The sequence below is a fragment of the Paracoccus methylarcula genome (assembly GCF_003007735.2).
Classification (GTDB): domain Bacteria; phylum Pseudomonadota; class Alphaproteobacteria; order Rhodobacterales; family Rhodobacteraceae; genus Paracoccus; species Paracoccus methylarcula.
The window spans coordinates 114,469-171,365 of the sequence record NZ_PXNQ02000003.1; the positions used below are offsets into that span (position 1 = coordinate 114,469).

Genomic DNA, 56,897 nt, shown 5'->3' on the forward strand with positions numbered 1-56,897 from the left:
TATCGTTTCGGCAATGCCATCGTCGATGACTGGGAGGGCAAGGTGAATGCCTGGCCGCTGGACGAGGGGCTGATCGATTATGTCGATGCCTCCTATGGCGGCGCGACGGATGAAAACGAATATGCGGCCCTGAACGTGATCGCATCACCCAGCTTCACGCTTTCGGGCGAAGAGGTGGACGCTTCCGAGATCACGCCGGAGCTGCTGTCCGAACAATTGCAGGAGGCCGACGGGATCGAGGCCAATGTCGCCACCGGCTATCACGCCATCGAATTCCTGCTTTGGGGGCAGGACCTGAACGGCACCGATGCCGGCGCGGGCGAACGGCCCTGGACGGATTACGCCTCGGGCGAGGATTGCACCGGCGGCAATTGCGACCGGCGCGGCGCCTATCTGAAGGCCGCCACCGATCTGCTGGTCAGCGACCTGGAATGGATGGCCGCGCAATGGGCCGAGGGCGGCGAGGCCGCGACATCGCTGACCGCCGATCCCGATGCCGCGATCTCTGCCATGCTGACCGGAATGGGCAGCCTCTCCTATGGCGAACTTGCAGGCGAACGGATGAAGCTGGGCCTGATGCTGAATGACCCCGAGGAAGAGCATGACTGCTTCTCGGACAACACGCATGAAAGCCATTTCTATGACGGCATCAGTGTCCAGAATGTCTGGATGGGCCATTACACGCGCACGGATGGCACCGAGGTGACCGGGGAATCGCTGCGCGACCTGGTGGCCGAGGCGGACCCGGAGGTCGCAGAGGCCGTGACCACGGATATCGCCGATTCGGTGGACAAGCTGCAGGCAATCTGGGACAGGGTCGATCAGGGCGAGTCCTATGACCAGATGCTGGCTCGCGACAACAAGGAAGGCGAGGCCGTGGTCATGGCTGCCGTGGATGCGCTGGTCGCGCAGACGCAGGAAATCGAGCGGGCGGTGAATGTTTTGGGGCTGCAAGAGATCGGGTTTGAAGGTTCGGACAGCCTCGACAATCCCGATGCCGTGTTCCAGTAGGATTGGCTTGGCGGCGCTGGCGGTGCTGATCTGCTCCGCCGCGCCGCTGACTGCCGATCAACTGGCTTTGCGGGATCTGCACCTTTCCACCATCGCGCGCACCGATGAAGAAACGGCCCGCATAGAGGCCGTGACCGCCTCGCCGACCGATTTCACGGCGCCCGAGAAATTCGAGGCCAATCCCGCAGGGGCGGCTACCGTGCGGCGGCGCGATGATGCCGATGCCTTTTCGCTGCCCTCGGGAAATATCTCCTTCGAGGGAGAGCTGGATTTCAAACTCGGCAACGGGCTGTTCCGCAAGCTGTGGGTGTCGTCGCCCTCCTCTACGCTGGCCTCGGACGGGCTGGGGCCGCTCTACAATTCGCGCGGCTGCCAGAACTGCCACCTCAAGGACGGGCGCGGCCATCCGCCCGATATCGCGGGCGATCCGGGCGGCTCGATGTTCCTGCGCCTGTCGATTCCCGCGCCAGAGGATGCCGCCGCAAGCGAGATCGAGGAATACCTGGCCAGTATCGGACAGGACATCACCCCGACCCGCCCCGATCCGGTCTATGGCGGGCAGTTGCAGGACCTGTCGGTGCAGGGCATCCCCGCCGAGGGGCGGATGCGCATCACCTATGACGAGATCCGTATCCCCCTGTCGGGCGGCGAGACAGCCTCCTTGCGCAAGCCCGGCTATTCCATCGACAACCCGGCCTATGGCCCCCTGCGTGACGACCTGATGACCAGCCCGCGCGTCGCCCCGCAGATGATCGGGCTGGGCTTGCTGGAGGCGATCCCGGCCGCCGATATCCTGGCGGGCGCCGATCCCGAGGATAGCGATGGCGACGGCATTTCCGGGCGCGCGCAGATCGCCTGGTCCGCTCGCCATGACGTGCCAATGCTGGGCCGCTTCGGCTGGAAGGCCGGGATGCCGACGATCGAGGAACAATCGGCAAGCGCATTCGCCGGGGATATCGGCATCTCGAACCCGCTGCATCCCGATGGCTGGGGCGACTGCACCAAGGCGCAGACCGCTTGCGTCAACGCTCCGCATGGCGATGGCGATGCGCGCGGGACCGAGATCGATGCCGAGGGGCTCGACCTCGTGACTTTCTACAGCCGCAATCTGGGCGTGCCTGGGCGGCAGGGGGTGGACGACACGGACGTGCTGCACGGCAAGCAGGTCTTTCACGAAACCGGCTGCGCCGATTGCCACCGTCCGAAATTCGTCACCGCCCGGTTGAGGGACCGGCCCGAGCAGAGCTTCCAGCTGATCTGGCCCTATACCGACATGCTGCTGCATGACATGGGCGAAGGGCTGGCCGATCACCGCCCCGAAGGGCTGGCAAGCGGGCGGGAATGGCGCACGCCCCCGCTTTGGGGCCTGGGCTTGACTGAGCAGGTCAACGGGCACAGCCTGTTTCTGCATGATGGCCGCGCCCGTTCGCTTCTCGAAGCCGTGCTGTGGCATGGAGGCGAGGCGGAACCGGCCCGTGACCGCGTGATATCCATGCCGCCCGGGGACCGGGCCGCCCTGATCCGATTCGTGGAAAGCCTGTGATGCGATTACCCGACCTTGCCCTTGTCTCCCTGACCGCGCTCGCCCCCCTGCCCGCCATGGCTGGCGTGACCGAGGCGATACGGGAGCATATCCTGCCCGCCGTCGAGGATTTCTCTGTCGCCGCCGGGGATCTGGCCAAAACGGCGGCGGATGATTGCACGGCAGAGACACTGCGCCCGGCCTATCGACAGGCTTTCGACGCCTGGATGGGCCTGTCGCATTTGTCCTTTGGCCCGCTGGAAACCGATGGCCGGGCGCTGGCCATCGAATTCTGGCCCGATCCGCGCGGCATGGTCGCCCGCACCGTCGCGGGAATGACCGCCGATGCCGACCCGGTGGTTGACGATCCGGAAAGCTTCCCCGAGGTCTCTGTCGCGGGGCGCGGGCTGATGGCGCTGGAACGCCTGCTCTATGACCATGCCCTGTCGGGATACGGGGCCGGAGACTACAATTGCCGCTACGCGATGGCCATCTCGGCCGACCTGTCGCGCATGGCCGGGGAAATCCTGGCCGATTGGCGGGAACATGCAGAGCTGATGCGGACCGCCGGGGCCGAGGGGAATGCCCGCTACATGTCGGAAAGCGAGGCGTCGCAGGTTCTTTACACCGCGCTTCTGACAACGATCGAGTTCGACGCAGATCAGCGGCTTGGCCGTCCGATGGGCAGCTTCGACCGCCCGCGCCCGACCCGCGCGGAAGCCTGGCGGTCGGACCGTCCGTTGCGGAACATCACCCTGTCGCTGAAGGCCCTGCGCGGGCTTGCGGTGACCTTGTCGGACGATCCGATCCCTGTCACCGAGGCGGCATTCGACAGGGCGTTGGCGACAGCCGGGGCGCTTGACGATCCGCTGCTTTCCGGGGTCGAAACCCCGCAGGGACGGCTAAAGGTGGAGATCCTGCAACAGCAGATCCGTGCAGTAGGCGACGCCACCCGGGCCGAGATCGGCGGCGGGCTGGGCCTGAGTGCCGGGTTCAATTCGAGGGATGGGGATTAGGATGGCGTTACGCGTGACCGGGCTGCCGAAGGGATTGCGTCCCGCGATGGCCGGGGGCTGCCTGCCCGTCGCCGGCTGGTTCTCGAACCAGTGGCGCACCATCCGGCGACCCCGGGGATATTTGCATGAAGAAGAAAGAGCAGGCGATTTCAGGCGGTTTCGGGAGGGATTGTCATGATCGGGCGCCGGAATTTCATCGCCGCATTGCTTGCCGGGTCGGTCGTGCCGCGCCTGTCATGGGCGGATGCGGGCAGCCCCGCCATCCTGGGCGCAGCGCGCGAGGGCGATGGCGGTTACGCCCTGTTCGGCATAGCGGCGGATGGCGGCGATTGCTTTCGCATTCCCCTGCCCGCCCGGGGCCATGCCGCCGCCGCCCATCCAAGCGCGCCCGAGGCCGTGGCCTTTGCCCGCAGTCCCGGCCGCTTTGCCGTGGTGCTGAACTGCGTCACCGGCGAGGTGCTGACGCGGCTGGTCGCGCCCGAGGGGCGGCATTTCTACGGCCATGGCACATTCATCGCGGGTGGTGATATCCTCTGCACTTCGGAAAATGATTTCGGAACCGGACAGGGCCGGATCGGACTCTGGTCCCGGAGCAAAGGCTGGAGGCGCGTGGGAGAGATCCCGACCCATGGCGTCGGGCCGCATGAGATCAAGCATTTGCCGGGAGACGTTCTGGTCGCGGCGAATGGCGGCTATCGCAATCATCCCGACCGGCCCGGCGTCAAGCTGGACGTGCCCGAGATGCGGCCCAACCTCGCCTATGTCAGCCCCGATGGCGAATTGCTGGAAAAGGTAGAACTGGACAAGGACCTGCACCTCAACTCCATCCGCCATATCGCCCTGGGCCGGGACGGGCTGGTTGCCTTCGGGATGCAATGGCAGGGCGATCCGGCGCTCGGGATGCCCCTGATGGGGCTGCACCGGCGCGGCGAGGCGGCGGTTCTGGACCGGATGCCGGTATATGAGGCCGTGGCGATGCGGGGCTATGTCGGCTCCATCGCCTTCGATGCGGAACGCCGCCGCGTCGCGATCAGTTCTCCGCGTGGCGGGAGGGTGCAGGTCTTTGACGACACCGGGCGGCACTTGCGGGCCATCGAGCGCGAGGATGTCTGCGGCATTGCCCCGGCGACACGGGGGTTTTTCCTGTCAGATGGCCTCGGCGGCTTGATGCGGGCGGGCGAGGAGCTGCATCCGCTGGCCAAGCATCGCGGCCGCGCATGGGATCATCACCTGGTGCCGGTCATGGTCTGACATGCCGGTTTCCGGGAGCTATTCCCCGACCCCGACCGGACCGGCCCGCCATATATCGGCCATGTACCCCCTGATCGTCCGGTCAGAGGAGAAATAGCCCGAGCGCGCGATATTCAGCGCCGCCATCCGGTCCCATTCCGCCGGATCGCGATAGGCCGTATCGACCCGGCGCTGCGCCGCGAAATAGGCGTCGAAATCCGAGGCGACGAGGAAGGGATCGTCATTCCATGTCCGGTCCAGCAGTGTGAAATATGGATCGCCCTGCCCGCCCGAGAACCTGCCCTCGGCCACCATCTGCAGGGCGGCGCGCAGATCGTCGCTGGCCTCGATGGCGGCGCGGGCATGGCCGGGGCGCGCGGTCTCGGCAGCGGCCTCTTTGGCAGTCAGGCCGAAGAGGAAGAAATTCTCCGCCCCGACATGTTCGCGGATCTCGACATTCGCGCCGTCCAGCGTGCCGATGGTCAGCGCCCCGTTCATGGTGAATTTCATGTTGCCGGTTCCCGAGGCCTCCTTGCCCGCTGTCGAGATCTGCTCGGACAGGTCGGCGGCGGGGATCAGCATCTCGGCCATCGAGACATTGTAATTCGGCGGATAGGCGATCTGCAGGAATTTCCCGGTCACCGGATCGTTGTTGATGGTTGCCGCCACGTCGTTGACCAGGTGGATCACCGACTTGGCAAGCCAATAGCCCGGCGCGGCCTTGCCCCCGAATATCTTCACCCGTGGCACCCAATCCCCGTTCGGATCGTCATGGATCCGCCGCCACAGGGCGATGGCTTCGAGGATATTCAGAAGCTGGCGCTTGTATTCATGGATGCGTTTGACCTGCACATCGAAGATCGCATCAGGATCCGCCTTCACCCCCAGATCGCCCAGCAGGTGATCGGCCAGCCACTGCTTGTTGCGCCGCTTGGCCGCCCGCAGACTCTCGCGGAAAGCGGGATCGTCTGCATGGGCCTCGAGCCCGCGAAGCTGGTCCAGATCGGCGGTCCAGCCATCACCGATGGTCTCGTCGATCAGACCCGCCAGCGCCGGATTCGCCATGCGCAGCCAGCGGCGCGGCGTGACCCCGTTGGTCTGGTTCACGATCCGGTCGGGATGCAGCCTGTGTAGATCGGCAAAGACCGTATCCCGCACCAGGTCTGTATGCAGCGCCGAGACCCCGTTCACCTTGCCCGCCATGATGAAGGCCAACTCGCCCATATGCACCTGGTCGTGCCGGACGATGCCGACATGATCGGGGCGGCCCGTGGAGGCGCGGTGATCGGCGTCGATCATCTCGATGATCTGCATGTGGCGTGGCAGCACCCGCCCCATCAGCCATGTGGACCATGTCTCCAGTGCCTCGGGTAGAAGCGTATGATTGGTATAGTTCAGCGTGCCGCGCGCCAGGTCGCGAGCCTCCTCAAAGCCCAGCCCATGCTCATCCATCAGGAGACGCATGAGCTCCGGCCCGGCAATGGCGGGATGCGTGTCGTTCAGCTGGATCGCCACCTTCCCGGGCAGCAGGCGCAGATCGCCATGCTCGGACAGGAAGCGGCGCAGGATATCCTGCAGGGCGGCGGCGGTCAGGAAATATTCCTGCTTGAGCCGCAACTCCTTGCCGGCTTCCGTCGTGTCATCGGGATAAAGCACCCGCGACAAGGTCCGCGCCAGCGCCTCGGGTTCGGCGGCGGCGGTGTGATCGCCCGCGTTGAACCGCTGCAGGTCAAGCAGCGTCGTCGGATGCGCCCCCCATAGCCGCAGCGTATTGGCCCATTCGCCGTTCCAGCCGATCACCGGCATGTCATAGGCCCGCGCGATCACGCTTTCACCCGGATGCCATTTGGCGCGGCCATCGGCCTTCTCGACATGCCCCTTGAAGCCGATCGTGTAGCTGTAATCGATCCGGGTGAACTCCCAGGGATGTGGCTGGTTCAACCAGTCCTCGGGGGTTTCGACCTGCTGTCCGGCCTCGAAACGCTGGCGGAACAGCCCATGTTCGTAGCGGATACCGTAACCCATCGCCGGGCATTGCAGGGATGACAGCGACTCCATGAAACAGGCCGCCAGCCGGCCCAGCCCGCCATTGCCGAGGGCGGCATCGGGTTCGTCCTCGAGGATTTCCCGCTTGTCGAGACCCAGCTGTCCCAGGGCCTCGTCCATCGCCTCGTCCAGCCGCAGGTTGATGATCGCATCGCCAAGCGTCCGCCCGATCAGGAATTCCATCGACAGGTAATAGACCCGCTTCGCCCCTTGTTCGCCCGCGCGCCGTAACGCCGCCATCCAGGGATCGATCATCAGGTCGCGCACCGTGTGACTGACGGCCAGCCGCCAGTCGAAAACCGTGGCAGCCTCGGGTTCGCGGCCCTGTGTGCGGGTCAGGTGATAAAGGATCCGGTCGCGGAGATCCTGGGAAGCTGAGAGTCGGGTCAAAATCTGCCTCTTGAAACCTGTCAATCATCGCGGCGCCGATAGCGCCATCAGCGACCGGAACCTGTTGCCAGTTTTCACGGGTCTTGAAAAGCACCGGTCGGGATTATCGGGTAAGGACGCGCAAATGCGTCACAGGTGGCGCTTGCGTTCCTGCTGTGGGGGCACATCCCGTCGCCGGATATATCGAACAAGGAAGTATCACCCCGGGGGCGGAACTAGGGTTGCGCGCGCAGATAGGCGATGATCGCCTCGATATCCCCGGATGATTTCACACCGGGAAAGGACATCTTGTTGCCGGGCAGGAATCCTTTGGGATCGGCCAGAAAGGCGCGGAGGTTCTCTTCGGTCCAGGTGATTCCGGATTCGATCATGGCGGGCGAATACTTGTAGCCGTCACGGGTTCCGGCCTCGCGGCCGAGGGTGCCATTCAGCACAGGCCCCACGCGATTCTTCGCCCCTTCGCCGATCATGTGACAAGCCTTGCATTTAGCGAACAGCTTCTCTCCCGCAGCGATCAGTTCGGGATCGGGAAGCGGTTCTTCCGTCTTGCTGACAGGGTCCGTCTTGTCCTTGTCTGCCGGATCGGTCGGCGTCACGTCGAAGACCGAGGCATGCATGGTGATCTCGACGCTTTCCTTGCAATCCCGCATACAGGGCTCTGCCGTGAACACCGGATACTCGGTTTCGGGGCGGTCATCGACGATGAATCCCCCCGCATTGGGCATCTCTATCTCGGAGAAATTCCGGTCCGACAGCACGAAATCCTCATCGACCAGATAGTTCGAGTAAAGGATATAGGCGGTGATCGCATAGGTCTCGTCCGGCGTCAGGATCTGCGCCTGCCCGAAAGGCATCGAGCGGTGGACATAATCCCATAGCGTGGACAGATGCGGCCAATAGCTGCCGACCGTCTTGACCGGATCCTTGTGATCCAGCGTATCCTCGCCCCCCGCAAGCGCCGGCCAATTGTCCAGCCCTTCGGCGAAATCGCCATGACAGGCGGCGCATTTCTCCTGGAACAGACCTTCACCACTCGCCACGTCACCCGAACCTTCGGGCAGGCCGGTCCCGTCCGGCATGACATCAACGTCCCATGCCGCGATTTCCTCGGGCAGCGCCTCGCGCCCCAATCCGAGCGGTTCTGCGAGAGCGGGCGAGGTCAGCAGAACGGTCAGCAGAACGGCATCAAGATATCTCGACATTTTCCGCGCTCCCATCCTTGCGCACCCACCATGTCTGGATGCCGTTATTGTGGTAGACCGAGTTCTCGCCCCGGATCTCGCGCAGCGCGTCCTTGGTCGGCTGCACATAGCCGGTTTCGTCCATGGCACGGGATTGCAGCAGCATTTCCTCGCCATCCCAAAGGTGATCCAGCCAGAACCGGGTCATCGCCATGCGCTGGCCGAGGGCGGCCAAGCGCGCCGTCCGCCAGTTCCTGCCGCCATCGGTCGAGACATCGACGCGGGTGATCGCCCCCCTGCCCGACCATGCCAGCCCGGTGATGACCAGAGGCCCCTTGCCATGCCGGACCGGCACCTGCGGGCTGGGTGCGGTGACGACGGACTTGGCATCCATCACCCATGTCCATTTCCGGCTGATCCCGTTATCCAGCGTGTCGGTATATTTCGAGGTCTCCTCGCGGCTCTCCACCGGCCCCGGCGTCACCTCGATCCGGCGCAGCCATTTGATCCAGAGATTGCCCTCCCATCCTGGCACGACGAGGCGGACGGGATAGCCATGCTCCTTGCGCAGCGCCTCGCCATTGGCCTTGAAGGCGACCATGCAATCGTCGAGCGCCTTTTCCAGCGGGATCGAACGGCCATTCGAGGACGCGTCCGCACCTTCGACATAGAGCCATTTTCCCTCGGGCCTGATGCCCGCCTCGGCCAGCAGCGTTTTCAGCGGCACTCCGACATATTCCATGTTGTGGATCATGCCATGGGTGAATTGCGAGCCGTTCAACTGCGCACCCGCCCATTCCATGCCGCTATTGGCCGCGCATTCGCAGAAATAGACGCCGGACTGGCGGGGAAAGCGTTCCAGATCGGCATAGGTGAAAACCAGCGGACGGTCCACGAGGCCGTTGATCATCAGGCGGTAATCCGGCTTGGCCAGTTCGATCGCGCCGGAATGGTGCCGCTCGAAGGCGCAACCGGCGGGCGTGATCGTGCCGTCCAGCGCATGGATCGGCGTGAAATTGATCGAACTGATCGGATCGGCGGTCAGCCAGGGGACATTGCGGCGGATGACGTCAGACTCGAAGCGGATCGGCAGGCCATAGGGCGTCTCATCCACGCCCGCGCCGGTATAGCGGGCCCAGTCCTGCACTTCGGTAATCAGCGGGTCGGGACCGTCTTGGGCGCGGGCCGACAGGCTGGCGGCAGGCAACAGGGCACCGGCCGCCAGCCCCGCCCGCAATACGCCGCGGCGGCTGGTGGTTGCGAATTTTGACATTTGGGTGGCTCCTCCCTCAGTCTCCTGTGACGGTGATGGAATTGTTCGGTGCCGGGCTGACAGTGCCCTGCGCCCGGATGTGGTTCTCGACCAGGTCCCAGATTTGCGGCCCCTCGGTGCCCTCGTTGACCGAGGCCCAGCCCGCGACGACGTAATTGCGCGCCGGATCGACGGGGCTGCCATCCTTGAGCAGCGTCATGCCACTGATACGGCTGCCCATACCGGCATAGGGATCGATGCTGTAGCCAAGCCCGCCCACGCGCACCATGTCGCCGCCCTGCTGGTAATAGGGATCGGCGTTGAAGATGTTATCGGCCACGTCTTCCATGATCGTTTTAAGCATCTCGCCCGACATCTCGCTGCGATAGACCTGTCCGTAAGTCATCGAGGTCACGGAATGGATGTCCTCGCGGGTGATGTCGCCGGGCAGGACCGAGGCCCCCCAACGCACGCCGGGCGACAGAGCGATCTCGGCATCGCGTTCGGACAGCAGGGCGTCGCAGATCAGGTCGTCCCAGCTACCGTTGAAATTGCCGCGGCGATACAGAAGGCCCTCGGTCTTGCCGATCACCTCTTCCAGATCCGTCTTGTAGGGCGCGCGGATCTCCTCGATCAGCGAAGCCATGTCGGGATCGGGTTGGATCACATCCGAGAAGATCGGGATCAGCTTGTGGCGGAAGCCCATCATCTTGCCATCGCGCACGTCCAGATCGACGCGACTGACGAATTTGCCGTGGCTGCCGCTGGCGATGATGATCGTGTCACCCACGACGACCGGCTCGGGGATGGCGTCATGGGTGTGGCCCGACAGGATCACGTCGATACCCTTCACCCGGCTTGCCATCTGGTGATCGACGTCAAAGCCATTATGCGACAGGCAGACGACCAGATCGACGCCTTCGGCGCGCAGCTCGTCCACCACCTGCTGCATCCGTTCCTCGCGAATGCCGAAACTGTATTCGGGGAACATCCAGCCGGGATTGGCAATCGGCGTATAGGGAAAAGCCTGCCCCACGACGCCGACGCGCAGCCCCCCCGTCTCGAATATCTTCGAGGGCTCAAAGGCGGGCTCATCCCATTCCGCGTCGAAAATATTGGCGCCCAGCAATGGCTGGTCCATCATCTCCATCAGTTCCTGCACCCGCTCGGTGCCGAAGGTGAATTCCCAATGCGCGGTCATCGCCTGCGCGCCCAGCAGGTTCATCACCCGCACCATGTCCTCGCCACGGGTCTTGAGACTGGTATAGCTGCCATGCCATGTATCGCCGCCATCCAGCAGGATCGAGGCGGGCCGCGCGGCACGGATCGCCTTGACCACGGTGGCGATCCGGTCAAAGCCACCCATGCGGCCATAGGTCCGGGCAAGATCGGCGAAATCGGGCCATGTCAGCGCGTAAGCCTCGGGGCTGCCGGGGGTGATCCCGAACATCTTCTGGAACGCCTCGCCCACGACATGGGGCGCCCGGCCCTTCGCATCGCCGACGCCGATATTGGTATCCGGTTCGCGGAACCAGACCGGGCGCAGATGGGCGTGGCAATCGGTAAGATGGATCAGCGTCAGGTTGCCGAAATCCTCGAATTGCAGCAGCTGGTCCTGCGTCAGCGCCTGCTGAGCAAAGGCGCGGGGCAGGTTGCTGAATCCCAGCCCCGTCAATGCGGCCGAACCGGCAAGGCCAAGCTGCAACATCTCGCGGCGCGAAATCATCGGCATCCTCCTACATATTCATATATATGAAACTATCAGAACTGAAAAGACCCGCGCGACTTCTCGGCGCGGGCCAATCGTCAATGACGAACGCTGACGCCCTCGACCGGCAAGCCATTGCCGCGAGACGCAACGTAGAGTTCAAGGGCACGGAATTCATCGCTACCCATCGCGAATGTCTCGCCCCGCGTGTCCCGAATGCAGCCCCGAAAGCGGTTATGCTGCGACACCAGCGCCGCCTGCTTGAGGCGATAGACCGGGAAACCGTTAGTCATGCCCTGGCTCAGATGATCGGCCCGGATCCAGTCGCCATAATGATCCTCGTGGCAATTGGCGCAGGCGAGTTCAAGCTGGCCGTAGCGGGTGTAATACATCTCCTTGCCCTGTTCCCAATAGGGCTTGGCCGGCCCGTCGATCGCCACGTCCATCGGCATGCCGCGTGACTGCACCGAGATCGCCGCCGTCATGTTCTTCATCCTGTCGCCATTCCAGTCCAGCGCCTCGGCCTGCATCCGGTTGGTGCGGCAATCGTTGATGTAATCCTCCATCGACCACAGCTCGCCCTCGGCATTGACCTTGGGCATGACGGCCCGGACGCCCTTCATGCTCTCGATCCCCTCGTGGCAGGATGCGCAGCTTTTGCCCGCCTCGCCCTCGATGGTGTTCCAGTCGTCGATCCCCTGATCGACAAAGATCATGCCGGGATTCTCGAAATCATCCAGCTGCATCGCCTGCGTTTCGGAATCGCGGAACAGCCAGCCCGAATAGACCTGGTCGAACGCGCCTTCCAGATGATCCGGAGCAGGCACGGCGGTGGGCAGCTCGATCTCGCCGCCATTGATGACGATGGGATCGGTCGTTTCGGGCTCTGTCTCGGCCATGGCGGGCAATGACAGGACAAGCGCGAAGACCGACGCCATCGCGGCACGGGGATTCAGGCGGATCGTGGTCGTCATGGTCTTTCCTCCCTTGGGTGGCGTCCGGCCTTGAATAACGGGCCGGGGCTGCCTCGCCTGCTGTCCGGCGCGCTCAGGATACCTCGATGGACTGCTTGTCTTCATAGACCGAGCCGTCATCATCCTGCCATCTGAACACGAACTCCCCCGATTCCGGCACCTTGGCCTCGAACTCGAAATATGGGTTCGTGCTGATCGCGGGCTCCATCTCCACATCGATCACCGGCGCACCGTTGAAGGTCACGCTGAAATGGTTGATGATCGACCGCGGGATGACATTGCCTTCCTTGTCCTTGCGCTGCCCCGATTCCATCTGGTGCGAGATCAGCGTCTTGATCGTGATCACCTCTCCCGCCGAGGCGGTTTTCGGCACGCGGACGCGGGGTTTGACGTTATCTGCCATCTGAATTCTCCTTCTGTCCGTTCAGCCGCCGCAGCCGCCGATGGTGACTTTCACATTCGCCGCCGTCCGCACGAACTTGCCATCGGCCAGCTTGGCCACGGCGGTGACATCCTGCGTTTGCGCCAACCGGATTCGCGTCGAGGCGGCACGCTTGCCGGCCAGTTCACCGAACTTGAAAGTCGCGACCGGCAGCACCGGGTTGCCCGGCGCTAGCACCAGGATCTCGGACGCCCCCTCGGCCTCGACCGAGATTGGCACGGTATTGCCGTTCTCGGCGATTTCGGGCGCGTCCAGGGTGATCCCTTCGCCTTCGGTCGCCTCAACCCCGCCGGTGAATTCCGCGATCAGCTCGTCCAGCGTTTTCGCAGGTTCCGCATCCTGCGCCAGAGCGGCCCATGGCAATATTCCAAGCGCGGCAGCCGAGGCGCCGCTGACCAGGACGTCACGTCTGTCGATCTTCATTTCCTCTTACTCCTTCAGCGTCGCCAGATAGGCGATGACATCTTCAACCTGCTGCGCCGTCAGCAGGGGCGGCAACGGCTCCGATCCCGCTTCGCCGGTAAAGGCATCGCCGGGCCGGATATAGCCTGAACTCTTGTAGAAGCCGGGCATCATCGAATCGGGAAAGGTTCTCTTGGCATCCGCCACGATCCCCCGCAACTGCGCCTCGCTCCAGCGATCTCCGGCACCGTCCAGCGCCGGGCCGATGGTGCCCTGGAATTCCGCATCCGTCCGGTCGCTGATCGCATGGCAAGCGACGCAATTGCCGCTGGTCTTGTCGGCATAGATCGCTGCTCCATTCTCGGGATCCCCGGCTGTCTCCGACAACGGCGCCTCGATCAAGCCATCCTCGGCGAAAGAAACGTCCTGCGGCGCGGTTTCTGCGGCCAGCGGCATGGCGAAAGCCAGCCCCGACAACAGCGCCAATGCCGCCGAAATGGCGTGGCGTGGCATGCGATCCTCCCTTCGGTATCCCGTATCGCGCCCAAGGTAAGAGGTAACTCTTCACTTTGGCAACCAAAAATTCACATTTTGCTATATGTTTGGCCCGCAACCGCTTTCGGCAACCCGAGCGCAATCGATGGCAACCCCGGGCCCGCCTGTCGAATTCGACAGGATCATTGTCCAGACATGCAAAGATGAGTAGATATGCATAAGTGAAATCGCAAGGAAGACCGCAGATGCGGGCAATTGCCGTGAAATCCGCCGCCATCTTTGTGGCGGCCATGCTGGTCCTTGGGGGTGCAGTTTCCACCGCCCCGGCCGAGGCCGGCGAATCCCCAAGGATCGCCAGTGACAGCGTGGATTGGCAGGCCGCGCCCATACGCCTGATGATGGTCGAGCAGGAAGGCTGCATCTATTGCGAGGCATGGGACCGCGAGATCGGGCCCGGCTTTCCCAAATCCTCCGAAGGGCGGACGGCCCCCCTGTTGCGGGTCGATATCGACGGCCCCTGGCCCGATGGCATCGCGCTGGACCGCCGCCCGACCATCACGCCGACCTTCATCCTTTTGCGCGGCGGCGCCGAGCTTTCGCGGCTAGAAGGTTATCCCGGCGACCAGTATTTCTATCCGCTCATCGACGGCATGCTCACCGATGCAGGCATTGCCGCGGCTTCTGGAAAGGCGGGCGGATGACGCGGATCGGCGCAGCGGACCGGACCACCGAAGACGCGGTCGGCACCGCCGAGATGATGCAGCGCGCCACCGAGGCCGCCTCTTTCATGAAGGCCCTGGCGCATGAGGGCAGGATGATGATCCTCTGCCATCTGTCGACCGGAGAGAAAACCGTCGGCGAGCTGGAAAAGCTCTTGAACCAGCGGCAGGCAGCGGTCAGCCAGCAGCTCGCGCGCCTGCGCGCGGAAGGGCTGGTGACATGCAGGCGCGACGGCAAGGCCCGGCTCTACTCGGTCGCGGATCCGCGGGCGGCAGAAGTCGTGGGGCTGATGTATCGCCTGTTCTGCACGGACTGAATATCCGCTCATTGCCGCAAGGGGCTCTGCCCCGTCGCCTGCCAGCGACTCCCCGGGATATTTGGAATGAAGAAGAAGCAGGCTTTTGTCCGGCTGCCACATGGGTTAGTCAAAGCCGTGACAATCAGCTTTGACGGTGACAGACATGCATGACATCCGGTCCATCCGCGAGAATCCGCAGGCTTTCGACGCCGTATTGGCGCGGCGGGGGCTGGAGGCGATGTCGGCATCCATCCTGTCGCTGGATTCCGAACGGCGGGCCAGGATCGCCGAGGCCGAGACCGCGCAGGCCGAACAGAACAGGGCCAGCAAGGAGGTCGGCGCCGCGAAGGGCCGTGGCGACGAGGCCGAGTTCGAGCGCCTGCGCAAGCTGGTCGCCGAGAAGAAGGCGGATGTCGCCCGCATGCAGGCAGAGGCGGCGGAACTGGACGCACAGCTTCGCGATGTCCTGATGGGCATTCCCAACCTGCCGCTGGACAGCATTCCGGACGGCCAGGACGAAGAGGACAATGTCGAGCTGCACCGTTGGGGAGCGCCCCGTGAATTCGGTTTCGCCCCGGCCGAGCATTTCGAGATCGCGGGTGTCAGGCCCGGCATGGATTTCGAAACCGCCGCCAAGCTGTCGGGCAGCCGCTTCGTGATGCTGAAAGGCGGCGTGGCGCGGCTGCATCGCGCTTGGCGCAATTCATGATCGACCTGCATGTGACCCGGCACGATCTGGAAGAAACCTGGACGCCCGTTCTGGTGCTGGAAGACATGATGACCGGCACCGGCCAATTGCCGAAATTCGGCGAGGACAGTTACCAGACCCGCGAGGGCTGGTGGTTGATCCCGACCGCCGAGGTCACGCTGACCAATACCGTGTATGGCGACATGGTCGATCACGCCAGCCTGCCGCGCCGGATGGTGGCGCATAGCCAGTGCTTCCGCTCCGAGGCGGGCAGCGCGGGCCGCGACACGACCGGCATGCTGCGCCAGCACCAGTTCGAGAAGGTCGAGATGGTGTCCATCACCGATGCCGAAACCGGCATGGAGGAACATGCCCGCATGACCCGCTGTGCCGAAGCCGTGCTGGAGGCGCTGGAACTGCCCTATCGCACCATGGTGCTCTGCACCGGGGATATGGGCTTCGGCGCCCGCATCACCCATGACCTTGAGGTCTGGCTGCCGGGGCAGAACAAGTATCGCGAGATCAGCAGCGTCAGCTATTGCGGCGATTTCCAGGCCCGGCGCATGAATGCCCGCTACCGCCCCGAAGGCGGCGGCAAGCCGGAATTCGTCCATACGCTGAACGGCTCGGGCCTGGCGGTTGGCCGCACCCTGATCGCGGTGCTCGAAAACGGCCAGCAAGAGGACGGCTCGGTCGATCTGCCCGCCGCCCTGCATCCCTATCTGGGCGGCGCGACCCGGCTTGGCGCCGATGGCAGGCCGGCCTGAACCGGGCTTCTTCCTTGTCCCAATAGCTTCGGGGGAATCCGGCGCCAGCCGGATGGGGGCAGACAGCCCCCATCCCTTATCCGCCCTTGGGACGTTGCCTGTTCTTGTGCTTTGACAGCGCCCCCGACTGGCTGATCTTGTTCGCTTTCGCCCGGTAGGGATTGTCCACCCCCTGATCGCGGAAGAACAGCCGGATCGGCGTGCCGGGCATGTCGAAATCCACCCGCAGCCCGTTGACAAGATAACGCTGGTAGCTGTCGGGCAGCTTGTCTGTATGGGTGCCTTCACGATGAAGGCGGGCGGGCGCGTCTTGACCTGGGTCATGTAGCGCAGCCTTATCCGCCGCCCCCCCGGCGCCGGGGGCGGATGGCTCTCGGTCATGGCCTCAAGCCAGCGGTTCAGCTTGGCCGTCGAGATGCGCCGGTTCCAGACCTCATGCGCCTTGAGGATCGCGGCATGCAGGCGGTCCAGCCCCTTGCCGGTCCGGGCCGAGACCGTCACCAGCGGAGCCCCTTTCAACTGCGGCAGCAAGCGTTCGAAATTCGCGCGCAGCTCGTTCAGCTTGTGGGGCTTGTCCTCTTCCAGGTCCCATTTATTCGCGGCGACCACGACGGCGCGCCCCTCGGTCTCGGCAAAATCGGCGATGCGCAGATCCTGCTGCTCGAAGGGGATTGCCACGTCCAGCAGCACGACCACCACCTCGGCGAAGCGGACGGCGCGCAGCCCGTCGGCCACGGAGAGTTTCTCGACCTTGTCGATCACCTTGGCGCGTTTGCGCATCCCCGCCGTGTCGAAGACCCGCATCGGCGTGCCCATGAACTCGGTCGTGACGCTGATCGAATCGCGGGTGATCCCGGCCTCGGGGCCGGTCAGCAGCCGGTCCTCGCCGATGATCTTGTTGATCAGCGTCGATTTCCCGGCATTGGGCCGCCCGATCACCGCAAGCTGCAGGGGCCGCGCCTCGGATGGCCGCCAGTCCTCGGCCCCCTCGCCGCTCTCCGCCTCCTGCTCCGGAATATCCACATCCGTCGCGGGCTCGATCGGCGCGGGACGCTCCGCCTCGACCTGTTCGGACAGCGGGACCAGCGCGCGATAGAGATCGTCCATCCCCTCGCCATGCTCGGCCGACAGGCGCAGCGGCTCTCCGAGCCCGAGCGCATAGGCTTCCAGCGCTCCGGTTTCGCCAGCCCGTCCCTCGGCCTTGTTGGCGGCAAGGATCACATGACGGGCGCGGCGGCGCAGGATATCGGCGAAATACTCATCCGCCGCCGTCACGCCCGCCCGGGCATCGACGACGAAAAGGCAGATATCGGCCTCGTCCACCGCGCGTTCGGTCAGGCGGCGCATCCGGCCCTGCAGGCTGTCGTCATCGGCCATCTCGAGACCGGCGGAATCGATCACCACGAAGCGCAGATCGCCCAAGCGCCCCTGGCCTTCGCGCAGATCTCGGGTTACGCCGGGCTGGTCATCGACCAGCGCCAGCCGCTTGCCGACAAGACGGTTGAACAGCGTCGATTTCCCGACATTCGGACGGCCAACGATGGCGAGGGTAAAGCTCATCGGAATGCGTGCAATTGGCCGCTGCGGGTCACGACGTAAAGCGTTTGCCCCGCCACGACCGGAGCCGCTGCCGCGCCGCCGGGAATCTGCCCCTGTCCGACCAGTTGCCCCGATCCCGGATCGAAGGCACGCAGAAGGCCGTCGGAGGAGGCGACGAACAGCCGCCCGCCAGCCAGAACCGGGCCGTAATGGGCATGAATGCGATCCTGCCGCTTGGTTTTCTGATCGGTGTAATAGGGCAGCTCGATCCGCCAGATCACTCCGCCAGTCGCGGCATCCAGGCGAATCAGTTCGGCCTGGTCGTTCACCGCGAAGACCGAGCCACCCGCGACCACGACCGGGCCATTGGCCCCATCGCGCGAGGACCAGTTCCGCATGCCCGAGGTCATGTCCACCGCATCGATCCGGCCCGACGAGGTGCCGCCATAGACGGTGCCGCCCGAAATCACCGGATCCCCCGTCACGTCGCGAACCGTCGCGATGGCGCGGCCTATGCGCGTGCCGGCCACCTGCGCCGTCCAAAGCGTCGCGCCGGTTTCGGTATCGGCGGCCAGAAGCTGTCCCGAGCTGAACGGGAAGACAACGCTATTGCCCTGGACCGCTGGCACCGAGACGCCCATCACTCCCGAAGGAGAAGGCCCACCCGTGGTCTGCCACAGCACCTTGCCATCGGCGGCGCGCACCGCCCAACCGACATTGTTGCGCGCGGCGACATAGACCGTGCCGTTCTGAACGGCGGGACCGCCGCCAATGGCCGCGTCCACCCGCTGCCGCCACAGGACGGCCCCAGAGGCGGCATCCAGCGCCACGAGTTCGCCAAAACCGGTCGTCGCATAGACGCGCCCGCCCTCATAGGCCAGCCCCCCGCCCGAGGCGCTGTCGCGGCTGTCGCCTGCGGGTGTGACGTCGCTCGACCATGCGGTGCCGCCCGACAGCGCCGTGGCGGTCACCGTCGCCCGGCTGTCCAGCGTGAACACGCGCCCTCCGGCCACGACCGGGTCGGCGGTGATACGATGTTTCCGGTCATCGCCCTGCCCGATATTCGCGCTCCAGATGCGGCTGGTTCCAGCGCCAAGCGCGACATGCCCCGGCTGGTGGGCGGCATTGCCGCCGCGATGGGTCCATTCGCCATTCCCCCGCGGCGCAGCCAGCGACAGCGCCGTGGAACTGACGGGGGCAGGCCCTTCCACGGCCGGTCCATCAGGCGATGCCACGGCCAGGGGGTCCAGCCGTTCGCCGGGCAGGATGACTTCCCGGTCCCCGCAGGCCGACAGTGCCACCATGGCCGCAAGAACCGTGGTCAGTCGCAACTTGGCGGTCATGCTCGCCCCTCCCTCGTCTGTCATCATCAATCGTTCCCGCATCGTCATTCCGCCGGCACGGAATTGGCCGGTTCGGGCTCGATTCCCAAGGCGATCATCATCTCCGAAAGCCGCCGACGCAAGGCTTCGCTCAGTTCCGGCTTCTTCTGGATTTGCCGGATCAGCGTCACGGCGTCATTGTCGCGGCCAGCCTCGATCAGCGCCACCGCCTTCTGCTCAAGCGCCAGCGCCTCGAACGGCCCGCCGCTGCGCGACAAATGCGCCAGGATCTCGTCACGTTGCGAGGGATCCATCGAAGAGCCTTCCAGCATGACCAGCTTCAACTGCGCAAGTTCACGCAAGACCCCATCCGAAGCCGCATCCTCGCTCACCCCGCGCAGCGCCTCGGCGGCGGCATCCGCGCCGCCCGATCCCGCCCATTCGCCCGCCGCCAGCAACCCGCTCAGCGCCCGGCGCGCATCCGAACCCCGCGGATCGAGCTTCATCACGCCGCCGGATCCCCGCTCGCCTCGGCCTCCAGCACGGCATCGCCCCAGGCCTGCGCCTCGGCCCGCTCGCGCGACAGCGACCATTCGCGCCAGATCGCACCGCCCACGATGCCCAGGATCACCACGATCGCGATCCAGCCATAGCGGCGAAACAGCGCGAACAGCCGGTCTCGACGCAGGTCCTCGGTCACCTCATCGATAAAGCTGTCATTTTGGTTGGCCATGGGGCACCTTGCTCTCGTGTTTTCGTCGCAGTTGGTCTTATACTGCGCGGACGGTATTTGCCAATGCCGGGGCCGGTCGGAATTTCCAGGCAAAGCCCGATATAGAGTAACGGATTACGGAGCAGTGTTGATGCTTAACGAATATACGATGCAGATCTGGTCGTGGTGGGCGTTGTTTGGCGCGACGCTGGCGCTCAGCCTTTCGCTCGGCGATGATGATGACAGCTCCTCCGCACCCGATCCGGATCCTGATCACGCACCGTTCGAGGGGCTGGAGGATTTCAACCCCGAAGCATATGAGGATTTCATCATCGGGACCCCCGGACCGGACGACCTGACCGCCGAGGACTTCAAGCCGAGCGCCATGGCCGGGCAGGCGGATGCTGACAGGATCACGGGCTCCAACCTGGATGATTACATCCTTGGCGGCTTCGGCGATGACATGATCCGGGGCGAGCCGGGCAATGACATCATTCGCGCGGGCGAAGGCGACGATCATGTGCATGCCGGGTTCGGCAATGACATCGTCTTCGGCGACGCCGGAAACGACACCATCAATGGCGGTCACGGGGATGACGGGATTACCGGAGGCGAGGGGAATGACAGCCTGTATGGATGGGGTGGCTCGGACACGGTCCTGGGCGGCGAGGGCAACGACACGCTGAGCGGGCTGCGTCCGGACCGCGCCGCACCGCGCGACGCCGCCGAAGCCGAGAGCGACGGGCCCGACATTCTCATGGGCGGCGATGGCGATGACCAGCTCTGGCTGAGCGATGGCGACGAGGGAACCGGCGGCGAAGGCCAGGACAGTTTCATCGCCGACTGGCGGTCGGACCACATCACCTCCAGCACCACGATCCATGATTATAACGCGGAAGAGGACCAGATCGCCCTGTTGATCAACCCGCCAGAGGACGGACAGGATCTGCCCGAGGTCACGCAGGAGGTCAGCGAGGATGGCGAAGATCGCCTTGTCTTCATGGATGGCGTGGAGATCGCGCGGGTTGTCGGAGCCGGTTCGGGTGACGAGCTCGATATCGCGACCTTGACCGAAAGCCCGAACGCGCAGGCATCGGCGTAAGGCGCAAGAAAAGGGCCCGCCGGGATCGATTCCCGGCAGGCCCCGCAAGATGAAAGGCGGTGTCGCCAGCGCTCACATGCGCGAGGCGACGTTTTCCCAGTTCACCAGGTTGTCGAGGAAGTTCGACAGGTATTTCGGCCGCGCATTGCGGAAATCGATGTAATAGGAATGCTCCCACACATCGCAACCCAGCAGCGCCGTCTGATCGAAGCAAAGCGGGTTCACGCCGTTCTCGGTCTTGGTCACGACCAGCGAACCGTCGGCATTCCTGGCCAGCCAGACCCAGCCCGAACCGAACTGGCCGACACCGGCCTCGGAAAACTTCTTCTTGAACTCATCGACCGAGCCGAAAGAGTCGGTCAGCGCCTTTTCCAGTTCCGACGGGATCGCACCCGGTTTCGGCGCCATCATTTCCCAGAACTGGGTATGGTTCCAATGCTGACTGGCATTGTTGAAGATGCCGCTCTGCGCCACGGCACCGTTATTATAGGTGCCCTTGACGATATCCTCCAGCGACTTGCTTTCCCATTCGGTGCCCGCGACCAGCTCGTTCAGCTTGTCTACATAGGCGTTATGGTGCTTGTCGTGGTGATATTCCAGCGTCTCTTTCGACATGCCCGCAGCGGCAAGCGCGTCATGGGCATAGGGAAGATCGGGAAGGGTGAAAGCCATTTTCCTCTCCTTTAATGAAAGGCCTGAGCCGTTGAGCCGGGGGGCACAGTCCCGCATTTACCCGGTCAGTGCAAGAGGGTGTGGCGGGAACTCCGCCCATATGATCCGGGCCATATGATCCGGGCGTGGGGGCAGAGCCTCCGATCCCGTCCCGATGCCCGTCCTACAAAAGACCCGCATGCTCCAGCGCAGCATCTATCTGGCGCCGGGTCGCATCGCTCAGCGGAGTCAATGGCAGGCGGACCCGCTCATCGCACAGCCCCAGGCGGGACATCGCGTATTTGACCCCGACCAGCCCCGGCTCGATGAAGATCGCCACATGCAGCGGCATCAGCCGGTCCTGATATTCCAGCGCCGCCGCGTAATCGCCGCGCAAGGTGGCCCCCTGGAACTCGGCGCAGAGTTTCGGCGCGACATTCGCCGTGACACTGATGCAGCCCACGCCTCCATGCGCGTTGAAGCCAAGCGCCGTCGCGTCCTCTCCGGAAAGCTGGACGAAATCCGTCCCGCAGGTGATGCGCTGCTGGCTGACCCGTTCCAGCTTGCCGGTGGCATCCTTGACGCCGATGATCCCCGGCAGTTTCGCCAATTCGCCCATGGTTTCGGGCAGCATGTCGATGACCGAACGGCCGGGGATGTTGTAGATGATGATCGGCAGATCGACGGCCTCGGTCAGCGCCGAGTAATGCGCGATCAACCCCGCCTGATTCGGCTTGTTGTAATAAGGCGTCACCACCAGGGCGGCGTCGGCCCCCACTTCGGCGGCATGGCGGACCAGCCCGATCCCCTCGCGGGTCGAATTCGACCCGGCCCCGGCGATCACCGGGATGCGACCGGCGGCGATCTTGACGACCTCTTCCACGACGATGCGGTGCTCGTCATGGGTCAGCGTCGGGCTTTCGCCGGTCGTGCCCACCGGCACCAGGCCGTGGCTGCCCTGTTCGACATGCCATTCAACCAGCTTCTTCAGCGTGTCCAAATCCAGCTCGCCGTCCGCTGAGAACGGCGTGACGAGGGCAGGCATCGACCCTTTGAACATGACACGCTCCTGTGGTTTCTTCGTTAAAGTCGCGCGAACCTAATCGCACGCGCGCGTCTTGCCAAGGTTGTGAATTGCGCTTTGGCGCTATCGCGGAGACACAGGGTGGTGATGCGACATATGCGCGACATGCTGGCGGTGGCCTTGCTGATCACCCTGCCCCTCTCGGCCGCCCGGGCCGAGGATGCCGGAGCCATGGCGCTGGCCCTGTCGGCGGCGGATGTCCGGGATTGGGTCACGGCGCGGGATGCCGCAACCGCCTCGGGACCGATGGCCGAGGCGCTGGTCGGCTGGCAGGCATTGCGGGCCGGATATGGCGAGTTCGGGAATTACCTGGAATTCATCCGCAGCAATTCCGATTGGCCGGGGCTGGATCTGATGCGCAGCAAGGGCGACGAAAAGCTGCGCCCCGACCTGCCCGCCAAGGATATCCGCGACTGGTTCGGCGATCGGCTGCCCACCTCGCTCGTCGCCGAGACCGCTTATCTGACCGTGCTTGACGGCCAGGCGGCCAAGGATGAACGCGCCCGTTTCTGGACCGAAACGCCCCTGAGCGCGGCGGAGGAGACGGCATTCCTCTCCGAATACAGGGACGAGCTGGCGCCGCTTCATCGCGCCCGGGCCGAGCGGATGCTGGATTTGCAGGAATGGCAGCAGGCCGAACGGCTCCTGCCCGAACTGGAGGAAAAGGAGCGTCCGCTCCTGGCCGCACGGATCGCGTTGCAGGCCGGCCGCCCCGGCGTCGACGACCTGATCCTCGCCCTGCCCGAAGATCGGCGCAGCGATCCCGGCCTGATCATGGACCGTTTCCTATGGCGGGTCCGGGCCAAGCAGCATGACGGCGCCCAAGCCCTGATGCGGGAGGCATCAAGCAGTGCCGAGGCCCTGCGCGACCCTGCCCTATGGGCCCAGATGCGGGTCGATTACGCGCGCCTTGCCATGCGCAGGGGGAATTGGGCGCTGGCCGAACGCCTTGCAGCACCGCATTTCCTGCCGCCCGAGAATCGGCATTATTCCGATCTCGAATGGCTGGCGGGATATGCGGCGCTGAAATCGGGCGCTCCGGATCGTGCGTTGGATCATTTCCTGCACCTGGAAACCGTGGTCGGCAGCGCCATCAGCAAGGCGCGGGCCTTCTACTGGCAGGGTCGCGCACATGAAGCCCTTGGCGACGAGGCCGCGGCGCGGGCGGCCTATGCGCGTGGCGCCGAACTGCCCGGCGTCTTTTACGGGCAGCTTTCGGCGGAAAAAACCGGAATGCAGATGCCCGTCGAATATGCCGTGCCGGGCAAGGCCGTCGAGGCTCTGCCCGACTGGCGCGGCAGCGATCTGCGCGAGAATACGGTGTTCCGGGCCGGGTTATGGCTCCTCGCCACCGGGCGACCAGACGAGGCGCAGCGATTCTTTCTTCACCTCTCCGAAACCGCATCGCCCGAGGACATCGCCCGGATGGCGCGCCTGATGATCGAGGCGGGGACACCGTGGCACGGATTGCGCCTGTCCAAGCGGGCGGCCGATCAGGGCGTGATCTATCCGGCCGCGCATTTCCCGCTGACCGGGCTTGAATCGGCCGATCTGGGCCTGCCGCCCGAACTGGTGCTTTCCATCGCCCGCCAGGAATCCGAGTTCAACCATACCGTCAGCAGCCATGTCGGCGCCCAGGGGCTGATGCAACTCATGCCCGGCACCGCCGAACAAATGGCCCGCGAGCTGCGGGAACCATACGAGCGGACAAGGCTGACCACCGATCCGGCCTATAATGCAAGGCTGGGGGCCGCCTATCTGGAAGGATTGCGGGAAAGGTTCGGGACCTCATCGGCGCTGATCGCCTCGGGTTATAATGCCGGGCCGGGACGACCGATGGGCTGGCTGAAGGATTTCGGCGACCTGCGCCGCGATTTCGATCCGGTGGACTGGGTCGAACTGATCCCCTTCGACGAGACCCGCAACTATGTCATGCGGGTCACCGAGGCGATGCCGATCTACCGCGCCCGGATCATGGGAAAACCCGCACCGATCCTGCCGACTTGGGATCTGACCGGCGGCGGGCTGATGCCACCGCCACCCTTGCGGCTGACCCTTGCCCTGTCGTCGCGCCCTCCCGCAAAGCCCTTCATCGGACCGCGCCTTCCCGAAGGCTGGATCAGGCCGACTTCAACCGCTGCCGCCACAGAGTGAACAGCCCCGCGGCCACAACGATCACTGCACCCGTGACGACATTGGGGCGCAGCACATCCCCGAAGATCGTCAAGCCGATGATGCTTGCCCAGACCAGCTGCGTATAGGCGAAAGGCTGCAATGCAGAGGCCTCGGCCAGTTCATAGGAACGGATCAGCAGGTAATGCGAGGTCATGCCGCACAGGCACAGCGCCGCCATCCAGATCCAGTCCTCGGGGGCGAGCCATTGCCAATCCCAGATGCCGAACAGGGTGATCGCGACCGCTCCGGAAATTCCAGTCCAGAAGAAACTGACCATGGCCGGGTCGTCCCGCGAAACGTGCCGGGTCAACAGCCCGTAAAGCGCGAACATCAGGCGGCTGCGAATGGCAGGAACGATTCCAGCGTCATCACACCACCGCCGGGTTGCAGGATCACGAGGATCCCGCTGAAGCCGATGCAGATCGCGGTCCAGCGCCGCCAGCCGACCTTCTCGCCCAGGATCGGGCCGGAGAGTGCTGCGACCAGCAGCGGATAGACCGTGAAGATCGCATGGGTCTCGACCAGCCCGAGCCGCACGAAAGCCTCGACCATGATGATGGTCTCGGCGCCCAGCAACGCCCCCCGGAACATCTGGGTGAAGGGCCGCTTCGTACGGATCGCCCGCTTCAGCCCTCCGGGTTGCCGCGACACCATCGCGATGACGAAAAGCGCAAAGACCCAGTAGCGGATCATCACCACCAATGCCGGTGGATAGCTTTCGCCCAGCACCCGCGAGAACCCGTCCTGTATGGCAAAGATCAGGCTGGTCAGGCACATCAGCAGGATCGCCAGGCCGGTGCGGTCGATGACCGGCGCGGCCGTTCTGGGCGGCATCGGCGGAGGCGCCGAAGCGGTCGCGGCAGAGGCTGCATAGGGCGCCTGCGAATCAGGCTGCGGTTGTGTGATCGCGCGTTCTTCCATATTCCCGCCCTTGCGCCCGTGATGGCGCAAGGTCAAGTCATGGCCGGCATGCATTGGCCGAAGACCGCGCCCCGTATCAATCCCTGCTGCGGATGACCTTGGCGAAAGCGTCGAAAAGCTGTGGATTGGCGGCGATCATCCGGCCCGATTCCAGCGGGTCGTCGCCCTCGCGGATACCTTCGACGAAACCGCCCGCCTCGCGCACCATCAGGATGCCGGCGGCCACGTCCCAGGGCTTGTTGCCACGCTCCCAATAGCCGTCATAGCGACCTGCGGCGACATAGGCCAAATCCAGCGATGCTGCGCCCAAACGCCGCACGCCCGAAGTCAGCGGCATCAGCCGCGCCAGATCCTGCAGCGCGGCGGGCAGCGGACCGCGCCCGGCAAATGGAATCCCGGTCGAGAACAATGAATCCGTCAGTCTCGTGCGCCCCGAGACCCGCAGCCGCTGATCGTTCATATAGGCTCCGTTGCCCTTCTCGGCCACGTAGAGCTCGTCCTTCGCGGCGTCGAAAATGACGGCGGCGACGATCTCGCGCTTATGCTCCAGCGCGATGCTGACGGCCCAATGCGGCAGCCCGTGCAGGAAATTGGTCGTGCCGTCCAGCGGATCGACGATCCAGCGGCGGGTGGGATCCTCTCCCGCCTCCTCGCCGGTCTCCTCGCCCAGCCAGCCGTAATTGGGGCGGGCGGTGCGCAGCTCTTCCTTGATGATCCGCTCGGCCTCGCGGTCGGCGCGGCTGACGAAATCGCCCGCGCCCTTGACGCTGACCTGCAGGTTCTCGACTTCGCGGAAGTCCTTGACGAGACCGCGCCCGGCTTTGCGGGCTGCCTTGATCATGATGTTCAGATTGGCGCTTGCCATCACATGCTCCTATGGGGTTGGCGGCGTCATAGGCGCAAGCGGCGCGAATGCCAAGGATCAGGCGGCAGGATCGCGCAGCATTCGCAGCGGTTCGGTGCGCGAAAGCCGCAGCACATGGGTCATATAGGGGTAAACCAGATCCGACTCGCGCACCGCCGCAAACAGCCGCCGCCTGAGACCGTGCTCCCCAAGCGGCAGCATGGCAAGCTCGGGATTGGCGGATTCGCGGCGCAGCACCCAGTCAGGCATCACCGCCACCCCGCGGCCCGAAGCGACCAACATCAACGATACGGCCGTTAATTCAACGGTGCGCTGCCGGGCGGGTTCGATCCCGGCGGGGGTCAGGAACTGGCTGAACACATCCAGCCTGCCGCGATCCATCGGATAGGTGATCAGGGTCTCCGTGGCAAAGTCCTCGGGATCGGCATAGCCCTTGGCCACCAGCCGGTGCCCGGCGGGAACCACCAGCGTCGGCGAATAGTCGAAAAGCGGCTGAAAGGTGATGTCGGGCAGGTCCTCGGGATCCGAGGAAATCACCAGATCGACCTCTTCCCGCGACAATGCCGGCAAGGCAGTGAATGCCAGCCGCTGGCGGATATCCACATCGACATCGGGCCATGAACGCCGGAACTGGTCCAGCACCGGCAGGAGCCAGTCGAAACAGGCGTGACATTCCATCGCGATATGCAACCGGCCCACACGGCCCATCTCGACGCCCTTGAACTCGGCCTCGGCGGCGTCGATCAGCGGCAGGACCTGCTCGGCCACCCGCAACAGGCGCGTGCCCGCGGCGGACAAGCGCATCGGCTTGGCCCGGCGCACGAACAATTCCACCCCGGCCTGCTCTTCCAGCGCCTTGATCTGGTGCGAAAGCGCCGATTGGGTTATGTTCAACGCATCCGCCGCACGGGCAAGCCCGCCTTGTTCATGAACCGCGCGGACGGTGCGCAAATGGCGAAGTTCCAGATGCATATGAGTCGTTTTCATTACAATCTTGAAGATTATGAATTTGTCTCACAGCTCGTCACGTGACACAAGACCGGCAATGAAAGGAATCACCATGTCCCGCACCACGCCGAGCATCAGTTTCGAGTTCTTCCCGCCCAAGACGCTTGATGCGTCCTTTCGGCTGTGGGAAACCGCGCGCGGCCTGGCCCCCTTTGCCCCCGATTTCGTCTCGGTCACCTATGGCGCGGGCGGCACCACCCGCAAGCTGACCCATGAGGCGGTGACGACCATCAACCGCCATTACGGGCTGAAGGTCGCGGCGCATCTGACCTGCGTCGAGGCGACGCGCGTCGAGACGATGAAGATCGTGCAGGATTATGCCGATGCCGGTATCCGCGAAATCGTGGCACTGCGCGGCGACGCCCCCAAGGGACAGGACCGTTTCACCCCGCATGAAGGCGGCTTCGCGAATTCGATCGAACTGATCGAGGCCATCGCCGAGCGCGGCGACATGACCATCCGGGTCGGCGCCTATCCCGAGCCCCATCCGGACAGCAATGGAACGGATGCCGATGTCGCCTGGCTGAAGCGCAAGGTCGAGGCGGGCGCGACCAGCGCGATGACGCAGTTCTTCTTTGACCCTGAAACCTTTTTCCGTTTTCGCGACAAATGCGAAGCGGCGGGCATCGATGCGCCGGTGATCCCCGGCATCCTGCCGATCCAGAGCTGGGGCGGCACGAAACGTTTCGCTGCGGCTTGCGGAACCTCGGTTCCGCAATGGGCCGAGGACGCCTTCGCCGAAACCGACGGCAACCCCGAGGCCGAGCGCGAGCTGGCCACCCGCATCTGCATCGAGCTCTGCGAGAAACTGATCGCCGGAGGCGTGGACCGGCTGCATTTCTATACGCTGAACCGCCCGGAACTCACGCGCGATGTCTGCCTGGCCCTTGGCATCAAGCCGACCCGCAAACTGGAAGAAGTGGCCTGAGCCTTTACCGCTACGAGGTTTCCGCCCGGCCAAGCCCCGGAGGATCCTCTGCGGCAATGGCCTCTTGCCCGGTTGACGGCTTGCGCCCGTTGCCCGCCCCTGCCTGATCCGCCAGGGATCCGGTCAGCTTCGCGGGCCCCGGATAGGGGCGCGGCACCGTTTCATGCAGCTTCTCGGTCTCATATTGTCCCGCCACGCGCGACGCCCGCGCCAGGAACGCCTTTCCCCAGTTCCGCCACGAGCCGACCGAGGGCGCCGAAGCGTCTCTAGTGAAATGATCCCGCCAGCCTTCGGGAAGTGGCAAGCCCACCGATTCCGCGCGATCCAGCATCCAGACCAGCGGGATATTGGCCAGCGGCCGCGCGAATTCCAGACCACTCAATTGCCCGCCGATATCGGCATGTGCCCCCTGGAACCACATCTGCTCGATCTGCCCGGCCGTGCTGTTGTTGTCCCACAGGATCGGCGCGAATGCCGCGCGGTTCTCGTTCAGGGCAAGAGCCTGGAACCCATGTTCGACATCATCGCCCAGATGGGTGTCATGAAAGCGAAAACGCGGTTCGGTCAGTATCCACAGAAGCGGCAGCCGAATGCCAAGCGCCATCACCGTATCGAAACACCCGACCATGCGGATCGGCACATTGACCTGGCTGCGGCGGCGGTGAAAGATTTCCAGTTGCCTGCTCTTCGTGCCCTCGCTGTAATAACGCCAGGCGAGCCGGACATTCCGGCTGCTCGCATATTCCGGCCGCAGCAAGCCTACTCGGCCGATCATCCCGGCCAGGCTGCGAATCGCGAAGCCCCCCCGGGAATAGCCCAGAAGGAAGACCTGATCGCCGGGCCTGTATCCCTTGGCCAGCCAGGCATAGGCTTCGATGATCCGCATCGACAGCCCCTGCCCCATCATCAATTCGGGCACGGTCCGCCAACTGTTCCACTGCTGGCCCGACGCGTAATGGATACGCAGGCGCCCGTGCTTGAGTGGACCATATCTACCGCGCAGCAATGCATGCACGCGGCCTATCGAACTGCGTTTGCCATCGTCCAGCGAGGCGAATGTGCCGTCGATCAGGATGACATGGATCAGGTTACTGCGAATCGTCCTCATGGGCGGATGCTAGCATCGCGAAGTAAGGAAGAAATTACTCCAGCGCCATCACAGTCGCGTGGGTCATCACGCCAAATCCGTTGAAGCGGGTATTCGTGACCGTCGAATAGGCACCTGCTCCGTGGAAGACCAGGTAATCGCCTTCTGCGATCTCGGCCGGCAGGTTGAGTTCGCCCGGCAGGCGGTCCACCGAATCGCAGGTCGGGCCAAAGATCACCCGCCCGCTTCGCTCACCCTCGCGAAGCGTCCCGTCCGGGGTGAATACCTGCACGCGGTCGATATTCCCGACGATCGGCAATTCGGCCAACCCTCCGTAAACGCCGTCATTCAGAAAGATGCTGCTGCCATCGCGGATCGCCTTGATACGCGTGATCAGGGAAAACGCGTCGGCGCAAAGCCCCCTGCCCGGTTCGCAGACCAATTCCGGCGCGTCCTGTCCGAACATCTCGGCCACGGTCGAACCGATCCTGTCGAAGATGGCTTCCAGGTCGGGTTCGACCCCCACGACGCGATAAGACGGAAAACCGCCCCCCACATTCAGCCGGCGAATCCGGACATCCGCCATGTCGCAAATGTCGCGGGCCACCCGGATATAGCTTTCCCATGCCGCCGGATCGACGCATTGCGTCCCGGGATGGAAGGTCAGGGAGGCGATATAGCCGCGATCCGAAACCGCGCGCAGCATCTCGGCGGTGATCTCGGGCGTTGCGCCGAATTTCGAACCGAAATCATAGATCGCCCCGACGACCGGCAATTTGAACCGGGGAGAGATCTCGACGCCATGCCCGTCGATCTCGGTCGGAACCTGCTCGAACATCTTGGCGAGTTCGGACAGGCTGTCCACGGACCATGCCCGGACACCCGCCTCGACGGCATGGGCGATCTCGCTGCGGGAACGAACCGGGTTGTGGTAATGCCGCGCGCCCCCGGAGCCATATGGCCGATCAGGTCGATCTCGGCCGGAGAGGCGACGTCAAAGCCCCTCACCCCGGCGGTCAACAGGTTCTGCACCACGACCTCTTCGGGGTTGGATTTGACCGCATAGGTGACAAGTCCCGGAAACCCGTCGATGAAGCGGCGCACCCTTTCCCGCAGGACGGTAGGGGCAAAGACCATCACCGGGTTTTCCGGCTGGAGATTGCTGATGACCTCGGCCGGATTGTCCCAAACGGTCTTGTTATGTCCCATGGATGACCTTTCGCGCATGAGTTGCAGGTTAGCGGGCGGGGCTGATGGTTAGAACCCGGAATGGCGCTTATGAGTTCCGATTTCACCGATGGAAATGGTGTTTCTGCATAGCTATCTGGTCATTATAACGAATTTTATGACGATTCGCCCAAATGGAAGGCTCATTGGCATGGATGATCTGGATCGCTACATCCTGAGGCTCCTGTCACAGGATGCGCGCATGTCGGTGGCGGTGCTGGCAAGACGGGTCAAGGTCGCGCGCTCGACCGTGCAGGCACGGCTGGAACGATTGGAGTCCAGCGGCACGATCGCGGGCTATACGCTCCGCCTGGGCGAAACCGCGCGGGTCAGCCGGGTCAGGGCGACCGTCCTTCTGGTCATCGAGCCACGCAGCCTGCCGGGCATCCTCGCGCGGCTGAAACCCATGCCGCAGGTCGAGCGCATCCATACCACCAGCGGCCGCGTCGACCTGTTGCTGCAACTGGCCACGAGTTCGACCGCGGAACTGGATGACCTGCTCGACCGGATCGGCGAGATCGACGGGGTGCGCTCGTCGGAAAGCCTGATCCATCTGGGGACCAAGCTGGATCGGGCGGTTTGACCGCCCTGCCCCCTTGTTCCGCGGGCACCGGACCGGGATCAGTCCCGCCGCAAGCTGAACAGATTGACAAAGCGCTGCGCGGCGGCGGCATGTCCCGTGAGGGAGATCGTGCCTGCAGCCGCAAGCTCCGCCAGGGGAGTCGACCCGTAAACGGCGGCGGCCAGGTTGTTGCCATCCCCTTCCAGCACGAAATCCGCCTCGATCTCCTGCGCCGCCTCGATCCGGGTAATACCATCACCCGTCAGCCGCATGACGAACCCTTCGTGACCGGAACGGAATCCTGCGGTGATATGCCGGCCCTGCGCGGCGGTCCGATCGATCATCGCCGTCATCGAGATCATCAGCGCCGTCGGGCTGATGAAGCGGCGCGGATCATGGCCGGGATGTTTCGCCCCCCAACGGCCGATCGCCTGTAGCACAGGAAACAGGTCGCGCCCCGATTCGGTCAGCGCGTAGGCGCCCGTATTGGGATCATGCCGCGCCACCCCCGCCTCGACCAGTTGCGCCAGGCGTTGGGTGAGCACCCCCGCGGTGATCCCCGGCAGGCCCGAGCGGATCACCTGAAACCGCTTGGCCGCGAACATCAGTTCCCGCACCACCAGCAAAGCCCACCGATCGCCGACCACGTTCAGCGCATGGGCCGCCAGGCACCCTTCGTCATACCTGATCCGCATCTTTTCGCCGTCCTTCATCATAAATTCATACTATCAGTTGCTTTTTCATACTACAATAGGCATGCTTCGATTCGTATTCCCGACAGAGGAGGATGAGATGACCTATTATTCCGGTTTCGTTCTTGCCGTTCCGACCGCCAACAAGCAGGCCTTTATCGATCACGCCGTGGAGTCATGGCCGATATTCAAGAAACGCGGCGCGATCCGCATGATCGAAGGCTGGGGTGAGGATGTCCCGCATGGCAAGGAGACCGATTTCTATCGCGCCACCAAGTGCAAGGACGACGAAACCCCGCTGTTCTCGTGGATCGAATGGCCGGATCGCGATACCGCCGACAAGGCATTCGCGGCAATGGCCGAGGATTTCGAGGGCAAGGAAATGCCCGAGATGCCCTTCGACGGCATGCGGATGTTCTGGGGCGGCTTCACGCCTATCGTCGACGAAAGCTGAGGGCGGATCATGACGATCAAACACGGCCGCCCTTGCTGGTATGAATTGGCGACCGGCGAGGGCAAACTCGCCGCCGCCGGGGATTTCTACCGCGAGATCCTTGGCTGGCAGGCCGAGGATTCCGGGATGGAGGGCTTCGACTATCACCTTGCCAAATCCGATGGCGACATGGTGGCGGGATTGATGGTAATGCCCCCGGATGTCAGCGAAATACCACCCTTCTGGATGATCTATTTCGCCGTTGACGACGCCGACAAGGCGGCTGCCGATATCGTGGCCGCGGGCGGTTCGATCCACCGCCCGCCCGAGGACATTCCCGGCACCGGCCGCTTTGCCATCGCCGCCGACCCGCAGGGCGCGGCTTTCGGCATCATGCAGCTTGAACCGATGGAGAACGGTCAGGACGGGACCGCCTTCGATCAGGGAAAGGGGGGACACGGCAACTGGAACGAGCTGATGAGCACCGATCCAGAGGCGGGCTTCACCTTTTATTCCGGCCTGCTTGGCTGGCAAAAATCCACGCCCATCGATATGGGCGAGATGGGCAACTACCAGCTTTTCTCGCATGACGGCACGGATATCGGCGGGATGATGGGGCTGGGCAATGCTCCGGTCCCCTGCTGGCTGCCCTATTTCGGCGTGAACGGGGTCTCCCCGGCCATCGAACGCATCAAGACGCATGGCGGCGAGATGCTGCATGGCCCGCAAGAAGTCCCCGGCGGCGCCTTCATCGCCATCGCGCGTGACCCGCAGGGCGCGCATTTCGCCGTCGTCGGCCCGAAGGAGACAATCTGATGTCTGCCAAAGTCACCATCACCACCTTTGACTGGGTTCCCGAATTCGCACATGGCTATGTGCGCGATATCCGCCCGCGTTGGGCGCTTGAGGAAATCGGGCGGAGCTATGACATTGACACCGTCCCGGTGCAGGAGAAAATTCCCGAGCATTTCGCGCGGCAGCCTTTCGGGCAGGTGCCGATCCTGAAGGATGGCGACCTGTCGCTGTTCGAAAGCGGTGCCATCCTGCTGCACCTGGCCGAGGGGACTCCGCTGATCCCGGACGGCAAGGAGGGCGCCCTTGCCCGGCAATGGCTAATCGCCGCGCTTAACAGCGTCGAGCCCTATGCGATGCAATGGGCTATTGCCAGGTTCTTCGACAAGGACGAGGCCGCCGCCGCCCGCTTCGAGAAATCCCTGCGCGGCAGGCTGTCCTTGCTGCAGGACGCTCTGGCGGATCGTGACTGGCTGACCGGCAGCAGCTTTACCGTTGCCGATCTTCTCATGGCCGATATCCTGCGCGCTCCGGCCGCGAACGGCCTGCTCGACGATCTGCCGAAGCTTGCCGAATATCTGGAACGCGCCACATCCCGCCCCGCCTTCACCCGCGCCATGGCCGATCACATGGCCCATTGGCATGCCGCCGATGCGAAAAAGGCGGCGGCATCGGCATGAGGCTGCATCTGACGGTCGCGGCGGCGCTCATCGTGCTGCCGCTTCATGCCCTGGGTGAAACCGCGAATGTGGACGGGCACGAGGTCTGGTACGAGCTTCACGGCGAACTGACCGCGAAACAGACACCAGTGCTGTTGCTGCATGGCGGGATGATGAATACCGAACTGGCATGGGCCGAACTGATCCCGGCCCTGTCGCAGGACCGCCCGGTGATCGGCATCGATCAACAGGGCCACGGCCATACCGCCGATCACGAGGGTCCGGTCACGCTGGAGACGATGCGCACCGACACGCTTGGCGTGCTGGACGCCCTGCGGGTGGACAAGGCCCATGTCATCGGCTTCTCGCTTGGCGGCATGCTGGGATTGGAACTGGCGGTGAACGCGCCCGAACGGGTCGCTTCGCTGACCGCGATCTCGGCCAGCCAGAATAACGACGGCATGCTGCCCGAACTGGTCGAGATGAACCGCAATCCCGATCACGCCCCCTCTCCCGAGATCGTCGAATTGTTGCCTTCACCCAAGGATTTCCTCGAAATGCGACGCGGTTTCGAAGAGCAAAATCCCGGCGGCTCGGGCGCCATGGTGCCGCTGATGAAGAAGCTGAACGCCCTGCTGATCTCGGATTGGGGATGGAGCGACGAGGAACTGGCCGCGATCCCGGTGCCGGCGATGATCGCCATCGGAGATCGCGACTTCGTCCGGCCCGCCCATGCGGTGCATCTTGCCGAAACCATCCCCGGCGCATGGCTGACGATACTGCCCGACACCACGCATATGACGATCCTCGATGCTCCGGCCCTGCCCGATCTGCTGAAACGGCGAATCGAGACCGCCGAAGCTGATAACCCGGAAACATCCGCCTCTCAGTGAGGGCGACCGTAGCCCCTACCCCTCCGTCGAGCCACTGTCAGAGGAGGGCAGGGTCCCGCTTCGACCTGTTTGCCGTGGCGAGACCTGTGTTCGGCGGGTTTTATTCTGCGGCGTTCCGCTGTTCCGGCGCAAAGCCGGAACGAGGCGGGTGTCACTTGATGATCACCTCCGGTCCCATCATCAGCGTGGGCAGCCATGTGCTGAGCCACGGAACATAAGTGACCAGGATCAGGAACAGGAACAGCACCGCAAGGAAGGGCAGCGCCGCGCGCACCACGCGGATCATCGACATGCCTGCCACGCCGGATGTGACGAACAGGTTCAATCCGACCGGCGGCGTGATCATCCCGATCTCCATGTTCACGACCATGATGATGCCCAGATGGATCGGGTCGACGCCCAGTTCGAGCGCGATCGGAAAGACCAGCGGCGCCACGATCAGCAACAGACCCGACGGCTCCATGAACTGCCCGCCGATCAGCAGGATCACGTTGACGATCACCAGGAACATGACCTTGCCCAACCCGGCACTCAGCATGACCCCGGCGATCTTTTGCGGGATCTGCTCATCCGTCAGCACATGCTTGAGGATCAGCGCATTGGCGATGATGAACATCAGGGTGACGGTCAGCTTGCCCGCTTCCAGCAGCACGCCGCGCGTGCCGGGATGGAAGAATACCGTCACCAGCGCCTGCGGCTTTTTCCACAGGGGGATGCGGTTCTCTCCATCGCGCAGGGGGCCCATGTCCCGATAGATGAAAAGCGCCACGATGAAGGCCCAGACCGAGGCGACGGCGGCGGCTTCGGTCGGGGTGAAGATCGCTTTCGTCACACCGGGGATCCCATAGAGCCCGACCATGATGACGACGATCAGCATCAGCCCCCAGAAGGCGTCCTTGAAACTGTCCCAGATTTCGCACCATCCCAGCCATTTGCCGCGCGGCATGTTCTTCCACAAGGCAATGCCGAGAATCGTGACCATCAGCAGCCCCCCGGCCAGCAGCCCCGGAATGACGCCAGCCAGGAACATCCGGCCGACCGACACATCGGTTGCGCTGGCATAGACGACCATCACGATCGAGGGCGGGATCAGGATGCCGAGCGTACCGGCATTGCAGATCACCCCTGCCGCGAAATCCTTGGAATAACCGACCTGCCGCATCGCCGCGATGACGATCGAGCCGATGGCCACCACGGTTGCGGGCGAGGAACCGGACAGCGCCGCGAACATCATGCAGGCGAAAACCCCGGCGATGGCCAGCCCGCCCGGCAGATGGCCGACACAGGCGATCGAGAAACGGATGATCCGCTGCGCCACGCCGCCGGTCGACATGAAGCTCGATGCGAGGATGAAGAAAGGGATCGCCAGGAGCGTCGCATGACCCGACATGGAATTATACAATGTCTGCGCGATCGAGGCGAGCGACGTATCGGAATACAGCAGCAGGAACAGTGTCGAGGAAAGGCCAAGTGCAATCGCGATCGGCACACCGATCAGCATCAGCCCGACGATCAGAACGAAAAGAATTGCAACGTCCATCCGGTCAGTTCCCCCGGTCCAGGTGGCGGATATCCTCGATCGCGTCCTCGACCTCATGGCTGACGATCAATCCCTGGCGCTCGCCCGTCCAGATATGCCACATCGCCTGCAGCAATCGGAAAAGCAGCAGCGCGACGCCCAGGGGCAACGCGAAATAGGGAACAAGGCGGGGCAGTTTATCGTAAGCCTCGCCCTGGTTGAACGCATCGCCCATCCAGGCGAGAAAGCCCGGCATCGGGATCTGTTCGGTCGTGTAGAAGGCCCGGTCCCGGGTCTCGATGAAGCCGGTCGGGAACCACCGTCCCCCGGTCTGCTGCATACCCGCGAAGGGTGCCCAGTAGTCCCATGCCCCTTTCAGCAGCAATACCGCGTAGATGACGCAAATCCCCCCCGCGAACAGCGCCAGCAGCCTGCGCAGGGAAGGTGAAAGAATATTGATGATCGCGTCCACGCCCAGGTGGGAATTGATCTTGACGGCATATGACATGCCAATCAGCACGAGCCACGCGAACAGTACCAGCGTGGTTTCGAGTCCCCAGATCAGCGAGCTCTGGAAAATGTAGCGCATGATGACATTGGCGAAGGTGATCACCGTCATCAATCCCAGGATGATCGCTATCACATTCTCTTCCAGGCTGTTGGCAATGCGGCCCAACAGGCCACGCGGTTCATATCGCTGGCTCAATGTCGCCTCCTGAACAAAAAGGCCCGCCCTGCGCCAGGACGGGCCGGGCACTGGTCAGTAATTTGCGTTTATCGCCTGAACGGCGTCGATATTCTCCTGTCCGACACCTTCCACGAACTGCTCCCAGACAGGCTTCATCGCATCCACCCATGCCTGACGCTGCTCATCGGTGAGTTCGCGGATCTCGCCACCGGCATCCAGGATTGCCTGGCGCGCCTCCTGATCGACCTCGTTGACGGCGGCGTTACGCTCTGCCGTGACCTCGTGAAGTATGGTCAGCATCTTCTCGCGCAGATCCGTGTCCAGGCCGTCCAGCCAATCGGTCGAGGCGACAACCAGGTAATCGAGCACGCCGTGATTCGTTTCGGTCGAGCCGTCCTGCACCTCGTAGAATTTCTGGCCATAGATATTCGACCAGGAATTTTCCTGCCCGTCCACGACGCCGGTCTGCAATGCGCCGTAAACCTCGGAAAAGGCCATTGGCTGAGCCGATGCGCCAAGCTGTTCGATCATCGCGACGAGCACATCCGACGGCTGCACGCGGAATTTCAGGCCCTTTGCGTCCCCGGGTTCGACCAATGGCTTGTTGGCCGAGAACTGCTTCATCCCGTTATGCCAGAATTCCAACCCCGAAAGACCGCGGCGTTCCATCGACGCCTTCATTTCCGTCCCTGCCTCGGACGCCTGGAATTCATCCACCGCCTCGATATTCTTGAACATGAAGGGCAGGTCGTAGATCTGGAAAACCTTGGTGAAGGTTTCGAATTTCGACAGTGACGGCGCAGCCATCTGCACATCGCCCTGCAGCATCGCCTCCAGCACCTTGTCGTCGTCATATAGCGTCGAGTTCGGATAGACCTCGACGCACATCTTGCCGTCCATCTCGGCATTCACACGTTCGGCGAAAAGCGCGGCGGCTATGCCCTTGGGATGCTTGTCGCTATTGGTGACATGGCTGAATTTCACCACGGTTTCCCCATCGTCACAGCCCGCCGGATCGGCCAGTGCCGTCCCCGACATGAGCGCCAATCCACAGGTCGCGATCAACAGTTGTCTCATCGGTAATCCTCCCTTGCTTATTTCGACCGGGTTTTCCTACCCCGGTTCCGGATGTCCCGCCATCACATCGGCATAAACCCGTGGTGGCAAGTAAAATCTCGTTCTCCGTTAACATCGAAGAAGATCTCAATCGATCCCGCGGTCTTGGCCTTTCCGCTCGGCTTCGGTAATCGGGTGCCCAAGCAAGGGGATCGCCAGGATGAGCATGGAAAAGAGTTTTGACGCCAGGGCCGCCGAGGCCCGCATCAGCGCCGAATGGGAAAAGACGAACGCCTTCGCCGCCGGGGCCAATGCCTCGCGGTCGGAAACCTTTACGGTGATGATCCCCCCGCCCAACGTGACCGGCAGCCTGCATATCGGCCACGCGTTCAACAACACGCTGCAGGATATCCTGATGCGCTGGCACCGGATGCGCGGTTTCGACACGCTGTGGCAGCCGGGACAGGACCATGCGGGCATCGCCACGCAGATGGTCGTCGAGCGGCAGATGATGGAACGGCAGGAGCCGAACCGGCGCGAGATCGGCCGCGATGCCTTTGTCGAGAAAATCTGGGCATGGAAGCAGGAATCCGGCGGCACGATCATCAACCAGCTCAAGCGCCTTGGCGCCTCGCTGGACTGGTCGCGCAACGCCTTTACCATGTCCGGCGCTCCAAGCGCCCCGGCTGGCGAAGAAGGCAATTTCCACGACGCCGTGATCCGGGTCTTCGTCGAGCTTTACAACAAGGGCATCATCTATCGCGGCAAGCGGCTGGTGAACTGGGACCCGCATTTCGAGACCGCGATCAGCGATCTCGAGGTCGAGAACCGCGAGGTGCCCGGCCATATGTGGCATTTCAAGTATCCGCTGGCGGCCAATCCTGAAACTGGTGAACGCGAGACCTATGAATATGTCGAGCGGGACGAGGACGGCAACGTTACCCTGCGCGAGACCCGCGACTATATCTCCATCGCCACGACCCGCCCGGAGACCATGCTGGGCGATGGCGCGGTCGCGGTTCACCCGGACGACCCCCGCTATGCCCCCATCGTCGGCAAGCTGTGCGAGATCCCGGTCGGTCCCAAGGAACACCGCCGCCTGATCCCGATCATCACCGACGAATATCCCGATCCGGATTTCGGCTCGGGCGCGGTCAAGATCACCGGGGCGCATGATTTCAACGATTACGGCGTGGCGACCCGCAACGGCATCCCGCTTTACGCGCTGATGGATAGCAAGGGCGCGATGCGCATGGACGGGCTGTCCTATGAAGAAAGCGCCGCCATCGCCACCCGCGCCGCGAATGGCGAGGATGTGGGCGATGTCTCGGCGGTCAACCTCGTCCCCGAAGAGCTGCGGGGGCTGGACCGGTTCGATGCCCGCAAGCGCGTCATCGAGGCCATTACCGAGGAGGGGCTGGCCGTCACCGATGCCGAGGGCGCACCATTCGTCGAGAACAAGAAGATCATGCAGCCCTTCGGCGATCGCTCGAATGTGGTGATCGAGCCGATGCTGACCGATCAATGGTTCGTGGATACGAAAAAGATCGTGCAACCCGCCATCGACGCCGTGCGCGAGGGCCGCACCACGATCCTGCCCGAGCAGCACCAGAAGGTCTATTTCCATTGGCTGGAGAATATCGAGCCCTGGACGATCAGCCGGCAACTCTGGTGGGGGCATCAGATACCGGTGTGGTATGGGCCTAAAGATGTCAACATCGGCACCGGACTGAAAGAGGTTTTCCAAGCTCCGAAGCAATTCTGCGGCGCCAACGAAGCCGAAATCCGTGAGCAAGTGGAGAAATTTTACTCCGCGCAAACAAACAAAAATATAATAATTGAGTTCGAACCACTAGAAGCGCTTCGAGAGCGGTTAATAGGTAAAAATGCAGGTGGGGAAGATCGCGACCCTGCACTGCCACTGGTCAGCATCGAAGACAATGACATCATTGTCACTCTCTACCGCGACCCCGACGTCCTCGACACGTGGTTCTCATCCGGTCTCTGGCCCATCGGCACGCTTGGCTGGCCCGAGGATACCGAGGCGCTTCGGAAATATTTTCCGACCGATGTTCTGGTGACGGGCTTTGACATCATCTTCTTCTGGGTCGCCCGGATGATGATGATGCAGCTTGCCATCGTCGAGAAGGAACCCTTCCACACCGTCTATGTCCACGGGCTGGTGCGCGACGAGAAGGGCGCGAAGATGTCCAAGTCCAAGGGCAATGTCATCGACCCGTTGACCCTGATCGACGATTTCGGCGCCGATGCGCTGCGCATGACCCTGGCCTCGATGGCGGCGATGGGGCGCGATCCGAAGCTGGGGCCGCGCCATGTCGAGGGCTTCCGCAATTTCGTTACCAAGATCTGGAACGCCTCCCGCTTTGCCGAGATGAACGGCGTTCGCGGCGGAGGCGATCGCCCTGCCCCGCGCCACACCGTCAACCGCTGGATCATCGGAGAGACCGCCCGTATCCGCATGGCCACCGACGAGGCGCTGGCAAGCTATCGCTTCAACGACGCGGCGAACGGGCTTTATGCCTTTGTCTGGGGCAAGGTCTGCGACTGGTATGTTGAATTCGCCAAGCCGCTGTTCGACGGCGAATATGCCGATGAAACCCGCGCCACGATGGGCTGGGTGCTGGATCAATGCTATCTGATGCTGCATCCGGTCATGCCTTTCGTGACCGAAGAGCTCTGGTCGCTGACCGGCGAGCGCGGCAAGATGCTGGCCCATGGCGACTGGCCGGAATATGGCGCCGAACTGATCGACGCGGATGCCGACCGCGAGATCAACTGGGTGATCTCGCTGATCGAGGACATCCGCTCGGCCCGCGCCCAGATGGGAGTTCCGGCGGGCGCAAGGCTTGACCTGATCGTGACCGAGGCCGATGCCGCTGCAAGCAGGGCACTGACCGCCAACGCCCCCCTGATCGAGCGGCTGGCCCGCGTCAACGCCCCGCAGGACGGCGTGGCGGGCAAGGGCATGATCGCCGTTTCCGCACAGGGCGCCAGCTTTGCCCTGCCCATTGGCGACGTGATCGATGCCGCGGCCGAAACGGCGCGGCTGGAAAAATCATTGGCGAAATCGGGAAAGGACGCCGATGGATTGCGCAAGCGGCTGGACAACCCAAAATTCGTGCAAAACGCCGATGTGGATGTGATCGAAGAGACACGCGAAAAGCTTGCCGCCCTGGATGACGACATCGCCCGGCTGCAGGCGGCGCTGGCCCAGTTGCAGGCGATGCGCTGAAGATGCGGCATTCGCGTGGATTACCCGCGTGGATGCCTCCGGCGGGGATATTTAAGTGAAGAAGAAGCGGAAATTCCTTCTTCTTCATGCAAATATCCATATTCCAACGATGCGGCACCCGCAGGTCAGCGCGCGCCCAGATCGGCAAGCGCAGGCGGCAGCGCCTCTGCCAGTATCTCGAGTTCCGCGGCAGGGGCGCAACTGACGCGTATGCAACGGTTCAACGGCGCGATGCCCGGCATGCGGATGAAGACCCCGTCCTCCTCCAGCCGATCGACAAGGGCGCGTGCAAACCTCCCGTCTTGTCCGGTATCGACCGCGACGAAATTCGTGGCCGAGGGCAAGGCGTTCATACCGTTATCCATCGCGATCCGGGCAATACCGTCACGGGCAGCGACGACCTCGCGCTGGACATGAACAAGCCAGTCCCGGTCGGATAACGCGGCCAGGGCACCGGCCTGGGCGATGCGGTTAACACCGAAATGGTTGCGGATCCGCTCGAAGCCCGCGATCAGGTCGGGATGGCCCATGGCATAACCGATCCGCGCGCCCGCCATTCCATAGGCCTTGGAAAAGGTGCGCATCCGGATGACGCGCGGATCATCGGCGGCGATTCGGGGAACCGCCTCCGCGGGGGCGAATTCGACATAGGCCTCGTCCAGAAGCAGCAGCGCGCCTTGGGGCAACTCATCCAGCATCGCCTCTATCGCGGTGCCGTCATGCCAGCTCCCCATCGGGTTGTCCGGGTTCGAGAGATAGACCAGCCGCGCATCGACCTGATGCGCGCGGGTGATCAGCGCCTCGAGATCCTCGCGGTCGTCGCGATAGGGCACCTTGTGCAGCACACCACCGAAACCCGCGACATGGTAGTTGAAGGTCGGATAGGCCCCCTCCGACGTCACCACGGCCTCCCCCGCTGCGACCATCAGCCGGACGAGCAGGCCCAGCAGCCCATCGATCCCCTCGCCGACGACGATACCCGCAGCCGGGATCTCCAGATGCGCCGAGAGCGCCTGCAGCAGGTCATGGCTGGTCGAATCGCCATATTGCCAGATCCCGGCCACGGCGACGCGCATCGCCTCGACAGCCTTGGGACTGGGACCGAAGCCATTCTCGTTCGCGCCAAGCCGGGCCGCGAAGGGACGTCCCCGCCGGCGTTGCAGCGTTTCGGGGCCGACAAAGGGAACGGTGGCAGGCAAGGCTGCAGGAATCGGAGCGAAATGAGGTATCTTCATGCCCCGAGACTCGTTCATTTCCGCCCGCCCCGCAAGCGTCAGAAGGCCCGGAAGGTCATCGTCGTCAACGTGCGGCTGATATGGGGAATGTCGAACAGACGCTCGGACAGGAAGCGGCCGACATCCTCGTCCTCGGGGATGTAGATCTTCGCCAGCAGGTCGTAATCCCCCGAGGTGGAGTAAAGCTCGCTGACGATCTCGCGATCATAAATGGCCTCGGCGACCTCATAGGTCTTGCCGGGTTCGCAGCGGAACTGAACGAAGACGGGACGCATGGCTGAGCTCCTGATGATCGATGCGGGCGCAGGTTAGACCGCCGGTTGCGTGCGGGTCCAGTCCCCCTGCGCATGGCCGCGCCAGAAGCGCAGCAGCAACAGGACGGCGGCGAAGGAAAGCCCGAAGACAAGCCCCAGCCACAGGCCCGGCGCGCCGATACCCGCGACGAAGGCCAACCCGTAGGCCACCGGCATCCCGATCACCCAATAGCTGAAACCCGCGATCCACATCGGCACCCGCGTGTCATGCACTCCGCGCAGCAGCCCCAATGCCACCACCTGCAGGGCATCGGTCAGTTGGAACAGCGCGCCATAGAACAGCAGCCCCGCGCCAATGGCGATGATCGCGGGGGCCTGCGGCTCTGCCGGGTCGAGGTAAAGGCTTACCAGCGCCTCGGGGAAAGCCAGGTAGATGGCGATGGCGGCCACTGCGACGGCCATGGACAATCCTATCACCGTCACTGCCGCATCCCGCATCCAGGCGGCGTCGCCCCGGCCCTTGGCCTGCCCGATCCTCACCGTCGCCGCGTTCGACAGGCCCAGATGCGCCATGAAGGTGATCGAGACGATCTGCAACGCGATCCCATGTGCCGCCAGTTCCTGCGTGCCGATCCAGCCCATCATCACGTTGGAGGCCACGAACAGCCCGCCCTCGGCTGTCATGGTCAGCCCGATCGGCCAGCCGAGCCGGGCCACAGCGAAGAAAGCCTGCCAGTCGGGGCGCCAGAATCGCTGGAACAGGTGATATTTCCGCGCCATCGGCAACCATTCGCAATAGGCAACCAGCATCACCAGTTGTGCCATCTGCACGCTGAGACTGGCGATTGCCGCCCCCCGCACGCCCAATTCGGGCGCGCCCAGATTGCCGAAGATGAGCAGCCAGTTGAGCGCGATATTGAGCGGCAATCCCACGACGGTGATCCACATCACCACCTGCGTCCGCTCCAGCGCGGCCAGGTAGGAGTTCAGCGTCAGCCCGGCCAGCATCGGCAACAGCCCCCAACCCGCGATGCGCAGGTAATCCTGCGCCAGCGCCGAGACGGTTTCCGTCTGCCCAAGGGCAAGCAGGATCGGCCGGGACCACCACATCAGCGGCATCGCCGCCAGTGCGAATATTCCGGACAGCCACAGTGCCATGCGGGTCGAACGGCGCGCCTCGGTCTCGTCCCCGCGCGCGATGGCGGTGGCGATCAGCCCCATCACGCCGGTGCCGAAACCCATGCCGAGGAAAAACAGGATGATCAGGAAGGAGGTCGCGATGACCAGCGCCGCCAGCGCCTCTACGCCATACCACCCGACCATGACCGTATCGCTGACGCCGATGGCCATGCGCGCCAGATGACTGCCGATCAGCGGCAGTCCAAGCGACAGCGTCGCGATGATATGCGGGCGATAGCGGCTCATCACATCGCCATAACCGCTCGCATGAGAGCAGGCAATCACGGAGATTGCGCATCGTGCAGAAAGCCGCTTTCCGCCATGGCCGAGCATATGCGCCGTCGATGCGGGATCGAAAGCAGGCCTCTCCAGATCGATCCGATGCCTGCCTCCGGCACGGCGACCGGGCCGCGGCTCTGTGTTGAGAAGCGCTGATTTTGTCGCATATGGCAGCAAGCTTCACATGACGATAGATGATTTCTATCAATCCACGAAACATCGATATTGATTTCACATGGACGAGTCGCTTTTCTTGCACAGTAAGCAAATTCGAAAGGCCAGCCATGCAAGTGAATGCGCCAGCGCCGACCGCAGAGGACATCCGTGCCATTGTTGCGCCGCTTGCCTCTTTGGAAGGGCCCCTCCTGCCGATGCTGCACGCGTTGCAGGACAGCTACGGACATGTGCCGCAGGCCGCCGTGCCGGTCCTGGCCGATATGCTGAATCTCGGGCGTGCCGAGGTCCACGGGGTCATCAGCTTTTACCATGATTTCCGCGATGCGCCTGCCGGCCGGCATGTGCTCAAGATCTGCAGGGCCGAGGCCTGCCAGTCGATGGGTGCCAACAGGCTGGCGGACTCCACGCTCAGGAAGCTGGGTATCGGCTGGCACGATACGACCAGAAATGGCGCGGTGACGGTCGAGCCGGTCTATTGCCTCGGGCTTTGCGCCTGTGCCCCTGCGGCGATGCTGGATGACCGGGTTGTCGGGCGCGTGGACGATGCCCGCATGGACAAGCTGCTGAGCGAGGTGGGCGCATGAAGATATATGTTCCCATGGACAGCGCCGCCAAGGCGCTTGGTGCCGACGAGGTGGCCGATGCGATCGCTCGCGAGGCCAAGTCGCGCGGGATCAAGGCCCGGATCATTCGCAACGGCACGCGCGGGATGATCTGGCTTGAACCGCTGGTCGAGATCGATCAGGGACAGGGCCGGGTCGGATACGGACCGGTCGCGCCCGAGGATGTGCCTGCGCTGCTGGACGGCAAGTTGGACAGTCTTGGCCCGGTCGAGGAGATCCCCTTCTTCGCCCGCCAGACCCGGCTGACATTTGCCCGTTGCGGCGTGATCGACCCTCTGGATCTGGACGATTACCGGGCGCATGGGGGATTGGCCGGTTTGCGCCGTGCCGCTGCCATGTCGCAGCCGGATATCATCACGGAAGTCACCGATAGCGGGTTGCGTGGCCGTGGCGGGGCAGGCTTTCCCACCGGCATCAAGTGGAAGACGGTGATGGAGGCCGAGGCGCCGCAGAAATATATCGTCTGCAATGCCGATGAAGGGGATAGCGGCACATTCGCCGACCGGATGATCATGGAGGGCGATCCCTTCACCCTGATCGAGGGAATGGCGATTGCCGGTCTCGGGGTCGGTGCGACCAGGGGCTATGTCTATCTGCGCTCGGAATATCCCGATGCGATCCGGGTGATGAACGAAGCCGTCAGGATTGCCCGGCAGAACAGCGTGCTGGGGCCGGATGTGCTGGGCTCGGGCCGCGCGTTCGACATGGAGATCCGCATGGGCGCCGGTGCCTATGTCTGCGGCGAGGAAACCTCGCTGCTAAACAGTCTGGAGGGCAAGCGTGGCGTGGTCCGCGCCAAGCCACCCCTGCCAGCGCTGGAGGGCTTCCTCGGCAGGCCGACCGTGGTGAACAATGTCATCAGTCTCGCCACCGTGCCGGTAATCTTCGAGAAGGGGGCACAGAACTATGCCGATCTCGGCATCGGGCGCTCGCGCGGGACCGTGACCCTGCAGATTGCCGGAAACGTCCGCCATGGTGGGCTCTTCGAGACCGGCTTTGGCGTGACACTGGGCGAGATCGTCAACGAGATCGGCGGCGGCACCGCCTCTGGTCGCCCGGTCAAGGCGGTGCAAGTGGGCGGGCCTTTGGGCGCCTATATGCCAGCCGACAAGTTCGACACGCCGACGGGTTACGAGGAATTCGACCAAAATGGCGGGCTGATCGGCCATGCCGGGCTGGTGGTGTTTGACGACAGCGCCGACATGTTGAAGATGGCCCGCTTCGCGATGGAATTCTGTGCCGTCGAAAGCTGCGGCAAATGCACGCCATGCCGGATCGGTGCGGTGCGCGGAGTCGAGACGCTGGACCGTATCGCCGAGGGCGACATGGCCGCGACGGAACTGCTGACCGATCTTTGCGAGACCATGAAGGATGGTTCCCTCTGCGCGCTCGGGGGCTTTACGCCCCTGCCTGTCATGTCCGCGCTGACCCATTTCCCCGACGATTTCGCCTGCCATAAGGAGGCCGCCGAATGAAGGATTTCATCATTCCTGCATTTCCGCCCGGTGACGACCGCGACATGGGCACACCGGCACGGGCCGGCGCGCCGGTCACGCTGACCGTCGATGGTTTCCCGATCACCGTTCCCGAGGGCACATCCGTCATGCGTGCCTGCGCCGAGGCGGGGATACAGGTGCCCAAGCTTTGCGCGACCGACAGCGTCGAGGCGTTCGGCTCTTGCCGCCTCTGCGTCGTCGAGATCGAGGGGCGGCGCGGCACGCCCGCCTCCTGCACGACGCCGGTGGCCGAGGGAATGGTCGTGCATACCCAATCTGACAAGCTGCGCCGGATGCGCAAGGGCGTGATGGAGCTGTATATCAGCGACCACCCGCTCGACTGCCTGACCTGCGCTGCCAATGGCGATTGCGAATTGCAGGATATGGCGGGCGCGGTGGGGCTGCGCGATGTGCGCTACAAGGCGCCCGAGAATGGCGGGCTGGCCAATCACTTTGCACAGCGCGACGGGGCCGGGCCAAATGCCAGCTATATCCCCAAGGACGAGAGCAATCCCTATTTCACCTATGATCCCTCGAAATGCATCGTCTGCTCGCGCTGCGTGCGCGCCTGCGAAGAGGTGCAGGGCACCTTTGCCCTGACCATCGAGGGGCGCGGCTTTGGCAGCCGGGTCAGCGCCGGGGCTGCGGGCGACGATTTCATGGCCTCGGATTGCGTCAGTTGCGGCGCCTGCGTGCAGGCCTGCCCGACCGCCACCCTGCAGGAGAAATCGGTGATTGAGCTGGGCACGCCCGAGCGCTCTGTCGTGACCACCTGTGCTTATTGCGGGGTAGGCTGCAATTTCAAGGCCGAACTGAATGGCGACGAACTGGTGCGCATGGTGCCCTACAAGCACGGCAAGGCGAACCGGGGCCATAGCTGCGTCAAGGGCCGTTTCGCCTATGGCTATGCCCATCACAAGGACCGCATCCTGAAACCGATGATCCGCGAGACCATCGAGGAGCCATGGCGCGAGGTCGATTGGGACGAGGCACTGGCTTTCGCCGCCGCGAAGATGCGTAGGCTGCAAGAGAAATACGGCCGCAAATCGATCGGCGTGATCACCTCTAGCCGCTGCACCAACGAGGAAACCTACCTGGTGCAGAAACTGGCCCGCGCCGTGTTCATGAACAACAACACCGATACCTGCGCCCGAGTCTGCCATTCACCCACCGGATACGGGCTGGGCAAGACCTATGGCACCTCGGCGGGCACGCAGGATTTCGACAGCGTGATGCAGTCCGACGTGATCATGATCATCGGGGCGAACTCGACCGATGCGCATCCGGTCTTTGCCTCGCGGATGAAAAAGCGCGTGCGGCAGGGCGCGAAGGTGATCGTGGTGGACCCACGCCGGATCGACATGGTGCGCTCCACCCATATCGAGGCGAGCCATCACCTGCCGCTGCGCCCGGGCACCAATGTCGCCATCGTCACCGCCATGGCCCATGTGATCGTGACCGAGGGGCTGCATGACGAGGCCTTCATCCGCGAGCGCTGCGATTGGGACGAGTTCCAGCATTATGCCGAGTTCGTCAGCGACCCGCGCCACGCGCCCGAAGCGATCGAGATGCTGACCGGCGTTCCCGCCGCCGATCTGCGTGCGGCGGCGCGGCTTTACGCGACGGGCGGCAATGGCGCGATCTATTACGGCCTCGGTGTGACCGAGCACAGCCAGGGCTCGACCACCGTCATGGGGATTGCCAACCTCGCCATGCTGACCGGCAATATCGGACGTGAAGGCGTGGGCGTGAACCCGTTGCGGGGCCAGAATAACGTGCAGGGCTCTTGCGACATGGGGTCCTTCCCGCATGAATTGCCGGGCTATCGCCATGTCAAGCTGCCCGATGTGCGCGAGATTTTCGAGCAGGCATGGGGCGTCGAGATCGATCCGGAACCGGGCCTGCGCATTCCCAACATGCTGGATGCCGCCGTCGAGGGCAGGTTCAAGGGGCTTTATTGCCAGGGCGAGGATATCCTGCAATCGGATCCCGACACCCATCACGTCGCGGCGGGGCTGGCAGCGATGGAATGCGTGATCGTCCATGACCTGTTCCTGAACGAGACGGCCAATTACGCCCATGTCTTCCTGCCGGGCTCTACCTTTCTGGAAAAGGACGGCACCTTCACCAATGCGGAACGGCGCATCAACCCGGTCCGCAAGGTAATGGCGCCGAAAAACGGCTACGAGGACTGGGAGGTGACGCAGATGCTGGCCAATGCGATGGGAGCTGGCTGGCACTATACCCATCCCAGCCAGATCATGGACGAGATCGCCGCGACCACGCCCAGCTTTGCCGGTGTCAGCTTCGAGCTGCTCGAGGAAAAGGGCTCGGTTCAGTGGCCTTGCAACGACACGGCGCCCGAGGGCACGCCGATGATGCATGTCGACGGCTTCATGTCGGGCAAGGGGCATTTCATGGTGACGGAATATATCGCCACCGATGAACGCACCGGCCCTCGCTTTCCGCTCCTGCTGACCACGGGCCGTATCCTGTCGCAATATAATGTCGGCGCGCAGACGAGGCGCACCGCTAACTCCGCCTGGCATTCCGAGGACATCCTGGAGATCCACCCGCATGATGCCGAACAGCGCGGCGTCAATGAGGGCGATTGGGTGCGGCTCGCTTCGCGCGCGGGCGAGACGACTTTGCGTGCGACACTGACCGAGCGCGTGGCAACGGGCGTGGTCTATACCACCTTCCACCACCCGGAAACGCAGGCCAATGTGGTCACCACCGATTTCTCGGACTGGGCGACGAACTGTCCCGAATACAAGGTGACCGCCGTGCAGGTCAGCCCGTCAAACGGGCCTTCGGAATGGCAGGAAAGTTATAACCGACAGGCCGAACTGTCGCGCCGCATTCTGCCGGCGGCGGAGTGATGCAATGAACCGCATGGAACCCTCCGGAACGGTGCCGACGACTCATGTCCGGGCGGGCGGCCAAGTTGCCACCCGCCGGACCTTACCCGAGGAAACTCCGGTGGCGATGGTTTATGACGGCACCACCCATGCGGTGATGATGGCCTCGCCCACCGATATCGAGGATTTCGCCACCGGCTTTTCCCTCACCGAAGGGATCGTCACCGGCATGGATCAACTCGCTTCATGCGAGACGGTTGCCCATGACAGGGGGATCGAGGCGCGAATGTGGCTCACCGGACCCCGCGCCGAGGCATTGAACGCCCGCCGCCGGACTCTGGCCGGTCCGGTCGGCTGCGGATTGTGCGGAATCGACAGCCTCGAACAGGCCACCCGGGCCCTGCCGGTCCTGCACCGGCAAGGCCCGGCCCTGACCGCCGAAGAGATCGCCTCCGCCACCGATCAGCTATGCGGCTGGCAACCCCTTCATGACCGCACCCATGGCGTTCACGCGGCGGGCTTCCTGTTGCCGGGCAAGGGCGTGATCCTCGCCCGCGAGGATGTCGGCCGTCACAACGCGCTCGACAAGCTTATCGGCGCATTGGCTCGGCAGGGGCTGGACGCGGAACTGGGCGCCTTCGCGCTGACCAGCCGTGTCTCGGTGGAGATGGTGCAGAAATGCGCCATGGCCGGCTGCACCATCCTGATCGCCGCCTCGGCCCCCACATTGCACGCCCTGCGCCTTGCCGAAGGCGCGGGAATAACGGTTGCGGGTTTCGCTCGCGGTAAAGAATTTGATCTATTTTCCCATCCCGAACGGTTAGAGGCCGAGTTTCGCCATGTCGCCTGAAAAGCTTGTCATGATGGCCAACCAGATCGCCCTGTTCTTCAGCACCCAGCCCGGAGACGCGGCTGACAAGATCGCCGATCACCTGAAGGATTTCTGGGGACCGGAGATGCGCGCGCAATTGCTGCAATATGTCGAGGCAGGCGGCGGGGGGTTGCAGCCCTCGGTCAGGGAAGCTGCGAAGCGGCTGTGAAACTCGCCCGTATATCACAGGTTCCGTAGCGTCTTGTCTGCGGATTCAGTTTCGGAAGGATATCGTCGAATGATACGCAAACTCATGCTGGGGCTGGCCGCCTGATGATTGGAACGGCCGCTCAGGCCGACGAGATGAAGATGGCCGTGACCACCTCGTTCCACAATTCGGGACTGGCCGAGGTGCTGCTGCCGGAAATCCGGAAGGATCTGGATCTCGAGGTCCAGCTGCTCGTCGTGGGCACCGGGCAGGCGATCAAGCTGGGCGAGGCCGGGGATGTCGACGCGATCCTGGTGCATTCGCGTGCGGCCGAGGACAAGTTCGTCGCGGATGGTTTCGGCACCCATCGGCGCGAGATCATGTATAACGATTTCGTCTTCATCGGCCCTGGCGACGATCCCGCCGGGATTGCCGATGACGAAAGCGCCGTCGAGGCCTTGCAGGACATCGCGTCGGCCGAGGCGAATTTCGTCAGCCGCGGCGACGACAGTGGCACTCACAAGAAGGAACTGGGCCTGTGGAAGGCTGCCGATCTGGATGTCGAGGGGGTCGGCGACTGGTATAACGCCGTCGGCAGCGGCATGGGTGCGGCGCTGAACACGGCGGCGGGGATGAACGCCTATATCCTGTCGGACCGCGCAAGCTGGTTGAATTTCGGCAACAAGGCCGATCTCGAACTGCTCTATTCCGGCGATCCGGAGTTGTTCAACCAATATGCCTATATCCCGGTGAACCCCGAAAAGCACGACCATGTGAAGCATGACCTGGCCGAAAAGCTGGAAGACTGGCTGGTCTCGGAGCGGGCGAAGGAACTGATCGACGGATACGAGATCAATGGCGAGACGCTGTTCGTCTTCAACGCCGAGTTGGAGTGAACCTGTCCGGCAGCAAGCGGCACGGATCGGAAGGGCGTAATCCTCTTTGGTCCGCCGCTGTGGATCTCGGCCCGCCCCCCGGGACAGCCTTGGCGGCGTGATCACCTTCGGGTCCCGCGCGGTATCCCGAAGCGTGGCCTCATGCCATCCGGGAAAAGGCCGTTCACGAAGCGGGCAAGCTTGGTCAGCTTCCCGCCCGGATCCCGGACAGCGGAGCCCCGGAAAACAGGCAGCGAGCGGCAATCTTCGTGCGGGTTTCTGCTGAAATCCGGGGACGGAGTTCCACCCTGGCCTCGCAAATGGTCCCTGTTCCGTCATTCGGCAGGAACGGACGCCACGGCACAACCAAACATAAAAGCAACCGTCCCGAATTTCTGATTCTCCGCTCTACAGACCCGCCACTCCATGTCGATTCCCGCGCGGGAACACCCATGCGAAAAAGGTTTCATCCGGGATCGAGCGTATGAGCTGCGCGATCAGGGCCGTTGCCGCGACCGCGAAGACAAGCCGCCCCACGAGCACGCCAAGAACATCCGCGCCCAGGGCCATCACGAGCAAGGTATCCTCGATGATGCTATGCGCAAAGCCCATGAAGACGCAGGAAATGAAGACCTGCCGGGGCGGCAGGTCGCCTGACCGCGCTTCGCGGATCAGCAAGCCGCCACCATAGGAGATGCCCAGGAACAGGCCGACGGCGGTGAACTGTCCCGTTTTGCCCCTGATCCCGGCCAGGCGCAATGCCGGGGCGAGAAGCTTCATCAGCAGCGCCATGAGGCCGATCAACTTCAGCACCTCCAGCCCCCAGGCAAGGGTCAGGAGAATGGCGAGCATGTAGAGGAGTGCCTCGACGAGTCCAGCCAGGAAACCCATCCAGTCGGTCGAGGCGCCACGGGTATCCAGGTCGGGTTCAGGGTTTCCGCCTGCCAGCCCGTTGCGGCAAGCAGATGGTGGAGGATCATCGCATAGACGATTGCACCGGCAATACGGATCATCGTGGTGACCGCGAATCCCGGCCCGGCCTTCCGGATGATCTTCTGCTCGATTGGCAGGCCATGCGCGATCAGGACAAGTGATGAAAACACGGTGATATCGGCCACGCTCATCGACTCGGCGGGCACCAGGGTGAAGATCATCGCGATCGCGCCCCATATCCCCACAAGCATTCCCGTCAGCCAGGCAAGGCCCAGTGCCGGCGGCAGCCCGAACAGCCCCATGACCGGCGCAAGGGCGGGGGCGGCAAGCTCGATCAACCCGGTCCGCGACATCACCTCGGTCACGATCGTGACCGGCACCATGATGCGCACCAATTCCCAGTAAATCTGCAATGTTTCCTGGGTCTTGTGGACGGCGAATCTGAATGCGGACATTTCGGCCTCCTCGCATTGTTGCCATCATTTCCTAACCCGGTCCCATTCGCATTTGTGGTCAAAGATTGCGCATCTTTGCAATTTTATTGCATGCTGGACCCCGCGATTTCGGAGATTTGGATGGATCGGATCGACAGGGAACTGCTGAACCTGCTGCAGCGCGACGCGTCGCGCACGAATGCCTACATGGCCGATGAGGTCGGCCTGTCCCCGTCAAGCTGCCTGCGGCGGATACGGCGGTTGCGTCAGGCAGGTGTCATTGACCGGATTGTCGCGATCCTGAACCCTGCCAAGGCCGGGCGCAGGCTGAGAGCCGTGGTGACCGTGGAGCTGAGGCTCCATGGTGAACCGAATACGCGGCAGTTTCTCGATCTGGCGGCGAGGGAAGAGGCGGTCACCCAGGCTCATGCGGTGACAGGAGAGGTCGATGCGATCCTGATGCTGCGCCTGCGCGACATGGAGGAATATGACGCGCTTTGTCATCGGCTGTTTCAGAACCGAACCAATGTTGCGCGCTACTGGACGATGATGGTGATCCGCACCGCCAAGGACGAAACCGCGATTCCGCTGGAATGATGGCTGGCCTGATGGGGCGGTATTCGGGAAAGAACGCCTTCGCCCTACCGCCCGAGCCTTTCGGTGAGCCCGGCGGAAATGAAATCCGCGGCAATTCTGACACGCTTGGGAGGAGATGCGCCGGGACGCACAAGACAGGTATCGATTTGCATCGCATGGGGATCGCGACACCATTGTTACTCACGCTCATCGGACAAGACCCGTAGCCTATCCGGGAGTGACCAGGCGCGGTGCTGTTGGGCATGACGTCCTTCATGAAACCGACCGTGGCTTGGTTCTCCGAACGAAACGCCAAACGTCCAGAATGACAGGAGCGAAGCGATGAACCAGGAAACCTACACAGGCGGTTGTGCATGCGGCGCCATCCGATACGAGGCGGCGGGCGATCCGGTCGCCGAACTTCACTGCCAGTGCCGGCATTGCCAGATGCGCAGCGGCACGGGCCATTCATCCTATGCGGTCTTTGCCGGAGCGGATGCGGTCACGGTGACCGGTGATCCGCAAATCTGGCGCATTGCCGGTGACAGCGGCAATGAAAAGCTCCACGCGTTCTGCGGGACCTGCGGCACGCCGACCCATGTCACCTTCGCGGCCAATCCCGAGATCACGGCAATCCATCCCGGCAGCCTGGATGAGCCGTCACGGTTCAAGCCGACGCTCATGACCTATGGCATCCGGGGGCTCGATTGGGACCGCTACGATCCGGAGCTGACCATCCTCGAGAAGGGGCCGCCAGCCTGACCTTTATTGCTGCCGGCGGAGCCCGACATGCGGTGACGCCGGCGGCTTCTTCGATATCGGGTGTTCGGATGACAGAAGGATCGGCAGCAGGCTGTAACCCGGTTTGCCCCCTACTCCCGATCCCCTCGCATGGGCGATGGCTCTGGCCACGACAATTACCTGCCCGCAACGGATCAGGCCGATTCCCGGGCCGGGGATAGACCCGGGATTCATCGGTGCAGACCCATCTGCATTCTATGGCCTTGCCCCGTAACAGGCACCGGGTAGGATATTGCAGCGTCGTCGTCGAGCATTATTCCGATCACGCGCATAAACTGCAGGAATGCGCCCATGACACGCAGCAACCGTCCCGTCCTTGAAAGCCCGCACAAGCTGATTGCCATCGGCTTGTTCCTGCTGCTTGCTTCAGCCGTCGTTCTGGCAATTGTCGAACGCAATGCGGTGATTGCCGAGCTGGAGCAGGAAAGCGCGGTTCTGCATCGTCTTGCCTCGCAACGGGTGGATCAGCACGATGCTCATTTGACGGCGCTCTCTGCACTCGCCACGGCGGCGGAAGGCGAGCGGCAGGATTTGTTCCTGGATGTTGCGGCGACCATTTCGCGCTTCTATCCGCGTATTGACGAGGTTCAGCTTATTCCTCTTGACCCGAATGACCGGATGATCGGCACGGAACCCATCGATCCGGCATTTGCCGATACCATCCGTTCGGCCGCCAGGACCTCGGACGGCAGCATCGCCTTGCTGCCGCATCCGGACAAGCCGGATCATTACATCATGGTCAAGCGCAGCCCCAATTCGGATGCTGCACGTTACGGCTTGATGCTTGGCATCGATACCGGAAAGCTGCTGGACGAGGCCGGGCCATTCTGGTCGCGATCCGGTGTCGCGCTTACCCTGTCCCTGCCGGACGGTCATCCGCTCTTCAAGCGGGGGGAGATCCCAGAGACATTGCGGTTTTCCAGGCCGCTCAGCAGCCCCTCCCAGCCCCTGCCGCTGGAAACGGGGATGAGGATCGGTTTTGCCGATCTGTTTCCTCCTGCAAGGACAGGCTTGACGCTTCTGGTTGTCGGGTTTGCCGGATTCGCGGCCCTGTCGATCCTGCGTCAGCGGGCGCGTACGCGGAGGGCCGTGGAACAGGCGCGGCTCAACGCATTGGAAACACGCCTCGCCCATGCATCGCGCGTCAACGCGTTGGGCGAGATGGCAAGCGGCCTTGCGCATGAAGTGACCCAACCGCTCACTGCCATTCTTGCGCAGGTTCAGGCTGGGCGGAGAATGCTTGGCCGGGGTGATACGGAGGCACTGGAACCGGTGCTTGACGATACCGTGACACAGGCACGCCGGGCTTCCGCCATTCTGGAGCGTTTTCGCAACTGGTCGCGTCCACAGAATGCGCCGAGATCGGTTTTTGATCTGCGCGATGCGATCAGGAACGTGGAAATCCTGCTCGCCCCGCAAGCCGCGTCGCATGATGTGCAGCTTGCATTCAGGCTGCCAGATCATCCCGCACCCGTCATCGCTGACCCGGTGGAAATGGAGCAAGTGGTATTCAACCTGCTGCGCAATGCGATTGACGCCACAGCCGATCGGGGTGGCGCGGCACGGGTGATCGTGGCCTTGCGGCTGCGGGAAAATGAAGTCGTCCTGGAGATTTCCGACAACGGCCCCGGCGTGCCGGCGGAGTTACGTCCACGCCTGTTCACACCATTCACCACGACGCGCACCGACGGCACGGGCCTTGGCCTTGCGCTGAGCCAGCGCCTGGTGGAGCGTGCGGGCGGTGAAATTGCCCTGGTGGACGGTGGAACGGGCGCGACTTTCCGGGTCGTTCTGCCGCGTGTCGAAGGGATAGCGGAGGCCGCGCAATGATACATCCCGTCTACCTCGTGGATGACGACGAGGCCGTGCGCCATGCGCTTGGCCTGCTCTTGTCCACGGTCGGCATCGAGGTCACGGGTTTCGCCGATCCCCAGGCATTTCTTGCCCAGGTGCCGAAACTCGCGCCCGGCTGCCTGGTCCTCGATATCCGGATGCCGGCAATCTCCGGCCTGAAACTGCAAGAGCGGCTGACCGCGCAAAACATCGACTGGCCGACCATCGTCATCTCCGGGCATGGCGACATCGACGCTTGCCGACGCGCCTTTCGCAACGGTGCGGTCGATTTCCTGTCCAAGCCGATCGACGAGCAGGATCTCATCGATGCCATCCAGAGAGGGCAGGAGGCGTTGGAGCAAATGTTGAACCGCCGTGCCGAAAAGGCGGAGACACTGGCGCTTTTGGCTTCGTTGACGCCACGTGAACGCGAGGTGCTCGACCGCATCGCCGAAGGTTTCACCACCCGTCAGATAGCCAAGGGGTTAGGCCTGTCTCCGCGCACCGTGGAAAGCCACCGGGCCGCCATCGGCGCCAAGTTAGGCACGACCTCACAGGCGGAAATGACGCGATTGTGGCTGGACGGGCATGAAACTCCGTAGAACTACGGAACCCGCCGTCAGATCTACGAATACCGGGTGTTCCCCGATTGCATTAGCTCTCTTTCCACAAACTGGAAAGGAAACCATCATGATCCGCAACCTCGTTTTCGCGACCGCAGTTCTGACCCCTCTGGCAGCCGCCGCGCAGGAGCTGCCCACCGCGCCTTACCTGCCGCTGGAACTGGCGACCCAGGCAGCGGACGCCGCGCTGAACGCCTGCATTGCCGAGGGTCATAATGTCAGCGTCGCCATCGTGGCGCGTGACGGTTCGACCAAGGTGCTGCTGAAAGCCGACAATTCCGGCCCCCACACCGCGTCGAGCGCAACCGGCAAGGCTTTCACTTCCGCCGCCATGGGGCGCGATACGGCTGGCCTCGCCGAGTTCATCGCCTCGCAACCCGCCAATGACG

51 protein-coding genes and 4 pseudogenes (2 of these 55 only partly in view) are annotated in these 56,897 nt (G+C 63.5%); 27 read left to right on the forward strand and 28 right to left on the reverse strand.

The genetic code is table 11. The annotated features are described in order from the left end of the window. The 4 genes from A7A09_RS06055 to A7A09_RS06070 all read left to right on the forward strand — a co-directional run. Positions 1–1,011 carry the 3' portion of an imelysin family protein gene (locus A7A09_RS06055; RefSeq protein ID WP_106690546.1) on the forward strand. Its footprint begins 246 nt before the window's first position, so the window shows 1,011 of its 1,257 coding nt (coding positions 247–1,257); its start codon lies beyond the left edge, outside the window; it ends in the stop codon at positions 1,009–1,011. Beyond that, a complete protein-coding gene (locus A7A09_RS06060; RefSeq protein WP_106690547.1) occupies positions 995–2,554 on the forward strand; it encodes a di-heme oxidoreductase family protein in 1,560 nt (519 codons plus the stop codon). The genes A7A09_RS06055 and A7A09_RS06060 overlap by 17 nt, the downstream gene beginning before the upstream one ends. Then, entirely contained in the window at positions 2,554–3,549 is a 996-nt protein-coding gene (locus tag A7A09_RS06065; protein ID WP_106690548.1) for an imelysin family protein, read from the forward strand. The genes A7A09_RS06060 and A7A09_RS06065 overlap by 1 nt, the downstream gene beginning before the upstream one ends. A gap of 174 nt (positions 3,550–3,723) precedes the next feature. Then, positions 3,724–4,800 (forward strand): DUF1513 domain-containing protein, encoded by a 1,077-nt coding sequence (locus A7A09_RS06070; RefSeq protein ID WP_106690549.1) that lies wholly within the window; start codon positions 3,724–3,726, stop codon positions 4,798–4,800. A gap of 18 nt (positions 4,801–4,818) precedes the next feature. On the opposite strand, the gene A7A09_RS06075 is transcribed toward A7A09_RS06070, so the two are convergent. The 8 genes from A7A09_RS06075 to soxX form a co-directional block, all read right to left on the reverse strand. After that, positions 4,819–7,215, reverse strand: a complete 2,397-nt coding sequence (locus A7A09_RS06075; protein ID WP_106690768.1) for a glycogen/starch/alpha-glucan phosphorylase — start codon at positions 7,213–7,215, stop codon at positions 4,819–4,821. A gap of 215 nt (positions 7,216–7,430) precedes the next feature. Beyond that, positions 7,431–8,417: a c-type cytochrome gene (locus A7A09_RS06080; protein ID WP_106690550.1), complete on the reverse strand. Its 987-nt coding sequence runs from the start codon at positions 8,415–8,417 to the stop codon at positions 7,431–7,433. Further along, on the reverse strand, positions 8,401–9,669 hold the full coding sequence (gene soxC, locus A7A09_RS06085; protein ID WP_106690551.1) for a sulfite dehydrogenase: 1,269 nt from the start codon (positions 9,667–9,669) through the stop codon (positions 8,401–8,403). Before soxC ends, A7A09_RS06080 begins: the two co-directional genes overlap by 17 nt. Positions 9,670–9,685: 16 nt before the next feature. Next, positions 9,686–11,374 (reverse strand): thiosulfohydrolase SoxB, encoded by a 1,689-nt coding sequence (gene soxB / locus A7A09_RS06090; RefSeq protein ID WP_106690769.1) that lies wholly within the window; start codon positions 11,372–11,374, stop codon positions 9,686–9,688. An 80-nt stretch (positions 11,375–11,454) separates the two neighbouring features. Next, positions 11,455–12,330: a sulfur oxidation c-type cytochrome SoxA gene (soxA, locus tag A7A09_RS06095; RefSeq protein ID WP_245999171.1), complete on the reverse strand. Its 876-nt coding sequence runs from the start codon at positions 12,328–12,330 to the stop codon at positions 11,455–11,457. Between the two features lie 73 nt (positions 12,331–12,403). Next, a complete protein-coding gene (soxZ, locus tag A7A09_RS06100; RefSeq protein WP_106690552.1) occupies positions 12,404–12,733 on the reverse strand; it encodes a thiosulfate oxidation carrier complex protein SoxZ in 330 nt (109 codons plus the stop codon). A gap of 21 nt (positions 12,734–12,754) precedes the next feature. Continuing rightward, on the reverse strand, positions 12,755–13,195 hold the full coding sequence (gene soxY, locus A7A09_RS06105) for a thiosulfate oxidation carrier protein SoxY (RefSeq protein WP_106690553.1): 441 nt from the start codon (positions 13,193–13,195) through the stop codon (positions 12,755–12,757). A gap of 6 nt (positions 13,196–13,201) precedes the next feature. Further along, positions 13,202–13,687, reverse strand: coding sequence for a sulfur oxidation c-type cytochrome SoxX (gene soxX, locus A7A09_RS06110; protein ID WP_106690554.1), 486 nt, complete (start codon positions 13,685–13,687; stop codon positions 13,202–13,204). A gap of 227 nt (positions 13,688–13,914) precedes the next feature. Here soxX and A7A09_RS06115 point away from each other — a divergent pair, with 227 nt between their 5' ends. The 3 genes and pseudogenes from A7A09_RS06115 (at position 13,915) to serS (ending at position 16,142) form a co-directional block, all read left to right on the forward strand. Continuing rightward, positions 13,915–14,370, forward strand: a complete 456-nt coding sequence (locus A7A09_RS06115) for a thioredoxin domain-containing protein (RefSeq protein WP_245999173.1) — start codon at positions 13,915–13,917, stop codon at positions 14,368–14,370. Then, positions 14,367–14,705, forward strand: a complete 339-nt coding sequence (locus tag A7A09_RS06120; protein ID WP_245999175.1) for an ArsR/SmtB family transcription factor — start codon at positions 14,367–14,369, stop codon at positions 14,703–14,705. Before A7A09_RS06115 ends, A7A09_RS06120 begins: the two co-directional genes overlap by 4 nt. A gap of 145 nt (positions 14,706–14,850) precedes the next feature. Then, positions 14,851–16,142: pseudogene (gene serS / locus A7A09_RS06125) on the forward strand (serine--tRNA ligase). Positions 16,143–16,218: 76 nt separating this feature from the next. Here serS and der read toward each other — a convergent pair. The 4 genes and pseudogenes from der to A7A09_RS21365 form a co-directional block, all read right to left on the reverse strand. After that, positions 16,219–17,702, reverse strand: a pseudogene (der, locus tag A7A09_RS06130) (ribosome biogenesis GTPase Der). Further along, positions 17,699–19,024: a PQQ-like beta-propeller repeat protein gene (locus A7A09_RS06135; protein WP_106690773.1), complete on the reverse strand. Its 1,326-nt coding sequence runs from the start codon at positions 19,022–19,024 to the stop codon at positions 17,699–17,701. The pseudogene der and the gene A7A09_RS06135 overlap by 4 nt, the downstream one beginning before the upstream one ends. A 44-nt stretch (positions 19,025–19,068) precedes the next feature. Further along, entirely contained in the window at positions 19,069–19,509 is a 441-nt protein-coding gene (locus A7A09_RS06140) for a hypothetical protein (protein WP_245999176.1), read from the reverse strand. Further along, complete coding sequence (locus A7A09_RS21365) at positions 19,509–19,736, reverse strand: hypothetical protein (protein ID WP_245999177.1); 228 nt, start codon at positions 19,734–19,736, stop codon at positions 19,509–19,511. Before A7A09_RS21365 ends, A7A09_RS06140 begins: the two co-directional genes overlap by 1 nt. Positions 19,737–19,866: 130 nt before the next feature. Here A7A09_RS21365 and A7A09_RS06145 point away from each other — a divergent pair, with 130 nt between their 5' ends. Beyond that, the gene (locus tag A7A09_RS06145) at positions 19,867–20,817 is read left to right on the forward strand and encodes a calcium-binding protein (protein ID WP_170167029.1); all 951 of its coding nucleotides are present in this window, start codon (positions 19,867–19,869) and stop codon (positions 20,815–20,817) included. Positions 20,818–20,889: 72 nt separating this feature from the next. Here A7A09_RS06145 and A7A09_RS06150 read toward each other — a convergent pair whose 3' ends face one another. Then, positions 20,890–21,489: a superoxide dismutase gene (locus A7A09_RS06150; protein WP_106690556.1), complete on the reverse strand. Its 600-nt coding sequence runs from the start codon at positions 21,487–21,489 to the stop codon at positions 20,890–20,892. 163 nt (positions 21,490–21,652) lie between these two features. After that, entirely contained in the window at positions 21,653–22,528 is an 876-nt protein-coding gene (dapA, locus tag A7A09_RS06155) for a 4-hydroxy-tetrahydrodipicolinate synthase (protein WP_106690557.1), read from the reverse strand. 111 nt (positions 22,529–22,639) lie between these two features. On the opposite strand from dapA, the gene A7A09_RS06160 reads away from it, so the two are divergent. Continuing rightward, positions 22,640–24,706: a lytic transglycosylase domain-containing protein gene (locus tag A7A09_RS06160; protein WP_106690558.1), complete on the forward strand. Its 2,067-nt coding sequence runs from the start codon at positions 22,640–22,642 to the stop codon at positions 24,704–24,706. Here A7A09_RS06160 and A7A09_RS22210 read toward each other — a convergent pair. The 3 genes and pseudogenes from A7A09_RS22210 to A7A09_RS06175 form a co-directional block, all read right to left on the reverse strand. Continuing rightward, positions 24,672–25,561 (reverse strand): annotated as a pseudogene (locus tag A7A09_RS22210) (DMT family transporter). The gene A7A09_RS06160 and the pseudogene A7A09_RS22210 overlap by 35 nt on opposite strands. 163 nt (positions 25,562–25,724) lie before the next feature. Next, entirely contained in the window at positions 25,725–26,516 is a 792-nt protein-coding gene (locus tag A7A09_RS06170) for an inositol monophosphatase family protein (RefSeq protein WP_211341051.1), read from the reverse strand. A gap of 54 nt (positions 26,517–26,570) precedes the next feature. Next, on the reverse strand, positions 26,571–27,485 hold the full coding sequence (locus A7A09_RS06175; protein ID WP_106690560.1) for a LysR family transcriptional regulator: 915 nt from the start codon (positions 27,483–27,485) through the stop codon (positions 26,571–26,573). A gap of 88 nt (positions 27,486–27,573) precedes the next feature. Here A7A09_RS06175 and metF point away from each other — a divergent pair, with 88 nt between their 5' ends. Continuing rightward, a complete protein-coding gene (metF, locus tag A7A09_RS06180; RefSeq protein WP_106690774.1) occupies positions 27,574–28,449 on the forward strand; it encodes a methylenetetrahydrofolate reductase [NAD(P)H] in 876 nt (291 codons plus the stop codon). Between the two features lie 10 nt (positions 28,450–28,459). On the opposite strand, the gene A7A09_RS06185 is transcribed toward metF, so the two are convergent. Both A7A09_RS06185 and A7A09_RS06190 read right to left on the reverse strand, forming a co-directional pair. Then, complete coding sequence (locus A7A09_RS06185; RefSeq protein WP_106690561.1) at positions 28,460–29,557, reverse strand: T6SS phospholipase effector Tle1-like catalytic domain-containing protein; 1,098 nt, start codon at positions 29,555–29,557, stop codon at positions 28,460–28,462. Between the two features lie 34 nt (positions 29,558–29,591). Next, a pseudogene (locus tag A7A09_RS06190) lies at positions 29,592–30,745 on the reverse strand (type III PLP-dependent enzyme). A gap of 169 nt (positions 30,746–30,914) precedes the next feature. Here A7A09_RS06190 and A7A09_RS06195 point away from each other — a divergent pair. Continuing rightward, positions 30,915–31,346: an Lrp/AsnC family transcriptional regulator gene (locus tag A7A09_RS06195; protein ID WP_106690775.1), complete on the forward strand. Its 432-nt coding sequence runs from the start codon at positions 30,915–30,917 to the stop codon at positions 31,344–31,346. Between the two features lie 38 nt (positions 31,347–31,384). Here the strand turns inward: A7A09_RS06195 and A7A09_RS06200 are convergent, their stop codons facing one another. Beyond that, positions 31,385–32,038: a winged helix-turn-helix transcriptional regulator gene (locus A7A09_RS06200; protein ID WP_245999179.1), complete on the reverse strand. Its 654-nt coding sequence runs from the start codon at positions 32,036–32,038 to the stop codon at positions 31,385–31,387. Between the two features lie 79 nt (positions 32,039–32,117). Between A7A09_RS06200 and A7A09_RS06205 the strand changes: the two genes are divergently transcribed. From A7A09_RS06205 to A7A09_RS06220, 4 genes are read left to right on the forward strand one after another with little or no spacing between them, the layout of a single operon-like run. Continuing rightward, complete coding sequence (locus A7A09_RS06205; protein WP_106690776.1) at positions 32,118–32,471, forward strand: DUF1428 domain-containing protein; 354 nt, start codon at positions 32,118–32,120, stop codon at positions 32,469–32,471. Positions 32,472–32,480: 9 nt separating this feature from the next. Beyond that, complete coding sequence (locus tag A7A09_RS06210) at positions 32,481–33,266, forward strand: VOC family protein (RefSeq protein WP_106690563.1); 786 nt, start codon at positions 32,481–32,483, stop codon at positions 33,264–33,266. Next, the gene (locus A7A09_RS06215) at positions 33,266–33,922 is read left to right on the forward strand and encodes a glutathione S-transferase family protein (protein ID WP_106690564.1); all 657 of its coding nucleotides are present in this window, start codon (positions 33,266–33,268) and stop codon (positions 33,920–33,922) included. Before A7A09_RS06210 ends, A7A09_RS06215 begins: the two co-directional genes overlap by 1 nt. After that, on the forward strand, positions 33,919–34,794 hold the full coding sequence (locus A7A09_RS06220) for an alpha/beta fold hydrolase (RefSeq protein WP_106690565.1): 876 nt from the start codon (positions 33,919–33,921) through the stop codon (positions 34,792–34,794). Before A7A09_RS06215 ends, A7A09_RS06220 begins: the two co-directional genes overlap by 4 nt. Before the next feature lie 151 nt (positions 34,795–34,945). Here A7A09_RS06220 and A7A09_RS06225 read toward each other — a convergent pair whose 3' ends face one another. Genes A7A09_RS06225 through A7A09_RS06235 form a run of 3 tightly spaced genes read right to left on the reverse strand, consistent with a single transcriptional unit; the run spans position 34,946 to position 38,039 of the window. Continuing rightward, on the reverse strand, positions 34,946–36,334 hold the full coding sequence (locus A7A09_RS06225) for a TRAP transporter large permease (RefSeq protein WP_106690566.1): 1,389 nt from the start codon (positions 36,332–36,334) through the stop codon (positions 34,946–34,948). A gap of 4 nt (positions 36,335–36,338) precedes the next feature. Continuing rightward, positions 36,339–37,019: a TRAP transporter small permease gene (locus tag A7A09_RS06230; RefSeq protein ID WP_245999180.1), complete on the reverse strand. Its 681-nt coding sequence runs from the start codon at positions 37,017–37,019 to the stop codon at positions 36,339–36,341. Between the two features lie 54 nt (positions 37,020–37,073). Next, positions 37,074–38,039, reverse strand: coding sequence for a TRAP transporter substrate-binding protein (locus A7A09_RS06235; RefSeq protein WP_436277788.1), 966 nt, complete (start codon positions 38,037–38,039; stop codon positions 37,074–37,076). Positions 38,040–38,277: 238 nt separating this feature from the next. Here A7A09_RS06235 and A7A09_RS06240 point away from each other — a divergent pair, with 238 nt between their 5' ends. Continuing rightward, positions 38,278–41,310 (forward strand): valine--tRNA ligase, encoded by a 3,033-nt coding sequence (locus tag A7A09_RS06240; protein WP_106690568.1) that lies wholly within the window; start codon positions 38,278–38,280, stop codon positions 41,308–41,310. A gap of 125 nt (positions 41,311–41,435) precedes the next feature. Here the strand turns inward: A7A09_RS06240 and A7A09_RS06245 are convergent, their stop codons facing one another. Genes A7A09_RS06245 through A7A09_RS06255 form a run of 3 tightly spaced genes read right to left on the reverse strand, consistent with a single transcriptional unit; the run spans position 41,436 to position 44,224 of the window. Continuing rightward, positions 41,436–42,545 (reverse strand): pyridoxal phosphate-dependent aminotransferase, encoded by a 1,110-nt coding sequence (locus A7A09_RS06245; RefSeq protein WP_106690569.1) that lies wholly within the window; start codon positions 42,543–42,545, stop codon positions 41,436–41,438. 38 nt (positions 42,546–42,583) lie between these two features. Further along, positions 42,584–42,820 (reverse strand): Lrp/AsnC ligand binding domain-containing protein, encoded by a 237-nt coding sequence (locus A7A09_RS06250; RefSeq protein WP_106690570.1) that lies wholly within the window; start codon positions 42,818–42,820, stop codon positions 42,584–42,586. Between the two features lie 33 nt (positions 42,821–42,853). Further along, positions 42,854–44,224, reverse strand: coding sequence for an MATE family efflux transporter (locus A7A09_RS06255; protein WP_106690778.1), 1,371 nt, complete (start codon positions 44,222–44,224; stop codon positions 42,854–42,856). A gap of 317 nt (positions 44,225–44,541) precedes the next feature. Between A7A09_RS06255 and A7A09_RS06260 the strand changes: the two genes are divergently transcribed. The 6 genes from A7A09_RS06260 (at position 44,542) to A7A09_RS06285 (ending at position 51,329) form a co-directional block, all read left to right on the forward strand. Further along, positions 44,542–45,018 (forward strand): formate dehydrogenase subunit gamma, encoded by a 477-nt coding sequence (locus A7A09_RS06260; protein WP_170167030.1) that lies wholly within the window; start codon positions 44,542–44,544, stop codon positions 45,016–45,018. Further along, positions 45,015–46,532: a formate dehydrogenase beta subunit gene (locus A7A09_RS06265; RefSeq protein ID WP_106690571.1), complete on the forward strand. Its 1,518-nt coding sequence runs from the start codon at positions 45,015–45,017 to the stop codon at positions 46,530–46,532. Before A7A09_RS06260 ends, A7A09_RS06265 begins: the two co-directional genes overlap by 4 nt. Then, a complete protein-coding gene (gene fdhF / locus A7A09_RS06270; protein WP_106690572.1) occupies positions 46,529–49,435 on the forward strand; it encodes a formate dehydrogenase subunit alpha in 2,907 nt (968 codons plus the stop codon). The genes A7A09_RS06265 and fdhF overlap by 4 nt, the downstream gene beginning before the upstream one ends. 4 nt (positions 49,436–49,439) lie before the next feature. Continuing rightward, positions 49,440–50,264: a formate dehydrogenase accessory sulfurtransferase FdhD gene (gene fdhD / locus A7A09_RS06275; protein WP_436277786.1), complete on the forward strand. Its 825-nt coding sequence runs from the start codon at positions 49,440–49,442 to the stop codon at positions 50,262–50,264. Beyond that, positions 50,254–50,454, forward strand: a complete 201-nt coding sequence (locus A7A09_RS06280) for a formate dehydrogenase subunit delta (RefSeq protein WP_106690573.1) — start codon at positions 50,254–50,256, stop codon at positions 50,452–50,454. Before fdhD ends, A7A09_RS06280 begins: the two co-directional genes overlap by 11 nt. Before the next feature lie 104 nt (positions 50,455–50,558). Further along, positions 50,559–51,329 (forward strand): ABC transporter substrate-binding protein, encoded by a 771-nt coding sequence (locus tag A7A09_RS06285; RefSeq protein WP_106690574.1) that lies wholly within the window; start codon positions 50,559–50,561, stop codon positions 51,327–51,329. Between the two features lie 387 nt (positions 51,330–51,716). Here A7A09_RS06285 and A7A09_RS21025 read toward each other — a convergent pair whose 3' ends face one another. Beyond that, a complete protein-coding gene (locus tag A7A09_RS21025; RefSeq protein WP_211341052.1) occupies positions 51,717–52,160 on the reverse strand; it encodes a hypothetical protein in 444 nt (147 codons plus the stop codon). Beyond that, on the reverse strand, positions 52,142–52,696 hold the full coding sequence (locus A7A09_RS21030) for a hypothetical protein (RefSeq protein WP_211341053.1): 555 nt from the start codon (positions 52,694–52,696) through the stop codon (positions 52,142–52,144). The genes A7A09_RS21025 and A7A09_RS21030 overlap by 19 nt, the downstream gene beginning before the upstream one ends. A 120-nt stretch (positions 52,697–52,816) precedes the next feature. Here A7A09_RS21030 and A7A09_RS06295 point away from each other — a divergent pair, with 120 nt between their 5' ends. From A7A09_RS06295 to A7A09_RS06320, 5 genes are all read left to right on the forward strand, one after another. Beyond that, a complete protein-coding gene (locus tag A7A09_RS06295) occupies positions 52,817–53,272 on the forward strand; it encodes an Lrp/AsnC family transcriptional regulator (RefSeq protein ID WP_106690781.1) in 456 nt (151 codons plus the stop codon). A gap of 321 nt (positions 53,273–53,593) precedes the next feature. Beyond that, positions 53,594–54,013: a GFA family protein gene (locus A7A09_RS06305; protein WP_106690576.1), complete on the forward strand. Its 420-nt coding sequence runs from the start codon at positions 53,594–53,596 to the stop codon at positions 54,011–54,013. A gap of 330 nt (positions 54,014–54,343) precedes the next feature. Beyond that, the gene (locus tag A7A09_RS06310) at positions 54,344–55,882 is read left to right on the forward strand and encodes a sensor histidine kinase (protein WP_106690577.1); all 1,539 of its coding nucleotides are present in this window, start codon (positions 54,344–54,346) and stop codon (positions 55,880–55,882) included. Continuing rightward, positions 55,879–56,487 carry a response regulator transcription factor gene (locus A7A09_RS06315; protein ID WP_106690578.1) on the forward strand — a complete coding sequence of 203 codons (609 nt, stop codon included), beginning with the start codon at positions 55,879–55,881 and terminating at the stop codon, positions 56,485–56,487. The genes A7A09_RS06310 and A7A09_RS06315 overlap by 4 nt, the downstream gene beginning before the upstream one ends. 88 nt (positions 56,488–56,575) lie before the next feature. Next, on the forward strand, positions 56,576–56,897 hold the 5' portion of the coding sequence (locus A7A09_RS06320) for a GlcG/HbpS family heme-binding protein (protein WP_106690579.1). The gene runs 164 nt beyond the window's last position; the window shows 322 of its 486 coding nt (coding positions 1–322); its start codon is at positions 56,576–56,578; the stop codon falls past the right edge of the window.

Coding starts and splice junctions, on each gene's coding strand:
- A7A09_RS06285 (WP_106690574.1), top strand. CDS start 50,559: ATGATTGGAACGGCCGCTCAGGCCGACGAGATGAAGATGGCCGTGACC.
- A7A09_RS06315 (WP_106690578.1), top strand. CDS start 55,879: ATGATACATCCCGTCTACCTCGTGGATGACGACGAGGCCGTGCGCCAT.
- A7A09_RS06240 (WP_106690568.1), top strand. CDS start 38,278: ATGAGCATGGAAAAGAGTTTTGACGCCAGGGCCGCCGAGGCCCGCATC.
- soxX (WP_106690554.1), bottom strand. CDS start 13,687: ATGCCACGCCACGCCATTTCGGCGGCATTGGCGCTGTTGTCGGGGCTG.
- A7A09_RS06150 (WP_106690556.1), bottom strand. CDS start 21,489: ATGGCTTTCACCCTTCCCGATCTTCCCTATGCCCATGACGCGCTTGCC.
- fdhD (WP_436277786.1), top strand. CDS start 49,440: ATGAACCGCATGGAACCCTCCGGAACGGTGCCGACGACTCATGTCCGG.
- dapA (WP_106690557.1), bottom strand. CDS start 22,528: ATGTTCAAAGGGTCGATGCCTGCCCTCGTCACGCCGTTCTCAGCGGAC.
- soxA (WP_245999171.1), bottom strand. CDS start 12,330: ATGACGACCACGATCCGCCTGAATCCCCGTGCCGCGATGGCGTCGGTC.
- A7A09_RS06140 (WP_245999176.1), bottom strand. CDS start 19,509: ATGAAGCTCGATCCGCGGGGTTCGGATGCGCGCCGGGCGCTGAGCGGG.
- soxC (WP_106690551.1), bottom strand. CDS start 9,669: ATGTCAAAATTCGCAACCACCAGCCGCCGCGGCGTATTGCGGGCGGGG.
- A7A09_RS06145 (WP_170167029.1), top strand. CDS start 19,867: ATGCTTAACGAATATACGATGCAGATCTGGTCGTGGTGGGCGTTGTTT.
- A7A09_RS06295 (WP_106690781.1), top strand. CDS start 52,817: ATGGATCGGATCGACAGGGAACTGCTGAACCTGCTGCAGCGCGACGCG.
- A7A09_RS06160 (WP_106690558.1), top strand. CDS start 22,640: ATGCGACATATGCGCGACATGCTGGCGGTGGCCTTGCTGATCACCCTG.
- soxY (WP_106690553.1), bottom strand. CDS start 13,195: ATGAAGATCGACAGACGTGACGTCCTGGTCAGCGGCGCCTCGGCTGCC.
- A7A09_RS06195 (WP_106690775.1), top strand. CDS start 30,915: ATGGATGATCTGGATCGCTACATCCTGAGGCTCCTGTCACAGGATGCG.
- A7A09_RS06260 (WP_170167030.1), top strand. CDS start 44,542: ATGCAAGTGAATGCGCCAGCGCCGACCGCAGAGGACATCCGTGCCATT.
- A7A09_RS06080 (WP_106690550.1), bottom strand. CDS start 8,417: ATGTCGAGATATCTTGATGCCGTTCTGCTGACCGTTCTGCTGACCTCG.
- A7A09_RS06060 (WP_106690547.1), top strand. CDS start 995: ATGCCGTGTTCCAGTAGGATTGGCTTGGCGGCGCTGGCGGTGCTGATC.
- A7A09_RS06135 (WP_106690773.1), bottom strand. CDS start 19,024: ATGACCGCCAAGTTGCGACTGACCACGGTTCTTGCGGCCATGGTGGCA.
- A7A09_RS21030 (WP_211341053.1), bottom strand. CDS start 52,696: ATGTCCGCATTCAGATTCGCCGTCCACAAGACCCAGGAAACATTGCAG.
- A7A09_RS06120 (WP_245999175.1), top strand. CDS start 14,367: ATGACGCGGATCGGCGCAGCGGACCGGACCACCGAAGACGCGGTCGGC.
- A7A09_RS06175 (WP_106690560.1), bottom strand. CDS start 27,485: ATGCATCTGGAACTTCGCCATTTGCGCACCGTCCGCGCGGTTCATGAA.
- soxZ (WP_106690552.1), bottom strand. CDS start 12,733: ATGGCAGATAACGTCAAACCCCGCGTCCGCGTGCCGAAAACCGCCTCG.
- A7A09_RS06070 (WP_106690549.1), top strand. CDS start 3,724: ATGATCGGGCGCCGGAATTTCATCGCCGCATTGCTTGCCGGGTCGGTC.
- metF (WP_106690774.1), top strand. CDS start 27,574: ATGTCCCGCACCACGCCGAGCATCAGTTTCGAGTTCTTCCCGCCCAAG.
- A7A09_RS06235 (WP_436277788.1), bottom strand. CDS start 38,039: ATGTCGGGGACGGCACTGGCCGATCCGGCGGGCTGTGACGATGGGGAA.
- A7A09_RS06250 (WP_106690570.1), bottom strand. CDS start 42,820: ATGCGTCCCGTCTTCGTTCAGTTCCGCTGCGAACCCGGCAAGACCTAT.
- A7A09_RS06310 (WP_106690577.1), top strand. CDS start 54,344: ATGACACGCAGCAACCGTCCCGTCCTTGAAAGCCCGCACAAGCTGATT.
- A7A09_RS06185 (WP_106690561.1), bottom strand. CDS start 29,557: ATGAGGACGATTCGCAGTAACCTGATCCATGTCATCCTGATCGACGGC.
- A7A09_RS06280 (WP_106690573.1), top strand. CDS start 50,254: ATGTCGCCTGAAAAGCTTGTCATGATGGCCAACCAGATCGCCCTGTTC.
- A7A09_RS06215 (WP_106690564.1), top strand. CDS start 33,266: ATGTCTGCCAAAGTCACCATCACCACCTTTGACTGGGTTCCCGAATTC.
- A7A09_RS06065 (WP_106690548.1), top strand. CDS start 2,554: ATGCGATTACCCGACCTTGCCCTTGTCTCCCTGACCGCGCTCGCCCCC.
- A7A09_RS21025 (WP_211341052.1), bottom strand. CDS start 52,160: ATGCTCGCCATTCTCCTGACCCTTGCCTGGGGGCTGGAGGTGCTGAAG.
- A7A09_RS21365 (WP_245999177.1), bottom strand. CDS start 19,736: ATGGCCAACCAAAATGACAGCTTTATCGATGAGGTGACCGAGGACCTG.
- A7A09_RS06305 (WP_106690576.1), top strand. CDS start 53,594: ATGAACCAGGAAACCTACACAGGCGGTTGTGCATGCGGCGCCATCCGA.
- A7A09_RS06225 (WP_106690566.1), bottom strand. CDS start 36,334: ATGGACGTTGCAATTCTTTTCGTTCTGATCGTCGGGCTGATGCTGATC.
- A7A09_RS06245 (WP_106690569.1), bottom strand. CDS start 42,545: ATGAAGATACCTCATTTCGCTCCGATTCCTGCAGCCTTGCCTGCCACC.
- A7A09_RS06220 (WP_106690565.1), top strand. CDS start 33,919: ATGAGGCTGCATCTGACGGTCGCGGCGGCGCTCATCGTGCTGCCGCTT.
- fdhF (WP_106690572.1), top strand. CDS start 46,529: ATGAAGGATTTCATCATTCCTGCATTTCCGCCCGGTGACGACCGCGAC.
- A7A09_RS06115 (WP_245999173.1), top strand. CDS start 13,915: ATGCGGGCAATTGCCGTGAAATCCGCCGCCATCTTTGTGGCGGCCATG.
- A7A09_RS06255 (WP_106690778.1), bottom strand. CDS start 44,224: ATGAGCCGCTATCGCCCGCATATCATCGCGACGCTGTCGCTTGGACTG.
- A7A09_RS06210 (WP_106690563.1), top strand. CDS start 32,481: ATGACGATCAAACACGGCCGCCCTTGCTGGTATGAATTGGCGACCGGC.
- A7A09_RS06265 (WP_106690571.1), top strand. CDS start 45,015: ATGAAGATATATGTTCCCATGGACAGCGCCGCCAAGGCGCTTGGTGCC.
- A7A09_RS06205 (WP_106690776.1), top strand. CDS start 32,118: ATGACCTATTATTCCGGTTTCGTTCTTGCCGTTCCGACCGCCAACAAG.
- soxB (WP_106690769.1), bottom strand. CDS start 11,374: ATGATTTCGCGCCGCGAGATGTTGCAGCTTGGCCTTGCCGGTTCGGCC.
- A7A09_RS06200 (WP_245999179.1), bottom strand. CDS start 32,038: ATGAAGGACGGCGAAAAGATGCGGATCAGGTATGACGAAGGGTGCCTG.